The organism is Paenibacillus ihumii, assembly GCF_001403875.1.
Taxonomy (GTDB): Bacteria; Bacillota; Bacilli; order Paenibacillales; family Paenibacillaceae; genus Fontibacillus; species Fontibacillus ihumii.
On record NZ_LN884299.1, the window covers coordinates 1,156,473 to 1,214,143 of the forward strand.

General features: G+C 51.6%; 45 protein-coding genes (2 of these 45 cut by a window edge). 34 read left to right on the forward strand and 11 right to left on the reverse strand.

The genetic code is table 11. The annotated features are described in order from the left end of the window. Together BN2762_RS12715 and BN2762_RS12720 are read right to left on the reverse strand one after the other, a co-directional pair. Positions 1 to 598, reverse strand: partial view of an IS3 family transposase gene (locus BN2762_RS12715; RefSeq protein WP_148499853.1) — the 5' portion only. It extends 413 nt beyond the left edge of the window; the window shows 598 of its 1,011 coding nt (coding positions 1–598); the start codon lies at positions 596 to 598; its stop codon lies beyond the left edge, outside the window. Beyond that, positions 505 to 849, reverse strand: coding sequence for a transposase (locus BN2762_RS12720; protein WP_230202511.1), 345 nt, complete (start codon positions 847 to 849; stop codon positions 505 to 507). Before BN2762_RS12720 ends, BN2762_RS12715 begins: the two co-directional genes overlap by 94 nt. Positions 850 to 1,590: 741 nt before the next feature. Here BN2762_RS12720 and BN2762_RS12725 point away from each other — a divergent pair. From BN2762_RS12725 to rnjA, 10 genes are all read left to right on the forward strand, one after another. Beyond that, a complete protein-coding gene (locus BN2762_RS12725) occupies positions 1,591 to 2,889 on the forward strand; it encodes an ABC transporter substrate-binding protein (RefSeq protein WP_055107340.1) in 1,299 nt (432 codons plus the stop codon). Between the two features lie 111 nt (positions 2,890 to 3,000). Next, positions 3,001 to 3,900 carry a carbohydrate ABC transporter permease gene (locus tag BN2762_RS12730; RefSeq protein WP_055107341.1) on the forward strand — a complete coding sequence of 300 codons (900 nt, stop codon included), beginning with the start codon at positions 3,001 to 3,003 and terminating at the stop codon, positions 3,898 to 3,900. Continuing rightward, positions 3,897 to 4,736, forward strand: coding sequence for a carbohydrate ABC transporter permease (locus tag BN2762_RS12735; protein WP_055107342.1), 840 nt, complete (start codon positions 3,897 to 3,899; stop codon positions 4,734 to 4,736). Before BN2762_RS12730 ends, BN2762_RS12735 begins: the two co-directional genes overlap by 4 nt. Before the next feature lie 251 nt (positions 4,737 to 4,987). Continuing rightward, the gene (locus BN2762_RS12740; RefSeq protein WP_055107343.1) at positions 4,988 to 6,766 is read left to right on the forward strand and encodes a family 43 glycosylhydrolase; all 1,779 of its coding nucleotides are present in this window, start codon (positions 4,988 to 4,990) and stop codon (positions 6,764 to 6,766) included. A 122-nt stretch (positions 6,767 to 6,888) separates the two neighbouring features. Then, on the forward strand, positions 6,889 to 8,199 hold the full coding sequence (locus tag BN2762_RS12745; RefSeq protein WP_055107344.1) for an ABC transporter substrate-binding protein: 1,311 nt from the start codon (positions 6,889 to 6,891) through the stop codon (positions 8,197 to 8,199). Between the two features lie 9 nt (positions 8,200 to 8,208). After that, the gene (locus tag BN2762_RS12750; RefSeq protein ID WP_055107345.1) at positions 8,209 to 10,044 is read left to right on the forward strand and encodes a cache domain-containing sensor histidine kinase; all 1,836 of its coding nucleotides are present in this window, start codon (positions 8,209 to 8,211) and stop codon (positions 10,042 to 10,044) included. Between the two features lie 22 nt (positions 10,045 to 10,066). Then, entirely contained in the window at positions 10,067 to 11,716 is a 1,650-nt protein-coding gene (locus BN2762_RS12755; RefSeq protein WP_055107346.1) for a response regulator, read from the forward strand. A gap of 31 nt (positions 11,717 to 11,747) precedes the next feature. Beyond that, positions 11,748 to 13,535: a glycoside hydrolase family 2 protein gene (locus BN2762_RS12760; RefSeq protein WP_055107347.1), complete on the forward strand. Its 1,788-nt coding sequence runs from the start codon at positions 11,748 to 11,750 to the stop codon at positions 13,533 to 13,535. Positions 13,536 to 13,694: 159 nt separating this feature from the next. After that, positions 13,695 to 13,883: a helix-turn-helix domain-containing protein gene (locus BN2762_RS12765; protein WP_055107348.1), complete on the forward strand. Its 189-nt coding sequence runs from the start codon at positions 13,695 to 13,697 to the stop codon at positions 13,881 to 13,883. Positions 13,884 to 13,976: 93 nt separating this feature from the next. Further along, positions 13,977 to 15,701 carry a ribonuclease J1 gene (gene rnjA, locus BN2762_RS12770; protein WP_055107349.1) on the forward strand — a complete coding sequence of 575 codons (1,725 nt, stop codon included), beginning with the start codon at positions 13,977 to 13,979 and terminating at the stop codon, positions 15,699 to 15,701. Between the two features lie 84 nt (positions 15,702 to 15,785). On the opposite strand, the gene BN2762_RS12775 is transcribed toward rnjA, so the two are convergent. Continuing rightward, complete coding sequence (locus BN2762_RS12775; RefSeq protein WP_055107350.1) at positions 15,786 to 16,643, reverse strand: AraC family transcriptional regulator; 858 nt, start codon at positions 16,641 to 16,643, stop codon at positions 15,786 to 15,788. Positions 16,644 to 16,887: 244 nt separating this feature from the next. Here BN2762_RS12775 and BN2762_RS12780 point away from each other — a divergent pair, with 244 nt between their 5' ends. Beyond that, positions 16,888 to 19,179 carry a glycoside hydrolase family 127 protein gene (locus BN2762_RS12780; protein ID WP_055107351.1) on the forward strand — a complete coding sequence of 764 codons (2,292 nt, stop codon included), beginning with the start codon at positions 16,888 to 16,890 and terminating at the stop codon, positions 19,177 to 19,179. 540 nt (positions 19,180 to 19,719) lie between these two features. Here BN2762_RS12780 and BN2762_RS26915 read toward each other — a convergent pair. Further along, positions 19,720 to 19,965, reverse strand: coding sequence for a hypothetical protein (locus BN2762_RS26915; RefSeq protein WP_148499937.1), 246 nt, complete (start codon positions 19,963 to 19,965; stop codon positions 19,720 to 19,722). A gap of 579 nt (positions 19,966 to 20,544) precedes the next feature. Here BN2762_RS26915 and BN2762_RS12785 point away from each other — a divergent pair. Further along, positions 20,545 to 22,041, forward strand: coding sequence for an alpha-N-arabinofuranosidase (locus tag BN2762_RS12785; RefSeq protein WP_055107352.1), 1,497 nt, complete (start codon positions 20,545 to 20,547; stop codon positions 22,039 to 22,041). Between the two features lie 3 nt (positions 22,042 to 22,044). Continuing rightward, entirely contained in the window at positions 22,045 to 22,332 is a 288-nt protein-coding gene (locus BN2762_RS12790) for a DUF6171 family protein (RefSeq protein ID WP_055107353.1), read from the forward strand. 85 nt (positions 22,333 to 22,417) lie between these two features. Here the strand turns inward: BN2762_RS12790 and BN2762_RS12795 are convergent, their stop codons facing one another. Next, on the reverse strand, positions 22,418 to 23,320 hold the full coding sequence (locus BN2762_RS12795; protein WP_055107354.1) for an ArsR/SmtB family transcription factor: 903 nt from the start codon (positions 23,318 to 23,320) through the stop codon (positions 22,418 to 22,420). Between the two features lie 319 nt (positions 23,321 to 23,639). Between BN2762_RS12795 and BN2762_RS12800 the strand changes: the two genes are divergently transcribed. Beyond that, entirely contained in the window at positions 23,640 to 25,883 is a 2,244-nt protein-coding gene (locus tag BN2762_RS12800; protein ID WP_055107355.1) for a helix-turn-helix domain-containing protein, read from the forward strand. A 104-nt stretch (positions 25,884 to 25,987) separates the two neighbouring features. Here BN2762_RS12800 and BN2762_RS12805 read toward each other — a convergent pair whose 3' ends face one another. Further along, the gene (locus tag BN2762_RS12805; protein WP_055107356.1) at positions 25,988 to 26,872 is read right to left on the reverse strand and encodes a carbohydrate ABC transporter permease; all 885 of its coding nucleotides are present in this window, start codon (positions 26,870 to 26,872) and stop codon (positions 25,988 to 25,990) included. A 404-nt stretch (positions 26,873 to 27,276) separates the two neighbouring features. Between BN2762_RS12805 and BN2762_RS12810 the strand changes: the two genes are divergently transcribed. The 5 genes from BN2762_RS12810 (at position 27,277) to BN2762_RS12830 (ending at position 34,091) form a co-directional block, all read left to right on the forward strand. Continuing rightward, on the forward strand, positions 27,277 to 28,182 hold the full coding sequence (locus BN2762_RS12810; RefSeq protein WP_222861079.1) for an ABC transporter permease: 906 nt from the start codon (positions 27,277 to 27,279) through the stop codon (positions 28,180 to 28,182). Between the two features lie 100 nt (positions 28,183 to 28,282). Next, complete coding sequence (locus tag BN2762_RS12815; protein WP_055107357.1) at positions 28,283 to 29,797, forward strand: extracellular solute-binding protein; 1,515 nt, start codon at positions 28,283 to 28,285, stop codon at positions 29,795 to 29,797. Positions 29,798 to 29,901: 104 nt separating this feature from the next. After that, on the forward strand, positions 29,902 to 31,038 hold the full coding sequence (locus BN2762_RS12820; RefSeq protein WP_055107358.1) for a glycoside hydrolase family 88/105 protein: 1,137 nt from the start codon (positions 29,902 to 29,904) through the stop codon (positions 31,036 to 31,038). A gap of 22 nt (positions 31,039 to 31,060) precedes the next feature. Next, positions 31,061 to 32,428, forward strand: coding sequence for a glycoside hydrolase family 28 protein (locus BN2762_RS12825; protein ID WP_055109999.1), 1,368 nt, complete (start codon positions 31,061 to 31,063; stop codon positions 32,426 to 32,428). Between the two features lie 79 nt (positions 32,429 to 32,507). Beyond that, positions 32,508 to 34,091, forward strand: a complete 1,584-nt coding sequence (locus tag BN2762_RS12830) for a glycoside hydrolase family 43 protein (protein ID WP_230202512.1) — start codon at positions 32,508 to 32,510, stop codon at positions 34,089 to 34,091. Between the two features lie 110 nt (positions 34,092 to 34,201). On the opposite strand, the gene BN2762_RS12835 is transcribed toward BN2762_RS12830, so the two are convergent. Further along, complete coding sequence (locus BN2762_RS12835; protein ID WP_055107359.1) at positions 34,202 to 35,053, reverse strand: helix-turn-helix transcriptional regulator; 852 nt, start codon at positions 35,051 to 35,053, stop codon at positions 34,202 to 34,204. Between the two features lie 165 nt (positions 35,054 to 35,218). Here BN2762_RS12835 and BN2762_RS12840 point away from each other — a divergent pair, with 165 nt between their 5' ends. After that, entirely contained in the window at positions 35,219 to 36,607 is a 1,389-nt protein-coding gene (locus tag BN2762_RS12840; RefSeq protein ID WP_055107360.1) for a family 4 glycosyl hydrolase, read from the forward strand. Positions 36,608 to 37,009: 402 nt separating this feature from the next. Here BN2762_RS12840 and BN2762_RS12845 read toward each other — a convergent pair whose 3' ends face one another. After that, entirely contained in the window at positions 37,010 to 38,047 is a 1,038-nt protein-coding gene (locus BN2762_RS12845; RefSeq protein ID WP_187386516.1) for a LacI family DNA-binding transcriptional regulator, read from the reverse strand. Positions 38,048 to 38,325: 278 nt separating this feature from the next. Between BN2762_RS12845 and BN2762_RS12850 the strand changes: the two genes are divergently transcribed. The 13 genes from BN2762_RS12850 (at position 38,326) to BN2762_RS12905 (ending at position 54,510) form a co-directional block, all read left to right on the forward strand. Further along, positions 38,326 to 39,759: an L-fucose/L-arabinose isomerase family protein gene (locus BN2762_RS12850; protein ID WP_055107361.1), complete on the forward strand. Its 1,434-nt coding sequence runs from the start codon at positions 38,326 to 38,328 to the stop codon at positions 39,757 to 39,759. A 31-nt stretch (positions 39,760 to 39,790) separates the two neighbouring features. Beyond that, on the forward strand, positions 39,791 to 40,636 hold the full coding sequence (locus tag BN2762_RS12855) for a transketolase (RefSeq protein WP_055107362.1): 846 nt from the start codon (positions 39,791 to 39,793) through the stop codon (positions 40,634 to 40,636). A gap of 2 nt (positions 40,637 to 40,638) precedes the next feature. Continuing rightward, the gene (locus BN2762_RS12860) at positions 40,639 to 41,577 is read left to right on the forward strand and encodes a transketolase family protein (RefSeq protein ID WP_055107363.1); all 939 of its coding nucleotides are present in this window, start codon (positions 40,639 to 40,641) and stop codon (positions 41,575 to 41,577) included. A gap of 12 nt (positions 41,578 to 41,589) precedes the next feature. After that, positions 41,590 to 43,128 (forward strand): glycerol kinase GlpK, encoded by a 1,539-nt coding sequence (glpK, locus tag BN2762_RS12865; protein ID WP_055107364.1) that lies wholly within the window; start codon positions 41,590 to 41,592, stop codon positions 43,126 to 43,128. Positions 43,129 to 43,269: 141 nt separating this feature from the next. After that, positions 43,270 to 44,850, forward strand: a complete 1,581-nt coding sequence (locus BN2762_RS12870) for a glycoside hydrolase family 43 protein (RefSeq protein WP_055107365.1) — start codon at positions 43,270 to 43,272, stop codon at positions 44,848 to 44,850. A 78-nt stretch (positions 44,851 to 44,928) separates the two neighbouring features. Further along, a complete protein-coding gene (locus BN2762_RS27745) occupies positions 44,929 to 45,135 on the forward strand; it encodes a hypothetical protein (RefSeq protein ID WP_230202513.1) in 207 nt (68 codons plus the stop codon). Continuing rightward, a complete protein-coding gene (locus BN2762_RS12875) occupies positions 45,099 to 45,872 on the forward strand; it encodes a nucleoside hydrolase (protein WP_230202514.1) in 774 nt (257 codons plus the stop codon). The genes BN2762_RS27745 and BN2762_RS12875 overlap by 37 nt, the downstream gene beginning before the upstream one ends. Before the next feature lie 322 nt (positions 45,873 to 46,194). After that, positions 46,195 to 47,805, forward strand: a complete 1,611-nt coding sequence (locus tag BN2762_RS12880) for a response regulator (RefSeq protein ID WP_055107366.1) — start codon at positions 46,195 to 46,197, stop codon at positions 47,803 to 47,805. Between the two features lie 11 nt (positions 47,806 to 47,816). Continuing rightward, complete coding sequence (locus BN2762_RS12885) at positions 47,817 to 49,577, forward strand: cache domain-containing sensor histidine kinase (RefSeq protein WP_055107367.1); 1,761 nt, start codon at positions 47,817 to 47,819, stop codon at positions 49,575 to 49,577. A 197-nt stretch (positions 49,578 to 49,774) separates the two neighbouring features. After that, positions 49,775 to 51,106 carry an ABC transporter substrate-binding protein gene (locus BN2762_RS12890; RefSeq protein ID WP_055107368.1) on the forward strand — a complete coding sequence of 444 codons (1,332 nt, stop codon included), beginning with the start codon at positions 49,775 to 49,777 and terminating at the stop codon, positions 51,104 to 51,106. Between the two features lie 78 nt (positions 51,107 to 51,184). Continuing rightward, positions 51,185 to 52,111 carry a carbohydrate ABC transporter permease gene (locus BN2762_RS12895; protein WP_055107369.1) on the forward strand — a complete coding sequence of 309 codons (927 nt, stop codon included), beginning with the start codon at positions 51,185 to 51,187 and terminating at the stop codon, positions 52,109 to 52,111. A gap of 1 nt (position 52,112) precedes the next feature. Further along, on the forward strand, positions 52,113 to 52,949 hold the full coding sequence (locus tag BN2762_RS12900) for a carbohydrate ABC transporter permease (RefSeq protein WP_187386517.1): 837 nt from the start codon (positions 52,113 to 52,115) through the stop codon (positions 52,947 to 52,949). Positions 52,950 to 53,052: 103 nt separating this feature from the next. Continuing rightward, entirely contained in the window at positions 53,053 to 54,510 is a 1,458-nt protein-coding gene (locus BN2762_RS12905) for a glycosyl hydrolase family 28 protein (RefSeq protein ID WP_055107370.1), read from the forward strand. 91 nt (positions 54,511 to 54,601) lie between these two features. On the opposite strand, the gene kduD is transcribed toward BN2762_RS12905, so the two are convergent. Genes kduD through kduI form a run of 3 tightly spaced genes read right to left on the reverse strand, consistent with a single transcriptional unit; the run spans position 54,602 to position 57,015 of the window. Continuing rightward, a complete protein-coding gene (gene kduD / locus BN2762_RS12910) occupies positions 54,602 to 55,354 on the reverse strand; it encodes a 2-dehydro-3-deoxy-D-gluconate 5-dehydrogenase KduD (protein WP_055107371.1) in 753 nt (250 codons plus the stop codon). Between the two features lie 23 nt (positions 55,355 to 55,377). After that, positions 55,378 to 56,148, reverse strand: coding sequence for a DeoR/GlpR family DNA-binding transcription regulator (locus BN2762_RS12915; protein ID WP_055107372.1), 771 nt, complete (start codon positions 56,146 to 56,148; stop codon positions 55,378 to 55,380). Positions 56,149 to 56,181: 33 nt separating this feature from the next. Continuing rightward, positions 56,182 to 57,015: a 5-dehydro-4-deoxy-D-glucuronate isomerase gene (kduI, locus tag BN2762_RS12920; RefSeq protein ID WP_055107373.1), complete on the reverse strand. Its 834-nt coding sequence runs from the start codon at positions 57,013 to 57,015 to the stop codon at positions 56,182 to 56,184. Positions 57,016 to 57,175: 160 nt separating this feature from the next. Between kduI and BN2762_RS12925 the strand changes: the two genes are divergently transcribed. Then, a protein-coding gene (locus tag BN2762_RS12925; protein ID WP_055107374.1) for a hypothetical protein crosses the window boundary here: on the forward strand, positions 57,176 to 57,671 show its 5' end (the start). It continues 1,160 nt past the right edge of the window; the window shows 496 of its 1,656 coding nt (coding positions 1–496); its start codon is at positions 57,176 to 57,178; the stop codon falls past the right edge of the window.

Here is a 57,671-nt window from a genome sequence, read left to right on the forward strand (position 1 = left end):
GGTAATGGGCGACAATGCTCCGGTCAAACACGTCAATGATGCTGGCCAGGTAGAAATGTCGGCGTTTGCCGGCTACGTAACCATACTTAATATCCATTTGCCATAGCTGGTTTGGTCCGCTCACAATACGGTTATTGGCGAGCTTTTTAGGTACGGGGTTTTTCAACTCTCGCTGTGGATGGAGAATCCCCATTTCTTTGCAGAGACGGTAGGTCTTCTTTTTGTTAATAATTAGCCGGTATTTTCGCCGCAACAACGTCGTCAGCTTCCGATAGCCGAAGGCAGCGTTAAGGCCTTGAATCAAGCGTCTGAGGTATCCTTTAATGCGAGCATCTCCTACCTTTTTTCCATCCTTGTCATAGGAGAAGCCTGGAACAGGCCGACCGCTGCTGACTGGCTGCTGGCGTTCAGGATGCTTTAGGCGATAGTAGTAACTTGAACGTGGGACTCCACATAGAAGGAGCACCTTTTGAACGGGATACCCTTGCTGAATCCAATAGATAGCTACTTCCAATCGGGATACTTTTTTTTTACCAGGTCTCGTAGAATGCTGTTCTCGAGCTCTTTTTCGCCTAGTAGCTTCATGGCATCGTTGTATTTCTTCTCTAGTTCCTTGAAATTGGCTGCATCCTGCTTCACTTTTCCTGCATCTGTTTGCTTCTTTTTCATAAGGTCACCCACCTCATCTTGATACTGGCGAACCCACTGGCTTAACGTTCTAGGAGACATTCCATGCTTCCGGGCTACTATCTCCGTCCGATAACCCGAGAGCACCTCTACCACAAGCTCCTTCTTCGTTTCATTGGGGCACCTAAATCGTCTTTTCATGGATTCTAACTCCTCACTCATTTTAGTGTATCTGAGGTGGATTAGAGTGTCCAATTGGATTAGGGGGCTAAATAGGTATGTCCGTTAGCACTTGAAATGACCTGGCTTGAGCGTCCCCAACCGTTTATTGGCCGAGATCATTTCAATTTTCGGACATCCCTCTGTGAGTCGTGTTTCTGATGATTGTCTGTTGCGGTTGCTGCGGTTCGCATTTGGTATGTACGTTGCTGTGGTCCGTATTTGGTTTTCACGCTGCTGCGATTCGTATTTAGTTGGAGCACTGCTGCGGTTACCATTTAGTTCGCTCGCTGCTGCGGATCGTTATGGGAATGTTGGAATAACTAGTTAATCAATGATATTTTGGCTTTGCTAAATAACAAACTTAGAGACACTTCTATATTACTAATCTTTATTAGTAATGCAGAGTGTTTTTTTCATTCCCAAAAAAAAGACCCTATCCCCTAAAGATTTGACATATTTTTAGGTTTCGATCATGGATAAGATGAAATCAAGCAAGTGATTGAAGAGTTTACACTAGGCGAATAAAGAGTACCAGAAGCACAACACGAGCACTAACACGAGCACAACACAAGCACCAACACAAGCACCAACACGAGCACCAACATGAGCACTAACACAAGCACTACATGAGCACTAACACGAGCACAACACGAGCACCAACACGAGCACCAACGCAATACCAAGCATTAGGATCATGCATCGAAAGAAGCGGGCAACTAAGACATTAAGGGGGTTAACAAAATGGGGAAAAAGTTAAGAAAACCGGCAGCGCTGTTATTGTCATTATTTCTTGTCATCGGGCTGGCAGCTTGCGGCGGTAAGGATTCGAACGGCGGCGGATCTGCTGCGGGAAACGGCGGCGGGGAGCCCTCAGGCGGGAAAAGCCAGGCCAAGACCGATATTTTGTTCTGGAGTCCATTCTCTGGAGCAGACGGCCCGTTCATGAAGAAGATCGTAGATAAATATAATTCTTCTCAAGATCAATACAAGGTTAATTTCGTCATTCAGCCGAACGGAGAATACTACAAGCAGCTTGACGTAGCACTCAGCACGGCGAAAGAGCGACCGGATCTCATGATTATGCACGTGGATAACGTGCCGACTTATGTGAACAAGGATCAATTGCTGCCGCTGGATGATATTGCTTCTACAGCTGGCATTAACAAGGAGGATTACGCGGAGGCTCCGGTAGAATATTCGACAATCGACGGAAAATGGTATTCTATTCCGCTAGATATTCACCCGGTCATCATGTATTACAACAAAGATTTGTTCGAGCAAGCAGGCATTAATGCGCCTCCTACCAATCGGGCTGAGTTTGAGGATGCTGTTGCCAAGTTGACCGATAAAGACAAGGGCGTTTACGGTTATGTGCTTCCTACACTGTGGCCGCAGCAGTTCATTTTCCCGTCGCTGGTATGGCAAAATGGCGGGGAGCTCTGGGATGGCCAAGATGTAGCCTACAATTCCCCGGAGGCTGTAGAAATGGTGTCCTGGATGCGCAGCCTTGTTGATCAAGGTTATTCCCCGGGCAATGTTCAGCAGGACGGAGAAAATACCTTGTTCCTGCAGGGCAAGAACGCCATTCAATTCAATGGTCCATGGATGAAATCACAGTTTGATGAAGCTGGCTTAAATTATGGCGTGGCGCCAATTCCGCAAATCGGTAAAGTTAAAGCGGCAGCTTATGCCGGCTCCCATGGCTTTGTAATCCCTAAGGCAGTAACCGACGAAGCCAAGCTGGCAGGCATCGGCGACTTCCTGAAATATGTGGCGGACAATTCGATTGAATGGGCGGAATCCGGCCAGGCACTGGCATCCAAGAAAATGACAGAGAGCGAAGAATTCCAGAAGCTTGAGGTTCAAAGCAATATTGCCAAGGGTTTTGCGGACGTTCAATTTGCACCAAACGTACTCAATTGGGGAACGATTTCCGAGCCGATCTGGGGTGAGCTGAACAATGCCCTGCTAGGCAAGAAGGATCCGCAAAAAGCGATGGATGATGCCGTAGCCAAATCACGGCAGGCCATGAAAAATTAACGACCCGAAATGAATTTAGAAGGAGACGGGAAATAGGCGGCAGCTGCTCTCTCGTCTCCTTCGCTTTTCTAGAGCAATGAAGCAACGCCCCAGGGCGGGAGGGATAAATCTATGGTGAAAAGCTGGCACTCCAAATTAACGTCATCTTTGTTCGTGCTGCCTTATTTCATTTGTTTTGCCGCTTTCTTATTGTTTCCGATACTATACGGCGTGTATATCAGCCTGCATAATTTCGAGCTGCTGTCGCCGGAGCACGACTTTGTAGGCTTCAAGCATTATGCCACAATTTTTACACCGGGAACCTATTTAAACAGCTTGTTCTTCAACGGGTTGTGGAATACGATCCAATTCGTCATCTACTCCGTGCCGTTGTTAATCGTGGTCGGGCTTGGACTGGCGATGCTGATACAGCATCTTCCGAGCAAGCTCCGAGGTATGTTCCGCACATTCTATTTTTTGCCATATGCTTTATCTGCATCGGTCATGTCCGTGATCTGGCTGATGATTTTCGATACGAATTCCGGGTTTCTGAACAGTCTGCTGATGAAGCTGAACATCCCGGCTATTCCTTGGCTGACTGATCAGCCGTGGGCCTGGGTATCACTCATTACGACCACATTGTGGTGGACGATCGGCTTCAATATGATCATTTTTATTAATGCTTTGAATCAAGTGCCGGAGGATTTCTATGAAGCAGCCTCTCTGGATGGAGCCCATGCCTGGGATAAATTTATTCACATTACGCTGCCATCCATCAAACCGGTCATGCTGTTCGTGATGATCACGTCGACGATCGCTTCGTTTAACGTCTTTGCCCAGCCTTTTCTGCTTACCCGCGGCGGACCGGGAGACAGCACGAAGGTGCTGCTGATCAACGTGCTGGATCAGGCATTCATTCGTAAGGAAATCGGCTCCGCTTCGGCGATGGCCATTCTGATGGCATTGCTTATCATGATTATATCGATTGTGCAGTTCAGACTGACTTACGGAAACAAGGGGGAAGAGTCATGAGCATGAAACGAATCAAGACGCTGCTGCTTGTTCTTCTCGCTTCGGGAATTGCCGTCGTTTTCCTGCTGCCGCTCGTATGGATGATTTCAACGTCATTTAAGAATGATTTTGAAGCATTATCCGGCAAAATGAATTTTATTCCGCTGAAGCCGACCTTTGATAACTATATCAAGGGGTTCAGCGGAGAATTGATGAACGTTCCGATCCTGCAATGGATCACGAACTCGCTGATGGTTGGTATCGCCGGAACGGCGATCGTGCTGCTGATCGCTTCTATGGCGGCGTTCGCCCTGGCCAGATTGAAGGATCTTCCGCTGCGCAAAACGCTGCTGTCGATGTTCATTGCTTCGCTCATGATCCCTGGCGTTTTGACCTTTTTGCCGATGTATATGGAATTTAACGCGCTCGGGCTGATCAACACGTACGCCGCGCTTATCTTGCCTTACACGGCAGGCGCCTTCGGTGTGTTTTTACTATATCAGTTCTTCATTTCCTTTCCGAAGGACATCGAGGAAGCCGCGCGGATCGACGGAGCGAACAAGTGGAAGCTGTACACTCATATCATGCTTCCGTCATCGGTATCGATTATGGTCACCTTGCTCATTTTTACGTTTATGGGAATTTACAATGATTTTGTATGGCCGCTGTATGCCACGACCTCACCGGAAATGCGCACCATCACGGCGGGGATTGCTATGATGGCCCAAGGCAGCTATACCCAATCGTACGGCAAGCTGATGGCGATGACGGCGGCAGCCGCTATCCCGGTTGTTGTTATTTTCATACTTGGACAGCGCTCCTTCGTTAAGGCAATTACACAGTCCGCGATCAAGTAACGGATAGCTTTCTAGGGGCAGGGGCAAGGCGGGATGAATCCATTCGATCCATGCTCGCATTCCCGGCTCCGCCTTAATCAAGCAGCACAGCCTAGTACGTTTACAGCTAGTCATACGGCAAATCTAAGCACGCTTACAGCTAGTCATAAGACAAACCCTAGTACGTTCACAATAGTCATACGGCAAAGCTTAACACGTTTACAGCTAGTATCTAGTATAAGGTGAAGCCAAAAGACAAGGGGGACAACCAATTGTTACGGCGCAGGAAGATATATATGGCGGCCTTGATTTTGGGCATCGCTGTCATCGTAATCGTAGGAGTGATTGCAATGAGACAGACGGACAGCAGCATAGCTGAGGGGATGTATAACGGACATGGGGGCACGTTTAAAAATCCGCTGATCGATATGGATACTCCCGATCCAAGCGTGGTTTATAAGGATGGTTATTATTACATGACGTTCACCCATCACGGAACGGACATCATGGTTATGAAATCCCGAACTATCGATTTTAAGCAGGCGGAGAAAAAGGTGGTCTGGTACCCGCCGATCGGTACGATGTACTCTGCTAACCTCTGGGCACCGGAAATTCAATATATCCGCGATAAATGGTATATCTATTTCGCGGCCGATGACGGGAATAACGAGAATCACCGGATGTATGCGCTGGAAGCGGTCGGAGACGATCCCCTCGGCGAATACGAATTCAAAGGGCAAATCACGGATGAGACGAATAAATGGGCCATTGACGGCCTGGTCATGGAGCATGAAGAGCAGCTGTATTTCGTCTGGTCCGGCTGGGAAGGGGACGAGAATATCCGGCAGAACACATACATTGCGCCGATGAGCGATCCTTTGACGATCAGCGGGCCAAGGGTGATGCTCTCCTCGCCCGATCAGGATTGGGAAATGGCTGGCGGACCGCCATATATTCAGGAAGGGCAGGCGATTCTGTACCGGGAAGGGCGCGTATTTATCGTCTATTCCGGGGCAGGGAGCTGGACGCCGTTCTACAGCCTTGGCCTGCTGGCGCTGAAGGAGGGCGGGGACCCGCTTCGGCCGGAGGATTGGCAGAGATCGGCCGAGCCGCTCCTGACGATGGACGAAGAGGCCGGGGTATACGGCCCGGGGCATAATTCCTTCGTCAAGTCGCCGGACGGCACGGAGGATTGGATCGTCTATCACGGTACGACGAGCCCCTCCGATGGCTGGAATAACCGCAAGGCCCGGGCGCAGCGCATCGCTTGGAACGAGCAGGGACTGCCGGAATTCGGCAAGCCGCTGCCGCTCGAGACGGCGATTCCGCTGCCATCGGGATCGGGCGTGTACCAGGCGAAGCATGCCGAGCGGGATGAGGACCGCCTCAGCTTCGGAAGGTTCACGGCAGCAGTCCCTGCGGAGATGCCGCTTCTGGTCCACTATAAGAACGAGACGGGCGCCTCCCGAACGCTGGAAGTATGGGTGGACGATTCCCAAGCTGGATCCATTGAGCTGCCCGCAACCGCGCCGAATGAAATCAGTTATGCCTACGGGCGCATTCCGCTGGTGGCAGGGACCGGCGAGCTGGCTCTGCGAACGGGCGGGAATGGCGGAACGGATGGAGCTTCGGCCGATATTCTGGATGGGATTCAGGCGATCGAGCTGACGAGATACGAAGCGGAATCGGCTTCCTCCGGCCTCCGGGACGCGGTGAACACCGACCTGTCCGCCTCCGGCGAGGGCGTGATCAAGCTGACGAATGAGCAGGACTCGTCGGTATCATTCCGCCCGGTTTATGTTCCCAAACAAGGCGAATATCGCTTGATCCTCGGCGTCTCCAACCCGGGGGACGGGGAGCGGAGCTTTGAACTCAGAGTCAACGGAGGCAAGGGAGCGAGGCTGAAAATTCCGGCAACAGGGCGCAATGTTTTTACAGAAGTTGTGTTTGAAGGAAAGCTGCAAAGAGGTGATAATGAAATTACGATTGAAGGGGCTTCAGGTGATCTGAGCCTCGATTATATGGACATTATCGCTGACTCTATAAGTTGAAATAAGTTGAACGTACAATTTTAACAGAATGGTTCACACAGCTGCAAGGCTGCCTATACCACCAAAATTTGCAGTTCGACTTGTACAAAATGTAACTTTCCGAGTCGTTAGGAGACGTGAATATGAAGAGACATCGCTGGAGTAAACATCGCAGCGGAGCAGCGATCGGCTTCGCATGGGCCGTACTATTGCTTTTGCTTCCCGGATGCACCGGACAGAACCCGGGATCCGAACCGATATCCAAGCCGCATCATGTCGTTCGTCTGGAATACTGGACGCCCTTTAGCGGAGGAGATAACCAATTTATGACTGAAATGGTGGAGCGGTTCAATAAGGAGCATCCGGAAATCCAGGTTGTCCAGAAGAATTCACGCCTTGATGATTACTATTCCCGACTCAAAACGGCTGTGTTATCAGGCAATGCACCGGACGTAGCTATCGTGCATTCCACGATCATGCCGCAGTTCGTGCAGAACGGATATGTGGAGAAGCTGACGATGGAGGCTAAAGACCTCGGCATTGATTGGAAACGCTTTAACCCTAATATACTTCGTTCGGTGCTATATGAAGATGATTATTACGGGGTGCCGCTCGACACCCATGCTCTGGTCATGTATTACAACAAGGACTGGCTGTCCGAGGCCGGGGTGCTCGATGAGGCGGGAAGGCCCATCATTCAGAAAGGGCCTGACGGGTTCAAGTCCTTCCTGGAGCAAATCCGGCGTAGGGTTCCAGCGGATATCGCACCGCTGGCTCAGCCGAGCACGCGGATCGATTCCGTCTGGTTATGGTGGAGCCTGTACAACCAATTGACGGACGGCGGTCAGTTCTATAGCGAAGACGGCACTGAGGCGGTGTTTAACAACCCAGCAGCTCTAAAGGCGCTTAGCTTCGTGAATGACCTCTACAAGGATAAGCTCATTCCCTCAGATATCAACGATGCTTTTCAATTGTTCTATGACGGAAAAGCGGCGGTGCTGATTACGGGGATGTGGGGAACGGGCGCCTTCGAGAAGGCGGAGGGACTCCAGTTCGGGGTTGTCCCGGTACCGACCATATATGATTATCCGGCGGTATGGGGCGATTCGCACAATCTCTCTATCCCCAAGAAGCGTGGAATGACGGAGGAGAAGAGAGAGGCCGTTCTAACCTTTGCGAATTGGATCGTAGGGCATGGCGACATGTGGGCCGAGGCGGGGCATGTTCCAAGCATGACTGAGCTTACAAGGTCGGAGATGTTCAACCGGCTTGAATACCGAAGCGATTATGCGGCCACGGCCAACTATGTAGCCTACTGGCCGAGGAACGCCAAACAGTGGAGCATTAACGAACGGATTATCAGCGAGTTCGAGAGAATGATCTACGGTTACCAGACGCCGGAGGAAGCGCTTGATGCGGCTGTGAAGAAAATCAATGCGGATTTGCGCAAGTGAGGGACGGCAATGATAAAGCAACTGCGAAGAGGGATACAATGGCTCAAAAATTTGAAGCTGGCTCAGAAGCTGATCCTCATTAATTCCGTTTTGATCGTAATCCCGCTCGGCGCGCTTGGCGTGTATGCATTTTCCAGCTTCCGGGGAACGATGGAAGCGAATGTCGGCGAGTCGCAGCTGCAGACGATGAAGCAGATTACGCTCAATATCGATACCTATATGGAGGAGTTGAACCGGCTGTCGCTGATGCCTTATCAATACCAGGATATCCTCGATTATTTGGCGTCGGAAAGAAAGCCCGGCTCATCCTTAAGCCTGGAGGAGATCAGCCTGCTGAACAATTTCGTGTCCAAGGTGTTCTTGAATGGACGCATCGATATTATGGGTGTCTCGCTCTATGGCTCCAAAGGGGCGTCCTATGTCGTTATGCCGGAAAGCCAATATGTTACGAGCTATAAGCTCGATGAGGATGCGGAGTGGCTGAAGGAAGCCCAGGGCCATTTCGGAGAGCCCATATTTTTGACAACCCATGAGCTTAAGCCGACGAGCGGCTCGGTCTACGAGGTATTCTCCATCGTAAGGGAGCTGCGCAGCTTTGACAGCGGGCAGACGATAGGCTATATCGTGCTGGATGTTGACCCGGCCGTGGTCGGGACGATTCTGGCACAGGTTCAGCTCGGGCGGAATGAATCCTTGTATATCACGAATGCCGCAGGGGATATCGTTATCAGTAAAGGCTCTGTCGTACCGGGAGCAGACGGTGCTGCCGCCTCTTTCCGGGGAGAAGGCGTAACCCATCTGGAGACGAACGGTGAACGCATGTTGGTCTCTTATGCTACGTCCGAGCTTACGCAGTGGACTACCGTCGGAGCTGTCCCCGTCTCGGAACTGATGCAGGACAGCGTGCAGGTCCGAAATTCCATCATGATCATGGGGATGGTCTGCATCGGTTCGGCCATGCTCTTCTCCGTATTCACGGCGTACCGCATCACGTTGCCTATTCGCAAGCTAAGCCGGCTGATGAAGAAGGTAGAGAAGGGCCAGCTCGAGGTGACGTTTCCCGTGAATCAATGGGATGAAGTAGGCCAGCTCGGGAGCGCTTTTAATAAAATGGTATCCCGGTTAAGCGAGCTTGGATATTTGCTCTATGAAACTGAGATCCGGGAGAAGGATGCGCAAATCGCTGCCCTGCAGAGCAAGATCAACCCCCATTTCCTCTACAATACGCTGGGTTCAATCAGCATGTATGCGGAGCTGGAGGGCAGCAAGGAAATTACGACGATGACGAACAATCTGAGCCGCATATTGAGGTATTCCTTGAATGCGCATCAATCGGGGGTCGTTCTCAAGGACGAAATTGAGCATATCCGCAGCTATATGGCTATTCAGAAGCTGCGCTACGATGAGCGGCTGCATTTCACGCTGGATATCGCAGCGGAGGCGATGGATTGCGCTGTCATTCCGCTAATGATCCAGCCGATCGTCGAGAATTCCTTCAAGCATGGGCTCGATAAAGGAGTGGGCGAGGGAAGGATTTCCTTAGCCGGAGGAATTCAGGACGGTCTGCTGCGGCTGACCGTGGAGGACGACGGCATCGGCTTGACCACTGCGCAGCTTGAACATATTCGGCGGCAGCTTGCCTACTCCCGCGACCTTGGCGGCGAGACCGGCAATGGTCTGCTTAATGTGCACCGCCGCTTGGTGCTTTGCTACGGCGAGAGATACGGGCTGACGATCGACAGCATGCCTTACCGAGGGGTGCGCGTTACCTTGACGATTCCCGCGAAGCCTATTCCATCTCATAGGGAGACAGAGGCAGCGGCCGTATTCCATTCCACATCATGAGCTGGCCAAGGAGGAGGATCTTATGCCAAAAATTCTGATCGTCGACGATGAGAAGATATTCCGCAAGGGGCTTCGGGCCATGATTACGTCCTTGGATCCCGAATGGGAGATCGTGGGCGATGCTTCGGACGGCTACGAGGCTTTGGATCGCGCGGAGATGCTGCAGCCCGATGTCATATTGACCGATATTCGTATGCCTCGAATGGATGGCATCGCCTTGCAGCGGGTCGTGAAGGAGCGGTTTCCGCAAATGGAATGCATCGTGGTGAGCGGGTATGAGGATTTTACTTATGCGCTCCAATCCATGAGATACGGGGCTAAGGATTATTTGATGAAGCCGGTGGAACGGAGCGAGCTGGGACGGATTCTCGGCAAGCTGAAAGAGGAGACGGCAAAGCGGGACAAGGCTTCGGCTCCCAGGTTTGATCAGGAGGAGAACGAGCTTATCCGCCGACATGTCAGCGAGTCCGTTATCGCGGGGTTGATGAGAGGGATGGTGCAGCAGCATCACGTGGATCTGCTGCGCAAAATCGGCGTCGATTTCGATCAGCCATATTACTGCTGTTTCTTGATTAAGCTTGATAAAGGCTCGATCGGCTCGGATCGATATTTAAAAGCCGACCCCTCGTTATTTCAGCTCTATATCCGGCAGTTCGTGCAGGAAATGGTCAACAAACGGATGAAGGGCTACAGTCTGGTTCTCTCTGATTCCGAGGTGGCGGCCATCGTCAATTTGAGCAGCAACGACAGCCGCAGCCTGGTCGAATTGGCCGAGTCAATCCGCAGACAGATTACTTCTCTGTCGAATCTGACGGTGACGATCGGCGTCGGCCGGGTAGCCGAAGGAGTCAATTCGATCTCCGAGTCTTACCGGGATGCCGAAATCAGCCTGCTCTACAGGCTGATCGTCGGCGGTGACAAGGTACTCCATTATGAAGCGCTGCGTCGGGATCACGATCTATATTTAGAGGTCGATACCGAGTCCTGGGGGGCGATGGAGCGAGCCGTTCTGGAGGGCCGGGCAGAGGAAGCGGCCAGCCGGGTGGAGTCGGAGATCGGAGGCCTTTGCCAGCAGGCGACGAGCCCTGAGCTGGTCTATCAGAAAATATGCAAGTTGCTCATTCATTTCTACGAGTCCGCAGAGAAGCTGAATTTAAGCAAGGCGTGGCTGGGCGAAAGGGATATCCGCAGCCTGATCTTCGACATTTGCTCGATTACATCCAGCGAGGAGCTGAAGGCCGAATGCCGGGAGCTGCTGACGGGCTTAGCCCGCTGCATTGCCGATTCTAGGCGTGAAATCGAGCATGATCCGGTGGAGCAGGCGCTGCAGTACCTAGCTGCCCACTTCCATAAGCCGCTTACCTTGAACGAGGTAGCAGGACAGGTGCATTTGAATCCGGCTTATTTCAGTACGCTGTTCAAGCAGCGGACAGGCACGACCTTCGTGGAGCGGCTGACTGCGATTCGTATCGAAGAAGCTAAGCGCCGGCTTATGGACACCGACGATAAAATCGCGGCGATCGCCGATGAGACCGGGTTTCCGAATTTGCGTCATTTTTATCGCGTATTCAAGAGGGAGGCCAAGCTCTCGCCGAAGGATTTCCGCCGCAGGTTCCGCAAGGAGGAGACGGGCGCCGCTTCAGAACCGGCAGGACGTATTGGACGTATTTGATTGCACTTGAAACTACAGGAGGTAAGGATCCATGACAAGCATCCATAACAATAAAGCAATTCCGCGCGAGGAATATCCTAGACCGCAGTTTATGCGGGCTGACTGGCTCAATTTAAATGGAGAATGGGAGTTCGCTTTCGACGATGATCGGATCGGGGAGCGGGAGAAATGGTACGGGAAGGATTTTCAGTCTCCCTATCCGCATGCGATCACGGTGCCCTTCGTGTTCCAGAGCAGGCTGAGCGGCATCGGAAATCCGGAATTTCATGATGTCGTATGGTACCGTAAAAGCTTCGAACTGCCGGAGGCCTGGAGCGGGAAGCGGATCGTGCTTCATTTCGGCGCGGTCGATTACTTGGCCAAGGTATGGGTTAACGGGCAGCTGGCCGCGGTTCATGAAGGAGGCCATACGCCATTTCAGACCGATATTACAGATTTGCTCGTGCCGGGAAGCCAGACGGTCACTGTGCGTGCAGAGGACTTCAGCCGGGACATTACGCTGCCGCGGGGCAAGCAGTATTGGTTGGAAAATTCAGCGAGCATTTTCTATACCCGAACCACGGGGATTTGGCAGACGGTGTGGCTCGAGCCGGTGGATCAGGTTCATCTGAAGCGGGTCGCCATGACCCCGGATATCGACCGAAACGAAATCCAGCTGCATACCTTTGTGGACGGCCTGCAGGGCGGGGCGGAGCTGGAGCTTGAGGTAATGGTGTCCTTTCAAGGGGAACAGATTGCTTGCGATCGCTACAAGCTGCTTCGCCCGGAGGAATACCGCAGTATTCATCTTCATGATTTCGCGGAGCATGGGCTCGGGCGACTTTGGTCGCCGGAGAATCCGAATCTGTACGACATTTCCTTCAGGCTGATCGGCGGGGGACATGTGCTGGATGAGGTGATCAGCTATTTCGGGATGCGCAAGGTATCCATTGAGAATGGAAGGCTGTGCCTGAACAACCGTCCGTATTATCAGCGGCTTGTGCTTGACCAGGGGTATTTCGAGGAAGGCATACTCACTGCTCCGAGCGACGCTGATCTGAAGCGGGACGTTGAGCTGGCTAAAGAGATGGGCTTCAACGGGGTACGCAAGCATCAGAAGATGGAAGATCCAAGGTTCCTGTACTGGTGCGACCGGATCGGCATGCTTGTGTGGGGCGAGGCTGCCAATGCCTACGCCTACTCCGAGAACTATGTGCGGCAGTTTACCCGCGAATGGCAGGAAGTAATCCAGCGGGACTACAACCATCCCTGCATCGTGACATGGGTTCCACTGAATGAGAGCTGGGGTGTGCCGAACGTGCAGATCGATGCCAAGCAGCAGCAGCATGGGCTGGCGATGTATCATTTGACGAAATCGCTAGATCAGACGCGTCCTGTCGTCTATAACGACGGCTGGGAGCATATGACGACGGATTTGGTGACGATTCATGACTACGAGAGCCGCCGCGAGGTGCTGGAGGCGAGATATGAAACCGTGGAGTCCACGCTAAATGCCATGCCGGCGAACCGCAGCATCTTCGTGGGCGGAGCGGCCTATGCAGGGCAGCCGATTCTCGTGACGGAGTTCGGTGGAATCGCCTTCAAGGCGAGCGAATGGGAGGGCTGGGGTTACTCGGGTGCGGATAGCGAGGAGGATTATTTGAAGCGGCTGAAAGATGTTGTTGACCCGATGTATGCCTCCCCGGTTGTACAGGGGTTCTGCTATACGCAACTTACAGATGTCGAGCAGGAGATCAACGGCCTTTTGACGTATGACAGGCAGCCTAAGGCCCCGCTGGAGCAAATCCGGCAAATTATTACGGGCGCAGGCCGGAACTGATTCTAGATTTAAATCTATGAAATAAATAAGCTGTAATCCTCAAGCTGGCACAGGATTGAACTGTGTCAGCTTTGTTGTTTTGGAAAAATAATTAGTTATTATGAGTATAATTGAGTATAATTGAATACAAACCAATGTTCTATAGAGGAGATTATTTCTATGGATTCGGAAATCGAGATCATGACGATAGCCCAGGTTGCGAACTATTTGCAGCTTAGTGAAGTAACAACCTATAAAATGGTGAACGAGGGTGTCATTCCGGCTTTTAAAATCGGCAGACATTGGAGGGTCAAGAGGAGCGATCTGTTTGATCTGATTGAACGGTTGAAGAATGGTGAAAAGATATAGAGAGTATCCGAACATAGAGAGCCATACAAATATTATCACAAAGCCCGGCCCCTTGGGTGACCGGTATTTTGCAAGAGAGGAATTATGCACATAATGAATGAAGAAGCAAGCAAAAATGTAAAGGCTGCAAAGCCGGCGAAAACGCAGCGCCGTCCTAAATCATCCCCCCCGCCGGTTCGTATTTTCGCGCTTGGCGGTCTTGGAGAAATCGGTAAAAATATGTACGCCGTGGAGTACAAGAATGAAATTATAGTCATTGATGCGGGTTTGAAATTTCCGGACTCGCGCCTATCCGGAATCGATTATATCATTCCAGATATGAGTTATTTAATCGCTAACAAGCATAAAATCAAAGGCCTGTTCATTACGCATGGGCACGAGGACCATATCGGGGCCATTCCGTTCCTGCTCCGGCAGCTCCAGGTTCCGATTTACGGCGGACCGCTGACGATTGGCCTGGTTCGGGCCAAGCTGGAGGAATACCGCCTGCTCGGACAAGCCGAGCTGCATGTATTCCATGAGGATGACCGGTATCAGTTTCAGCATCTTGCCGTCCATTTCTTCAGAACAACTCACAGTATCCCCGACGCTTTTGGCATCGTCGTGGACACGCCTTATGGTCCGGTTGTACATACCGGGGATTTTAAATTCGATTTCACGCCGGAGGACAAGCCGGCTGATCTGTCCAAGATGGCCAGCGTCGGAGGCGAGGGTGTTCTAGCGCTGCTGGCAGACAGCACGAATAGCGAACGCGAGGGCTTTACCCCGTCCGAACGCAAGGTTGGGAATGCAATACTCGAATCGTTCCGGCAATGCGAGGGACGGATTCTGTTCGCAACGTTTGCATCCAATGTGCACCGTCTGCAGCAGGTGGTGGAAGCTGCGATGCAGTGCGACCGCAAAATCGCCGTGATCGGCCGGAGCATGGAGAAGGTATTTACGATCGGACAGGAGCTTGGATACATCCGCGTGCCCGATGGAATGCTGATCGATGTGAAGCATATTGACCGCTATGAGGATAACCGGGTTCTGATCGTCTGCACGGGCAGCCAGGGAGAGCCGAACGCGGCGCTGAGCCGGATCGCTTCCGGGGCGCATCGTTCCGTACAGATTTATCCGGGAGACTCCGTCATTTTCTCTTCTTCCCCGATTCCGGGCAATGAGCAGAATATTAACCGGAGCATCGATATGCTGATGCGGGCAGGCGCCAATGTTATTTACGGCTCCATTATCGATATTCATACCTCCGGCCACGGCAACCGTGAGGATTTGAAGCTGATGCTCAGCATGATTCGTCCGAAGTATTTCATCCCGATTCACGGGGAATACCGCATGCTGCTTGCTCATCGCAAGCTTGCGATGCAGACGGGGCTTTCGGAGGACCGCATCTTCGTGATGAACGTCGGGGATACGCTGTCCATCTACCGCAATCGCGCCAAGAAGGGGCGTTCGATTCCGTCCGGGGATGTCTTCATCAGCAACGGCGAGATGAGGACTTATGAGGATGAGCTTGTAGAGGAACGGGGCGAGCTGGCGAGAGAGGGAATCGTCATCGTCGTTATGACGATTGACGCGGAGACGGGCCAGATTCTTGCTGGACCGGATATTGTGACCCGCGGCTTCGTCTATATGCAGGATGCCCGTCCGCTGCTGCGGCGGGCAGAGATGACGCTGAAGCGGAACCTGTCGAAGCAGGGAGAACGCCAGGAGTACAATCGCTCCGATTGGGTTCGTTCGACGCACCGGATCATGCGCAGATTTTTTATGAAAGAAGTAGGCCGCGCACCGCATATCATGCCTTCTATTTTGGAGGTTTAGTTTACAAACAGAGTCTTCCCTCCGGGAGGGCTCTGTTTGTCGTTGGGATCAAATTTGTGAATGTTGTCTAATGAATTCTGCCTCTCATTCATAAAACAACAGCCGGTTCGCATAAGCGTTACGGTACTCCGTCGGGGTCAGGCCGGTCATTTGCTTGAATGACTTCATGAAATGGTGGCTGTCATGATAGCTGAGCTGCATGGCAATTTCGTGGATCGTTTGATTCGTATCCGTAAGCAGGAACGATGCGGCTTCGATTTTTTGCTGTAAAATATATTGCTTCAACGGTACCCCGGCGATGGTGGAGAACAGGTGCGACAAATATTTCACGTTATAGCCGAAATGATCGGCGATTTGGGATACCTTTAACGGCTCATAACGATGCCACTGAATATAGTCGACGATATCGTTATAGAGCTGCTGCTGCTTCAGCTCGCGATTCGGGCTGATTTCCTGCCGGAACAACTGGTTGTACAGCTCGCAGAGAATCGTTGTCGTCATATAATTGCTCAGCGTCTGCTCCCGGTAATTGCGGACCGCATCCTGCAGCTGCTTCATCAGAACGAGAATCTTGTCTGCGCTCCGCAGCGTTCCTCTGCGAGGAATGACAATGCTTCCAGTTTGGTGTTCATGCTCGGCCGCTGGGACAGCCTGGACGTCGGCTCCGCTATCGGACGGGATAAAATGCAGCCAATAGAAGCTGCAGTCGGAGGAGCGGTATCCATGCTGCCTGGCGCGCGGAGGCATCAGCAGAAAATCTCCCTCTTCCAGCGCGAATTGCTCCTCGCCATCCGCGATATATAAGACGCCCTTGGTCTGCACGAACAATTCGTAGTCCATCAGCACTCTGCTCAGATGCACCCAATCTGGCGACGGGGAAGCGAATTTGCCCGTCATCGTCATATGCAGCGGCTGGTTTACGTTAAAACGATAGCCCATCATACACGGCCCTCCTTTTGTTAATTCTGACCTTTTAACACACGATGTTAGACAGCTCCAAGCAGAAACGGGCGATTAAATCGTGGTTTCATTCTACTTAAACGATATCATTTCTGATAAACGATTCCTATATCAGGAATAATGATCTAACCTTTTTACACTGATTCGAACGTTTCACTATTTCCCCGGAAATCTTCTAACGTTAATCTGGAGGTAGTCGTTAAATGAAGAAAAAAGAGGGATAAGAATGAGGATAGAGACAACCGCACGGAATAGTGCGCTGCAGGATTTTCGATTGGATCAGGTCGGGTTGACCGGGGATTATCATGTCAATGCCTTCGCCAAAGAGCTGCAGTATTTGCATAGCTATGACGTGGACCGGCTGCTGGCCGGATTTCGGGAGAACCGGGGACTGAAGCCGAAGGCGCAGAAATATCCCGGCTGGGAGGATACTGAGATCCGCGGGCATACGCTGGGACATTTCCTGACGGCATGTTCGCAGGCGTATGAGAACACGCGGAACGCTGCCCTGCTGCAGAAGCTGGAATACATGATTTCCGAGCTGGCGGAATGTCAATTCGAGAGCGGCTATCTGTCAGCGTTTCCGGAGCAGTTGATCGACAACATCGAGCAGCGTCAGCCGGCCTGGGTGCCTTGGTACACCATGCACAAAATTATTGCCGGACTGATCTCGGTATATCATGGTACGGGTTCAAGGGTCGCTTACGATACGGTAGTCAAACTGGGAGACTGGGTGGCTTCTCGGACATCCCGCTGGGATGAAGAGCTTCAGGCTGTTGTGCTTGCGGTGGAATACGGGGGCATGAACGATTGCTTGTACGATCTCTATAAAATTTCCGGAGAAGAGAGGCATCTGGAGGCAGCCCATAAATTCGATGAGCTTCCGCTATTTGAAGCGATCCAGCAGGGCCGGGATATTCTGCAGGGCAAGCATGCCAACACGACGATCCCTAAGTTTCTTGGTGCGTTAAAACGCTATTTGGTGCTGGGAGAGAGCGAACGCTTCTATCTGGAGGCGGCGCAGAACTTCTGGGACATGGTGGTGTATCACCACAGCTATATTACTGGCGGGAATAGCGAATCGGAGCATTTTGGCGAGCCGGACATCCTGAACAGCAAGCGTTCCGATATTACCTGCGAGACCTGCAATAGCTACAATATGCTCAAGCTGACGCGCGAGCTGTTCAAGCTAACTCGGAATGTCAAATATAGCGATTTCTACGAGCGAAATTACATCAATGCGATTTTGTCCTCGCAAAATCCGGAGACGGGAATGACGATGTACTTTCAGCCGATGGCGACCGGATATTTCAAAATATACAGCTCTCCTTTCGAGCATTTCTGGTGCTGTACCGGCACGGGGATGGAGAGCTTTACGAAGCTGAATGACAGCATTTATTTTCACGCAGGGAACATGCTATACATCAATCAATACATCAGCTCCGAATTGAATTGGACCGAGCAGGGAGTGAAGCTTACGCAGCGCTCGGCGATCCCCGAATCGAATGAGGTTGCATTGACGGTCGAGATTGGGGATGGGCGCAGCCGGCCGTTTGATCTATATCTTCGCATTCCCTACTGGACCGCCGGCCAGATTGAGGTGAAAGTCAACGGAGAAGCCATACCGTGGAAATCCGAGGAGCAGTATATCGTCATTGACCGGGAATGGAGGCATGGCGATGTGCTGATGCTGGTACTGCCGATGAAGGTGTTCATCTCCAGGCTGCCGGACAACCAGAATGTCGTTGGCTTCCAGTATGGGCCCGTTGTGCTTAGCGCAGCTCTGGGGACGGAGGATATGACGCAGGCGGCTACCGGCATCATGGTGAGCGTGCCTACGCGTAAGATGCTCGTTAAGGACTTCATTATTCCTAAGGGTATGACACCGGAGCAATGGCTGATCGATATCGAGCACCATCTGATAAAGCGGGGGGAGGACCTCGCATTCGAGCTTCGGAACACGGATGAAGATGAGCGGTTGGTATTTACGCCGCATTACAGACAGCATCGCGAACGATACGGCATCTACTGGAACATCGTGGCTGAGGATTCGGAGGAATTGAAGCAGCACCTGGAGCGGGCACGGCAGGAGAAGCTCATCAAAGAGGCTACCCTCGATAGCGTGCAGGTCGGCAACGATCAATATGAGCTGGAGCATGGAATTAAGGGAGAGGAGACCTTCGGAGGCGCTTGGGACGGCCTCAACGGACGGTTAGCGCATGCGGGGGGCGGCTGGTTCAGCTATAAACTGGCTATTGATCCGGAAGCGGACAATTTGCTCCAGGTCACGTATTTCTCCATCAACCATAACCGGGTCATGAAAATATATGCTAACGGCACGCTGCTGGTCTGCGAGAGGATGCCGCCGGAGCGCAAACGGGAGTTTTTCACGAAGCAATATCTGATCCCGTCCGAGCTTCTTCAGGGGCTGCGGGAAATTGAATTCAAGTTCGTGCCGGAAGGCGGCTTGAACGGAATCTACGGCGTGCTTCGCACGATGAGACCAGTCGTACGATGAATAATAGTTAGGCTTTAGGCGATTTTAGGGAGCTGAGATAGCTCGGCCCTAAAGTCGCTTTTTTATAGGGTGAGAATGACAATAAACGGAGAGTAACAACCTGAATTAAGCGAGGTTAAAGCGATTCGATAACCCGGCTTAAGTAGGGAAATAATTAAGCATTTTGACTGTTAGCATTTGTTGCTAAACTATCTGTGTTTGTCGAACTAAACTATCTGTATTTGTTGTGCTAAATTAGGGGAATCAGACGGGGAGGTACAATTAACTGGACTTCTAGCAGTTAGAATCAAAATTATGGACTGAGAAGGTCATATTACTTTTTTTAAACATCTCGGCTCCTTAAGTATGGAGTTCTGTCTCACTAAAAGTACAAACGGCCATGCGTCCACTGAATTTGTAAAAGTCCATGTTCCCATCTTCAGCCAACGAATCGCGGTTTTATTTCGTACGGCGGGGGATAAGCCTCTTTCATGTCATATACTCCACTGTATTAAAAAGATCTCTCACGATAAATACTTGGAAATGACCTAATGCTTGCCTTCATATTTGCTGTTTTGAATGGGATTCTCCTATTGCAATATGTCCCGACTCTGTAATATGTCCTAACTCTGTAATATATCTCAACTCTGCAATATGTCCTAACTCTGCAATATGTCCTAACTCTGCAATATGTCCTAACTCTGCAATATGTCCTAACTCTGCAATATGTCCTAACTCTGTAATATGTCCTAACTCTGCAATATATCCCAACTCTGTAATATGTCCTAACTCTGCAATATATCCCAACTCTGCAGTATGTCCAAGGACTCGCACATATCACCGAATAAATCACTCAGAATGAAGGGCTCGCCTTCCAGAGGCTCAAGTAACCATTCATTGATCATTTAAAAGCGGAATGTATTTTATACAGCTAGTTAAGCCTCTTTTATCAAGCTTACATGCGCTAGATGTAAAACATGCAGTCAGTTTACTAGAATGAAGCGAATTCGTCCAAAAAGCTTAAAACTAAATGTAGGTTTTGCAGTTAGCCACCTCTAACACGGCCAAAATCGATGAACTAGCTGCATGAAATACATCTGGTTACCTTACTTGGTCATGAGAGCATCTGGTTACCTGATAATAACCATCTATTTATCTGAACGTCATCCTATCGTGATCATTTAGGTTGCCTATCGTCGTCATATCATGATTATTTAGGTTACTTGAACGTCATCATATCATGGTCATTAGGTTACCTGACCTTAACCTGCTAGGTTACCTTTTAGCATAGCGTGATCAGTTGACGAACGATTGGGAATAGGCCTATAATGTTAGTGTAAGTATTAATTGATTAATATAATTATTAATTGAAAGGCGGTTGTTTTTATGGCAAACCGGGCAGTTCTTAACATTGACCTCCGCAGAGGCACTATTAACCGCAATATTTACGGTCATTTTTCCGAGCATTTGGGCCGTTGCATTTATGAAGGGATTTGGGTTGGCGAGGATTCCCCGATTCCGAATACGAACGGGATTAGAAACGATGTCGTGCAAGCGCTTAAGCAGATTAACATTCCGGTGCTTCGCTGGCCGGGCGGCTGTTTTGCCGATGAATATCATTGGAAGGACGGCATTGGCCCGCGGGAAGAACGCAAAAGAATGATTAACACGCATTGGGGCGGTGTGGTCGAGAACAACCATTTCGGCACTCATGAATTCATGATGCTGTGCGATATGCTCGGCTGCGAGCCGTACATTAACGGAAATGTGGGGAGCGGTACTGTTCAAGAAATGTCTGAATGGGTGGAGTATCTGACGTTCGGCGGCGTATCGCCGATGTCCGAGCTGCGTCAGGCTAATGGCCGCAAGGAACCGTGGAAGGTAGCCTACTTCGGCGTCGGCAATGAGAACTGGGGCTGCGGCGGAAATATGCGCCCGGAATACTATGCGGATCTCTATCGACGTTATCAGACCTACGTCCGTAACTATGACGATAATAAAATCCACCGTATCGCCTGCGGGCCAAACGTAGACGACTATAACTGGACGGAGGTTCTGATGCGGGAGGCTTCGCGGTTTATGGACTCTCTCACTCTACACTACTATACGGTGCCGGGGGATACCTGGGAGGATAAAGGACCAGCTACGGGCTTTGATACGAGCGAGTGGTTCACGACACTGGAGAAGGCGCTGCGGATGGATGAGCTTATTACGAAGCATAGCGTCATTATGGATAAGTACGATCCCGAGAAGCGCGTAGGGCTGATCGTCGACGAATGGGGAACCTGGTACAATGTTGAGCCGGGCACGAATCCGGGCTTCCTGTATCAGCAAAATTCGATTCGTGATGCGTTAGTAGCCGGCTTGACGTTCAATATTTTCCATAAACATAACGAACGCGTTCGCATGGCAAATATCGCCCAGACGGTAAACGTGCTCCAGTCGGTCATCCTGACCGAAGGGGAGAAAATGGTGCTTACGCCGACCTACCATGTGTTTGATATGTTCAAGGTGCATCAGGATGCTGAACGGATCGAGCTCGAGCTGGACGGGGGAACATACAGCTACGACGGGCGGGAAATTCCGGCTGTCACCGGTTCCGCTTCGATTAATGCCGACGGAGTAGTCCATATCAGCCTGTGCAATACGAACCATGCCGAGAAGGCGGTTGTTCCGCTGGACGTACGCGGCTGGGACGGACAGTCCATGGAGGTGACGGGGACGGTGCTTGCTGCGGACACGATAGATGCTCACAATACGTTCGATGCCCCGGATACAGTAGCGCCGCAGGCATTTCATGGCTTTACGGTAGAGGGAGGACGGGTGACGGCCGAGCTGCCGCCGATGTCCGTTACCGTATTGGCATTGTCGCCTAAGGCTTAAGCGATGACAGCGTCATCCTGTAAAGGCTGCCGGGAAGAGTATAAGGTGACGGAGGAGCAGATTCAGCGAATTCTGGCCTCCCCCGCCTTTGCGCCGGAACGGTGCGTTCCGGATGAAATTTATGCTCAGCGGCTGGAGCTGTGCCGCGCCTGCCCCAAGCTGCAGGGCGGAACAACCTGTCTCGCCTGCGGCTGCATCATCCCCGTCGTGGCCAAGCTGAAGGAGAGGGAATGCCCGCTGCCGGGGCAGCGCAAATGGAATGCTTATGTGGAGAAGACAAGCGCAAGCTGAGAGCTGGAAAGCAAGAAGAAGCCCGGAATATCCGGGCTTCTTCTCATATCTTAGGGGAAAAATAAAAAGCCCCCAAAGAATCGTATCAGCTGTAATACAGCTCAAAGATCAAATGCTCGTTATAATTGCCGAAGCCTTTGCCGAACAGCGTTAAACCGCCGACATGCTCGGCATCGTCCTCGACGGAGAGCTTGAATGTCCACTGCTTTTCCAGGATATGAACATCATTCAGGGTCACGCCGGACAACTTCAATCCGTCCATAAACGTACCTTCGTGATTGATGCGTAGTTTTTTCAGCAGGCCGTATTGATTGGTCTGGTTATGCCACCAGCTCGGCGTATATTTCCCCCGGCTGTCCCCATAGTCGCCCGGGCTCGTCCAATGGCCCAGCTTGACTCCGTTCAGGCTGAACGTGATATCCGATGGCCAATTGTTGTTCGTGCTAGGCGCCTCTGAGGCGATTTCCATCGTAATCACAAGCTCTTGGGGCTGCTGGCTCGACAATAGGAAATTAGGGATCTTGTATTCGATAAATCCTTTGCCGAACCAGAGAACCCCCGCGTTAATCCGTTCCTGATCCCAGAAATGCCTTGGATCGTCAAAGCTGCCGATAATATGCTCGACCGTAGCAAGGCCGCATGTCGGCTCGATCATGAAGTCCGAATAATGCCCGACCGGAATTTCCGTGCGATGGCATTTTTGCGCCTTCTCCCCTTTGCGTGGAATAATGATTTCAATGCTCTCCACGGCAAGTGAACAGATTTTCTGCAGCCCGTTCCGCCCGGGAGCCATTTCGCTGGAGACCAGCCCTGCGGCTTCAAGCTTGCGAACGTGCATCGTCATAATAGCACTGCTTAACCCGAGGGCTTCTGCCAGCTCCTTAATATTCATCGCCCGCTCGGCCAACAGGTTCATGATACTCAGCCGAACCTGGCTGGATAATGCCTCATATACAGGCAGCGATTGCTCCGTAAGATTTAGCTTCATTCGAAAATTAGCCTCCACCCACATTTAGTTTATATATATGTTATGTGATTAAGTGATATATTATTTAAAGTGATCTAGTTCCATTGTAATAGATACGGCCCGATTAGGAAAGACGGCTGCTCCCGTAATTGCTGGAATGTCTTTGCTTTTTGGCTGAAGGGGCTGTATGGAACTGTATGGGTTGTATGGTAGGGGTTAGTTTGCGGGATCGATAAAAATCCCTATGTTCCGATTAGATTGTAAGCGCTATAATAGTATTTATCCGACGATGCGGGAAGCAGCCAGCTGCTTGATCAATATAGGCTTAAGGAGCAAAGCAATGAGAAAGAGCAAGACGTTCTACAACGTGTTCATTCCTATTCTTGTCCTCAGTATCGGACTCGTTATTGGTTTTGGCAGCTACATATATATATCTACCACCCGTTCGGTCGCAGACCGCGTCGGGGAGAGCCACCAAAGCTTGATTACGCAAATTCGCAACACACTGGAACAGAAGATCCAAACGATTGAATACGCTTTCTTTACATATAGCACGACGAAGTCTTTTCACGATGTGATCGACAGCCCGCTGACGGAGCGGGATTTCGAAGCTTACCGGGAATTGAATACCCAGCTGAATTATATCGCTACGATGGGGCTGGAAGGGGTTCAGTATTCCTTGATCAGTCTCAAGCAGAACTGGAGAATTTCAAATGGCTCGCTGTCCCAGCTCTCCACCGAGGAGCGGGAGGAGCTGTACGAGGAGTACATCGACAAAGCAAGCAAGGGACTGTACTGGGTCAAGACGGATGACGGCATCCGCTTCATCCATACGCTTCCCGTGTATTCGAAAGACAAGCAGGCGGTAGCTCTATCGGACATTTCCCTGCAGACGCTGAATCATACACTGCAGACGAAGCCGGATACTTCCGTCTATATTCTGAATAAAGAGGGCGAACTGCTCTACGCTGCCAAGACGGCATCCGAAATGCTCTCTCCGCAGCAGCTTCGGCTCATCAGCGAGCAGGCTGAAGGCGGGGCGCAGACGGGCAAAGTGACGGTCGCAGGCAAGGCGGGAGGCTCCGTTATTGCTCTATATGCTAAATCTGACTATAACAATTGGACCTATGTGACGCTGCTCGATCAGAAAGAGGTGAGCAATGCGCTTGCCACCACGCGTTACGGCCTTATTGTTATGGGCATCGTGATCATGCTGCTGATGGTTATGCTGGCATATGTACTGTCGGTGTATTTGACCCGGCCCTACCGGAAGATTCAAAGCAGCCTGGCCAAGAGCCCGGAGCCGATGCTGAGGGACGAAGTGGACTGGATTATCCGGTCGATCGATTCCATCGTATCCGAGAAAGAGAGCCTGGAGCGACTGATCGAGCTGGAGAAGCCCAAGCTGGAGACGCAGTTTGTGCTCAATCTGCTTCAGAATCGGCTAACCCGGGAGGAAGCGGAGAAAGGGCTGGAGCGGTTCGGTTACCCGGTTACGGACAGCACGCTCTTCGTCACGCTGTTGATTCAGCTGGACAGCTATGGCGACGGGCAGCCGTCAGACAAGGATGTGCTGCTCCTGGCGGTGAATAACCTCGTGCAGGACATCGTTCCACAGCCGGGCAGAATGCTGCCTGTCGTGCTTAATGAACGGACGCAGGCGACGGTGCTTCTCTTCGAGAAAGGGAGCGCCGAGGAAATGCGGAAGCAGATCCTGCAGTATGCCAAGATAATTATCCGGTCTGCCCGGGAGTATTTGGAGTCTTCCGTCAGCATAGGCATTAGCGCGCCCTACGAGGATGTGCTGAGCAGCAGAGAGGCTTGCGAGATGAGCCTGGAGGCGCTGTATCAGCGGCTGAATCTTGGCAAGGAGTCGATTATCTTTTATGAGGATATTTCTACGGGCATATCGGGGCCTATCTTGCTGCATTATCCGACCGAGCTGGAGGCACGGCTGTTCGACGCCATACGCCTGGGAGACGAGCAGGAGGTGTCTCGCTCTTTGTATCCGCTGCTGGCCGATATGATGAAGCATAGTCTGAATCCGATGAATCTTGAAGTTACGCTGATCCGGTTCGTTAACAATCTGATTCAGCTGGAGCAGCTTATCGGCGTTGAGGTGCTGCTTACGCAGAGCAACTTCAATCTGTACCACCGGCTGCTGGATACGCGGAATCCTGAAGAGATCGAACGCATCCTTGTTCACGAAGTCATCTATCCGATGGTCAGGAGCGTCAAGGAGAAGGCCAGCCAGCAATTCCGGTCGATTGCGGATAAGATCGCCGCGATGATCCGCTCCGAATACGATCAGGAGCTGTCGCTAGAGTCAATCAGCGAACGGCTGCATTACAGCCCTAATTATTTAAGCAGCATATTCCGCAAGGAGTACGGAACTACGTTCAGCGAATATCTAATGCATTACCGGCTGGAAGTCGCCAAGAAGTGGCTGGTGGATACCGACATGACGATCAAGGACATTGCGGAGAGGCTGTGCTACCAAAATTCTCAAAACTTCATCCGCTCCTTCCGCAAGAAGGAGCATGTCACGCCGGGAGCATACCGCAAAATGAAGTTGGAGCGCTGAGCAGCGAGACGCTAAACACAAAGAAGAAGTTCTGGTTCGCATGAGGCATGCGGGGAACCAGAACTTCTTTAATTTGAAGCATCGCGTAACCCAAAATCCAAGCCCTAGCCCTTAACCGCCCCGAGCAGGGCGCCCTTTGTGAAATGCTTCTGCACGAACGGATAGGCGACCAGCATCGGAACGGTAGCGACGACGATAACCGCCATTTTGATCGTCTGGGCGGGAGGAACGATGTCTACTGCGGAATTATCGCCTTCCATGCCGCTGGACACGATGACGATTTGGCGAAGCAGCACCTGCAGCGGCCATTTCTCGGAATCGTTAAGGTACAGGATCGCATTCATGTACGTGTTCCAGTAATTGACTCCGTAGAACAACGAGAGGGTCGCGATCGAAGGAAGGGCCAGGGGCAGCATGATTCTCCACAGGATGCGAAAATCGTTGGCGCCATCGATTTTGGCCGATTCCTCCAGGCTATCCGGCAGAGCCTGAAAGAAGTTCCTCATAATGATCAAGTTAAAGGCGTTAATCGCTGTCGGGATGATCAGCGACCAGTAGGAGTCAATCAGGCCTGCCGCCTTGACGACAAGGAAGGTCGGAATCATTCCGCCGCTGAACAGCATCGAGAATACGATAATAAAATTAATGATATTTCTACCGGATAAATATCTGCGGGATAAGCCGTATGCCATCAGGGCGGTCAGCATCATGCTGACGGCCGTGCCTGCCAGCGTGGTGCCGATTGATACGCCGAGCCCTCTGAAGATCGTCGGCGTCGAGAAGATGAACCGGTAAGCGTCCAGCGAGAAGGTCGTCGGAAACAGGACAAACTTCTTCGAGACGATTTCCTGCGTCGAGGCGAAGGAGCTGGCCACGACATTCACGAACGGCAGGAGACACGCGAGTGCGAACAGGAGCAGAAGCCCATAGTTGACAACGTTGAAGATCAGGCTTCCCAGCGATGGCTTCTTAAGTGCAGATTTGGACATGGCAGTATGAAATCCTCCTTGAATAGTAGTCTCATATCCACCATAACAAGCCGCAAATATTCCGTATATAATCATGTTCTATGACCTTTGCGGCGGATGAACGGCACACGTTTATGCATCGGAGCAAGGAAATAATCCTTATCTCCACTAATGATCACCAGCTACAATTCGCAGGGTATCCTGAGCATGAATGCTGATCACCAGCTACAATTTGCCTGATGCTTAAGGGGTTCCCGGGCCGATGATAGCTAATGATTATATACGGAATGACGATTAGCGGATATGCTTGGCTCGAACACATGTTAACTGATCAAGGAGGTCGACAGCCGGTGAAGGAAGCAGATTCCTCAGCTATCCCGTTGCAAGGCAAACCGCAGAAGGGAATCGGGCACAGGAGGACCGAAATGCTTCGGCATTTTAAAAGCTTAAGCAGAAACAAACTGTTATATTTGATGATTCTCCCGGGATTCGTGTACTACGTCATTTTCAAGTATTTTCCGATGGGGGGCCTGATTATATCCTTTCAGGATTATCAGCCGTACTTGGGCATCCAGGGAAGTCCATGGGTCGGATTCAAGCATTTTGTACGTTTATTTACCGAACCCACCTTTGTTATGCTGCTGCGCAATACGCTGATCCTGTTTGCGCTTGAAGTCGTCATTTTCTTTCCGCTTCCCATTATTCTTGCGCTGATGCTGAATGAAGTGAGGCATAGAATGTTCAGAAATTCGATCCAGACGATGGTATACATCCCTCACTTCATGTCCTGGGTCATCATCGTTTCGATCACATATGTTTTTCTCAATGTGGACGGGGGTGTCATTAACGAGATCATCGCCGCATTCGGAGGGAGCAAGATCAGCTTCCTGACATCCACGGAATGGCTTCGACCGATGTACATCCTGCAGATTATATGGAAGGAAGCCGGGTGGTCCACCATCATCTATTTGGCAGCGATTACGGTTGTTGACCCGCAGCTGTATGAAGCGGCCGAAATGGACGGAGCCAGCCGACTGCGAAAAACATGGCACGTTACACTGCCTGCCATTCGCCCGGTGATCATTACCCTGCTGATCCTCAAAATCGGCAATACGCTTGAACTTGGCTTCGAGCATATGTATTTGCTCCTCAACTCGCTGAACCGGGAGGTCGGGGAAATATTCGATACGTATATTTTTACCGCCGGCTTGAAGAACGGACAGCTCAGCTTCAGTACTACGGTAGGCCTGTTCAAGGGCGTCGTCGGATTAATCCTGGTCATTATCGCGAACAAGCTGGCCAAGAAATTCGGCGAAGACGGGGTTTATTAACCGGATTTCGGATTTCAAGCGAATTCTTGCTTCCGGCCCTAAACGGAAGAGGAAGATAAATCAATTCCATGCAGAAAATCATAAAAAAGGGGTAGAGTACATGAAACGGAAAATCGCAAAATTGGCAGCGCTTACGCTGTGCTGCAGCCTGCTGCTCAGCGCATGCGGGGGAACAAAATCAGGCTCCCATCCAGCCGGGAGCCCCAGCGCCGACGGAAGGGCATCGATCAGCTGGCTGAATATTCTGCAGACGCCATCGCCGCCGACGGATACCGTGCTGAGCAAAATCGAAGAGGCAACGAATACCGACATCAAGTTCTCCTGGATTCCGGACGCCTCTAAAGAGGAGCGCCTTAACACTTCGCTCGCTTCCGGCTCCCTGGCGGATATCGTTACCCTAACGATGCTGGACAACTCATCGGTCCGCAACGCATTGAAAGCTGGCGTATTTTGGGATGTCGCTCCTTATCTGGACGAACATCCGAATCTTGCAGCAATCTCACAGGATATGCGCAGATCGGCGTCCATCGAGGGCAAGCTGTATGGAGTACCGCTGCAGAAGCAGGTCGCTAGAAACGGGGTCATCGTCCGGAAGGATTGGCTGGATAAGCTCGGTCTGCCAGTACCGAAAACGACGGATGAATTGATGCAGGTGGCCAAAGCGTTCACGGAGCAGGACCCGGATGGAAACGGCGTCAAGGATACGACTGGATTCATGGATCGCAGCGATCTCGTCTTCGGGGCATTCAAGACGCTCAGCTCCTACTTCGGCACACCAAGTGTCTGGAGCGTCAGCGAGGATGGCAAAGTTACGCCGGAATTCGAGTCGGAAGGCTACATCAAGACGATGGATTACATGAAAGAGCTGTATGACAACGGCTATATCAATCAGGATTTTGCCGTTACGGCGAAGACGGATCAGCAGCAGAACTTCGCGCAAGGCAAAGCGGGGATTTACGTAGGTGCTCTCTTCGACAGCAAAAACCTGCTTAATTTGGCCAAGGGCATTCAGGACGATATGGAGCTAGTGATGATCAACGACATTACGTCTACCGGCAATGAGAGCGACAGAGCGATCTGGTCGACGTCCAACGGCGTCGGGGGCTTGCTCGCCTTCCCGAAATCGGAAGTGAAGGATGAAGAGGAATTGAAGCGCGTGCTGAAATTCGTCAACGATTTGATGTCGGAGGAAGTATATGCGCTGATGACTTACGGCATTGAAGGAGTCCATTATACGATCGACGAGGACAACGCCGTGACGATCAAGGACACAAGCCTTTGGCAGCAGGAAGTACAGCCATTTGCCGGGTCCCGCCCGAAGGAGAACGGCTTTGTCATTCATGACTCGGATCCGCTGAAACAAGAAGCCAACCGGCTGATCGAGGAGAATACAAGCTTTGCGGTGCTTAATCCGATGTATTCCCTGGAGTCGCCGACGAATTCGGAGCAGGGCTCCGAGCTGCAGAAGATCATTACGGATGCCACGTATAAATATATTCTCGGCAAGACTGACCTGAACGGATTTCAGCAAGCCGTACAGAACTGGAGAAAATCGGGAGGCGATAAAATCATCGCCGAGTACGAAGCTGCCTATAAAGCAGTGTATGGCAAGTAGACTGGCCGCTTTACAGCATACGCGGCCATGAACAAGCGGCTGTTCCGTCCGCAGCTGTGATCTGCGGCGGAACGGTCTATTTTTCAACCGGGAGGGTGATCGGCATGACAAAGAGGCATTGGGCGGTGCGAACCGCGGATTCCATCATGGAACGGACGCCGAGGCTGTACGAGAGCCGGGGCTATAACGGGAAATGGTCCTATGATTACGGGGTGATTCTAAAGGGATTTGAACGGTTGTGGAAGATGACCGGGGAAGATAAATATTTCCGGTATATCCGCGATAATATGGATTACTTCATTCAAGAGAACGGCTCGGTGAAGGGCTACCGGCAGGATGAGCATAACATCGACCACCTGAATAACGGCAAGCTGCTGTTCGTCCTGTATAAGGAGACCGGCGAGGATAAATACAAGCGCGCTGTGGCATTGCTCCGGGAGCAGTTGAAGACGCATCCGCGCACGTCGGAGGGGGCTTTTTGGCATAAGCGGATTTATCCTTACCAGATTTGGCTGGATGGACTGTACATGGGCGCTCCCTTTTATTTGGAATATTTGCTGAGCTTTGAGCAGGAGGGCGACCTCAGTGACGTTACCAAGCAATTCATTCTCTGTGAACGGCATACGAAGGACGAGGCAACGGGGCTGCTCTATCACGCCTGGGATGAGAAGCGCGTGCAGCCCTGGTGCAGTCCGCAGACGGGGCAGTCGCCGAATTTCTGGGGAAGATCGCTCGGCTGGTTCGTCATGGCGCTCGTGGATGTTCTCGAAATGCTGCCGCCAGAGCATTCTGATTTCCAGGAGCTGCAGCGTATTTTGATAGATACGCTAAAGGCGCTGCGGAACTATCAGGATGCTGATTCCGGCGTCTGGTATCAAATCGTCGATGCTGGGGGCCGCAAAGGAAATTATTTGGAGGCTTCCGCCTCCAGCATGATCACGTATGCCATAGCCAAAGGCCTCCGTCTCGGCCTGCTTGGCTCCGAATGGATCAGTTCGCTGGATCATGCCTACGCCGGCCTGATTTCGGAATTTGTGCTGGAGACAAAGGAGGGCTGGGTCAATCTGAACAAGACCTGCCAGGTAGCCGGCTTGGGCGGCGAAGACCGCCGGGACGGCACCTATGCGTATTATATCAGCGAGCCGATCATTACGAATGATCAGAAGGGGCTTGGCGCCTTTCTGCTGGCCTGTACGGAGTACGAGTATTTGGAGGTTGAAGGGCGCGCGGCGCATCGATAATCTGACGAAGGAGACAGAGGGTATGCTTATTTTTAACATAGATGATTATGGTGCGCGCAAAAACAGCTCCGAGCTGTCGACAAAAGCGATCGTGGCAGCCATCGCCGCTGCAGAAGAGGCGGGGGGAGGCACGGTCGTCATCCCGCCGGGCCATTACCGCACGGGGGCAATTATCATGAAGAGCCATATCGAGCTTCATGTCAGCCCGGGAGCGACGCTCTCTTTCAGCGATAACCCGGAGGATTATCCGGTGGTGATGTCCCGCTGGGAAGGGGTTGAGCAGGAGGTATATGCCTCGTGCATCTATGGGCAGGGGTTGGAGAATGTCTCCGTGACCGGTTCGGGAAGGCTGGAGGGAAACGGGCAGGCATGGTGGGAGAAGCATAGGCATCACAGGGAAGAGCTTGCTTATCCTCGCCCGAAGCTCATCAGCTTCGACGGCTGCCGCCGGGTGACGATCAGGGATGTGTCACTGGCCAATTCACCGAGCTGGACGGTCCATCCGGTCTGCTGCAGTGACGTGACGATCGATAATCTGTCGATCTTCAATCCCGCAGATTCGCCGAATACGGACGGCATCGATCCGGAGTCCTGCACGAACGTCCGCATCAGCAACTGCCAAATAGACGTAGGGGATGACTGCATTGCCATTAAGGCGGGGACTGAGGACACGGAAGCACGCGTCCCCTGTGAGAACATCACGATTACCAACTGCACAATGATCCATGGGCACGGAGGTGTTGTGATCGGCAGCGAAATGAGCGGCGGCGTGCGGAATGTCGTCATTTCGAATTGCGTGTTCAAGCAAACCGACCGCGGCATTCGCCTGAAATCCAGGCGCGGACGGGGCGGAGTCGCCGAGGATATCCGGGTGAGCAATATCGTTATGGAGGACGTCATTTGCCCGTTCATCCTGAATCTGTATTACTTTTGCGGGCCGCGGGGCAAAGACAAATACGTATGGGACAAGCATCCGTATCCGGTTACGGAGGAGACGCCTTGCTTCCGCCGGATTCATTTCGCCAACATTACCGCGCGAAGAGTGCATGCCGCCGCCGGGTTCCTGTATGGGCTGGCTGAGCAGTATGTGGCAGAGGTCACCTTCGATCAGATCGATATATCAATGGCTGAGAATGCTGTGCCTGGACAGCCGGCGATGATGGCCGGCATCGAGGATATGAGCAATCGGGGCTTCTTCCTTGGGAACGTAAGGGATATCCGCTTCCGGAACGTCACCGTGGAGAACCATCAAGGCCCTGCCTTTTACATTGAGAATGGCGAACGGGTCACTGTGGAGAATTGCGAATCCCGGAATACGAAGCAAGCGGAGCAGCTGCTGGAGCAGGTCACCTTGCCTCCCGAGGAGAGCTTGGGAGGCACCGGAGATTGACCTGAAATAAGGCTTTGGTGAAAGGTTGGGGTTAGACCATGATTGTTATACAAAAAAGGTTGTATGGAGGGAAGCCATCTTGATTACGGATAAGAGAACCACCAAAGTCATCCGAAACCCGGTGCTGCCGGGCTTCAACCCGGACCCTTGCATCGTACGGGCCGAGAACAAGTATTATATTGCCGTCTCCTCGTTCGAATGGCTGCCGGGCGTCAGGGTATACGAATCGGCCAACCTGGCCGAATGGGAGCATTGCACAGATATTTTGACAGATCAGGTCCGGCTGCAGGGGAATCCGAAGAACTGCAGCATTTGGGCACCGCAGCTCAGCTACCATGACGGATTATTCTACCTTATGTATACGGATGTCAAGAGCACCAAGCGGCCCTTCAAGGACTGCCACAATTATTTAATCACCGCATCGTCCATACATGGCCCGTGGTCAGAGCCCATTTACCTGAACAGCAGCGGCTTCGATCCGTCTCTGTTTCATGATGACGACGGCCGCAAATGGCTGTTGAACGCCCTGTGGGATTATCGCATCACAGAGGGCAATAAATCGAGCGGCATCGTCATTCAAGAGTATGATCCGAAGCAGCAGAGGCTGATCGGAGCGCCGCGGAAGCTATTTGACTGCACCCCGCTGAAAAAGACGGAAGCCCCGCATATTTATAAGCGTAACGGCTACTACTACCTCATTACTGCGGAAGGAGGCACAGGCAGCGGCCATGCGGTGACTGTCGCGCGTTCCAAGGAACTGCTCGGGCCGTACGAAGTCGATCCGCTTAACCCGATGCTGACCTCCAGCGGCAAGCCGGAAGCAGAGCTGCAATGCGCCGGTCACGGCAGCCTGGTGGAGACGCCCGAAGGCGAGTGGTACATGGCTCATCTGTGCACCCGTCCGCTGGAAGGCCAGTATGCGATTCTCGGGCGAGAAACAGCGCTGCAGCGGGTGTATTGGGATGAGGAGGGCTGGCTCCGCTTGACCGCCGGCGGCAATACGCCGCTAACCGAGGTGCCTCTGCCCCAGGGAGCGGCTCTTCAAGGAGCGACCAGGACTGATTTTGCCGATGATTTCCAAGGCCCGCAGCTGCACCCGCGCTGGAATACCCTTCGCATTCTGCCGGAAAAAGGCTGGTGCTCGTTGTCCGAGCGCGCAGGCTGCCTAAGAATTCATGGAGGCGAATCAGCTCAGAGCTTGTTCAACCATCATATCGTGGCGATCCGGCAAACGGATAAATCCTTCCGTGCGGAAACGGCTCTCGATTATGAGCCGGAGATGTACTTGCAGATGGCAGGGCTGATGCTGTATTTGAATGAGGATAATTACTGGTATGCCTTCATCAGCCATGAGGCGGGGCGGGGAAGAGTGCTGAGGCTGCTGCGTTGTGTACGGGATGAGTTCACCCTCGAGCCAGTCATCATCGATCTGAAGGAAGGGCTGGTACGGCTGGCGGTTGACGTATCCGGAGTGAGCGGGCAGTTCTATTACCGAGCGGCTGAGCAGGCGGAATGGCAGCCGGTCGGCCAGCCGCAGAACATCAGCTTCTTGTCCGGTGGATTTACCGGTAATTTCATCGGCATCGCCGCCCACGATATGAATCAGTTTAAAGGCAGTTATGCCGATTTTCATTATTTCCGGTATGTGGGCCGGGACGAATAGACCGCCGATATTACGGCAGTCTGTGCGTAGGTGCATGAATGGATGAATAGCGCCGATATGGCTCTCAAAAACAGCATAGCTGTCAGAGGACAAGTCCTTTGACAGCTTTTTTAATCAAACTTGGACGGGGGAACGTTATAGTATTTTTTAAAAGCCTTCGAAAACGTAAACGGATCGGGGTAGCCAAGGAGGCTGGCAATTTCCTGAATCGTATATTTTTTTAAGTTTAGATAGTCCCTCGCCCGGTTCATCTTAATTTGGTAAATATATTGTCCCGGAGTAATGCCCAATGTCTTTTTGAAATAAGTGATGAAATATTTCTCGGATATGCCGACAAGCTGGGCGAGCTCACTCATTTTAATCGATTTGTGCAGGTGGCTGTGAATATAACTGAATACCGGCTGCAGCACGTCCAAATTCCGCTCGGCTGTTCTTGGCCTTCTCCCGTTCAGAAATGTGCCGGTATATCGGTCTTGTCCATAGAGCTCAATGATTTTGGCGATGACAGCCATTAGACAAGCTTTTAAATATAGACGGTTCCCCGGCATGCTGTCTAACTGATTCGATTGCATGAAGGCTTTGACGAACAGGATGGTTTCCTCCCGAATCAGCTGCTCCGGTATAATTCCCGAGAGCGGAAAGTCGCTCAGAATTCGCTGCTGGTTGCCTATTTCGAAGTCGAAATGCACGTAAATAAACCGGCACCCCTGACCGGTGGTAGAAGCCATATAAGGAATTCCCGGATAAAAAAAGACCACATCTCCCGCCCTGGCCTGATGTTCGATTCCATCGATACGAAGCGTAACGATTCCGGATTGTATGAACCAAAGATCGTAGTCGATATGCGCCTTATGCTCGACCCACTTCCCGTCATGGGCCAGCGCAAAAACAGACTTCATTCGCAGCGAGATCAATTCCGACAGCTCATTGAAAATGCCCATGTCCTTCATTTTCATATTCATTGCCATCCCTCTACTATAAGACATATTTTAAATAATCATAGTATACTATTGAAGTTACCACTTACAAATAATCATACTATTTGACATAAACGTAAAACTATCTCATATTCTACTTTCGAAATCCGTCTCCTATAATGGGGTCATCACCCATAAGGAGGGCTTGTCATGATAGATTCTAAGGTATCACATCCGAAGATCGTCGTGATCGGGGCGGGAAGTTTATTCTTCGGGCGCCAATCGATTTGGCAGATGGTCGACTCTAAATACTTGAATCAAGGAACACTTGCTTTGGTAGATACGGATGAAGAAAAGCTGTCCAAGATGGTCAGGCTTGCTGAAATGGTGGCCAAGGAGAACCAAGTGCCCCTTAAAGTGGAGGGCTCGACGAATCGGAGAGAGGTACTGAAGGACGCTGATTTTGTCGTCCTCAGCTTTGCTGAAGATACTGTAAAATACCGCGGCATCGATTGCCAGGTAGCTTTAAAATATGGAATTCGCATGTGCTCCGGGGATACGATCGGCCCAGGCGGGATCTTCAGAGCCATGAGAGAGCTGCCGGTCATTATGGAATGCGTTAAAGATATCGAGGAGCTTTGTCCCGATGCGTGGGTCATTAATTATATCAATCCTTCTGCCGTCCATGGCATCGCTTTAAGCCGATATGCGCCGCAGCTGAAAACCTTCGCCCTTTGCGATAGCCACCATATGCCGCATAAGAAAGCTTACTATGCTATTCGGGCAGGCATCATTGAGGATATTAGCGAGTTCAATGCAGAAATCGACCGGAAATTTGATTTCCGCGTGGCCGGCGTCAATCATTTCACCTGGCTGCTTAAGGCCGAGTATGATGGAAAGGATGTCATGCCCCAGGTAGCTGAGTCGATGAGAATATCGGCGGGAACGGAAAACGATGGCGGGGATACAGGCGCAAAGGCGCTTTATAACGATACCATCACGTATGAGCTCTACCACATTTTCGGATATATTCCGACATGTACGGCTCACACGAAAGAATATGTTCGCTATTGGCAGGGACTCGGCAAGACAAAGGACGTCATTCCCCCTTTATCGATTTGGGAAACGGAAGACCGGTTTCAACGCCATGAGGAGATGTGGGAGCAAGTGGATGACTTCCTTTCCGGTAAACGTCCTATTGCCGACTACATGACATCATTCGGGCCCGACCATGCGACGGATATTATCGAAAATATGGTGGGCAGCTTGGGCAAGCGGTTCTTTATTAATACGCTCAATAACGGGGCGGTGACGAATATGAATGACGACGCATTCCTTGAATTGCTGTGCGAAGTGAATATGGACGGAATCAAACCCCTTCACGTGGGTGAGATGCCGCGGGGAATCCGGGGCATGCAGGAGCTCGTGCTGGATACGCACGAACTGACTGCGGAAGCTGTTGTAGAACGAAGCTTCACGAAATTGAGAAGAGCGATGCTGACTGATCCGCTGGTAAATTCCATACATGATGCCGATTTAATGATAAAAGAGCTGCTGGAGTTGGAGAGAGAGATCATCCCGGAATATTGGTACGAGTAATTGGAGTAACGTGGGAATGTTCCTAAAATACCTGCATAAGCGGCTAAAAAACTTCATTCAATTCATGAAGCCGCGATGCTCCGCTTGGAACAAGTTGTTGAAAACGGATACCGTTTTAGAAACGATTCCATGACGAAAGCCAGGAACAATCAGACGGCATTTGCAAGTAGTGCAACGATTTCTAGGGAGGCATGCTGTGGCTTATGCACCACGAAACCGGCAACGAGAAGTACAAGGAGATCGCACAAATCTCCACAGGTGCTGGAGCCTATCATAGCGATATGCATCATCATGCAAGTCTAAAAGGACGGCCAATGGCCGTCCTTTCTGCTGTAGTCGGCCTTCAAGTTTTATGCTTCTGTGCGGGACACCCTGTTAGGAGAGATACCGGGCTATCCGATGCTATTCATTTCGGCTTGATGACCCGCGCGGAATAAATTGGGTATCTACCTTGACCTTCGTCTTCACCGGCTGGGGGGATTCGATCGATTGAATCATCAGGTCAACGGCGAGTTGAGCCATCCGTTCCTTCTCGACATGGACGGTGGACAGCTCCGGCGAGACGATCCGCGCTTCCGAAATATTATCGAATCCGACGACCGACACATCCTCTGGAATCCGGTAGTTAAGCTCGCCTAACGTCTTGATGGCGCTGATAGCAATATAGTCACATTCGCAGAACAAGGCTGTCGGCATAGGTTTGCCAGAGGCCAGGTAGGCGGACAGCTGACTTTTCAATTCATCCTGGGAGGATAGGATCGTGGGGGCTACGGCAAAGAAGCCGTCCCCGGCCACCTCCAGCTGGTGATCCCGAAGAGCGGCGAGGAAACCCCGCTTGCGGTCTTCGAAATTATGGATTCTCACGTTGGAGGCAATGTAGCCGATATTGCGATGTCCTAACTCGGCCAGATGAGCACCTGCCTGATAAGCGCCCATGACATTATTGATTTCGATGAAGTGAACCGGGAGCGTCTCGTAGCAGGTATCGAGGACGACGAGCGGAGCAGTTAATTCATTTGCTATTGCCGCTATTTGCGCTTGACTCAGGTTCGTTCCAAGCAGAATGACGCCGTCGCTTCTTTTTTCCTCCACGATAGTTTTGATTTCCTCGACATAATGCTCCGGCTCTACCGAAGAGAACATGAGCGAATAACCGTAGTTCCGGCATCGTTCCTCGATGTATTGAATCAGCTCGCGAAAAAAGGGCTGTTGATAATATTGTTCAAGCACGATGCCGGAATTGGCGAATGCCAAAAAGAGCAACGTTTTGAGCGCCTGCTCGGGCGCTGCCGATTTGGATTTCGGGGAATATCCGTGCTCTTTGGCGATTTGCATTATCCGCTCGCGGGTTTCCGCGCTGATGCCCGGCTTTCCGCTTAGCGCAAATGATACAGCCGCCTTGGACACCCCGGCGATTTTGGCGATATCCTCCATTCTCACAGTTCAGAATCTCTCCATTCCCATTAATTGTTTAGTAGGTTTAGTTTACACATCTCTAAAAAAATTATCAAGCTGAGGATAGTTGTTAGCTTAAATATTTAGTTAAATAGACTTAAAATGAACTAAATTTCAGTGAATATCGTTGACTAAGTCCTAAACTGGTGGTAATTTTAATTCATATCGATGGAAATGGACTAAACTTTATCTATTATTGTTTAGTCTAATAACTGAAATTCGTTTAGTTTGTTTAGTTCGTTAAAACCTGAGGAGTGAGCCGGATGAAGAAATTGAAATTGGGATATGCCCCAACCCGTCGTTTTACGTTCAGTGCGGAGGATGCGTTCAATTACAAAGTAATGATTAAGGAGAAGATCCAAAGCTTTGGAATGGACTTCGAGCTCGTAGATCTTGAAGGAATCAATGAGGAAGGGCTGCTGTACGACGATCATATCGCTGCGGACAGAATTGTAGAGCGGTTCAAACGCGAAAATGTCGATGCCGTCTTTTTTCCGCATTGCAATTTCGGGACGGAGGATACGGTGGCAAGGGTAGGCAAAGCGCTGGGCAAGCCGGTGCTGCTGTGGGGGCCGCGCGACGAAGCGCCGCTGGAGGACGGCATGCGCCTGCGCGATACGCAGTGCGGGCTGTTTGCGACCGGAAAGGTTCTGCGCCGTTTTAATGTGCCGTTTACGTATGTGACGAACAGCCGGGTCGATTCTCCGGTATTTGAGCTGGGATTTACGAATTTCGTAGCCGCGGCGAACGTGGTGAAGCAGTTCCGCAGTCTGCGGATTTTGCAGATTGGCCCCAGACCGACATCGTTCTGGACGATGATATGCAATGAAGGCGAGTTGCTGGAACGGTTCGGCATCGAGCTTCATCCGATCACTTTGATCGACATTCAAAGAGCATCGCAGCGGATCGAGAAAGGCAGCAGCTCGGAGCTGGCGGAGGCGATCGACTATATTAATACGAAGCTGGATTGGTCGGAGGTCACCGAGGAAGACGTTCGGCGCATTGCCGCTTTGAAGGTAGCGATGAAGCAGTACGCGGTGCAGAACGGATGCTCGGCCATTGCCATCCAATGCTGGTCGGCCCTTCAGGAGGCGATGGGAATCATGCCTTGCCTGGCCAATGCCATTCTGACCGACGAGCAAATTCCGGTAACGTGCGAGACCGATATCCACGGGGCGATCACCTCGGTGATGGTACAGGCTGCAACGATGAACCAACTGCCGACCTTTTTTGCCGACCTGACGGTTCGGCATCCAGAGAATGAAAACGGGGAGCTATTGTTCCATTGCGGGAATTTTCCGGTATCGCTGTCTGTGGAGGAGCGGCCGAAGCTATCCCGGCATTTCCTGTTTGACGATCATTCCCCGGGGACGCATGAAGGCGAAATCAAAGGCGGCGGCATGACGCTGGCCAGATTCGATGGGGATCACGGGGAATATCAGCTGTTCCTCGGCAAGGCCCGCGGCATTCAGGGGCCATATACGCGCGGTTCCTACGTGTGGGTGGAAGTGAACGATTGGCCGTTATGGGAAGAAAAGCTGGTCAAAGGCCCTTATGTGCATCATTCGGTAGGTATACATGCCAACGTTATCCCGGCTTTATATGAGGCATGCAACTATATTCCCGGCTTGACGGCGGATCCCGTCGATCCGACAGAACAGCAAATCCAAGCCTGGCTGCGCGGTTCGAATTTATAAAACATCATGAAACAAGGAGGCGGCGGTGAAGATGGAAATTATTGAATTGAAAGCGAAGGCGGCGCAAATACGCATGGAACTGCTCCGGATGATTCATGGAGCCAAGGCGGGACATACCGGCGGATCGCTAAGCAATACCGATATTTTGACGGCACTTTATTATCGAGTCATGAACCTCGACCCGGCTCGTCCAAAATGGGAGGATCGCGATCGTTTTATCGCCAGTAAAGGTCATGCGGTGGAATCCTTGTGGTGTATTTTGGCGGATAGGGGATTTTTCCCGAAAGAAGAATTAGAGACATTCTCGCAGTTTGGAACGCGGTTAATCGGTCATCCGAACAATAAAGTGCCCGGAATCGAGATGAATACGGGAGCTCTGGGGCATGGCCTGGCGATCTCGGTGGGCATGGCGCTGGCCTCCAAGCGGGACGGACGCGGCTACCGGGTCTTCTGCCTGATGGGCGACGGGGAGCAAGCGGAAGGCTCCGTCTGGGAAGCGGCAATGGCGGGAGCTCATTACAAGCTCGATAATTTGGTCGGCATCATTGACCGGAATGGGCTGCAAATCAGCGGCTCCACGGAAGAGGTTATGGGACTCGATCCGCTGGACGAGAAATGGGCGGCATTTGGCTGGAACGTCCTTTCCATCGACGGCAATGATATGGAGCAGCTCGTGGATACATTGGAGACAGCTCCGACCGTTCCGGGGAAGCCAACGCTCATCATTGCCAATACGGTGAAGGCGAAAGGCATTTCCTTTGCCGAAAATGTGCCGCATTGGCATCACCACGTGCCAAGCGACGAGGAGCTTGCGCGGGCATTGGCCGAGTTGTCTGCGGTTCTGGCCGGCTATCAACAGGAAGGGCAGGTTCGATAACGATGGGGAATAAAATTGCTAATCGTCAAGTCATTTGCGATACGCTGCTGGAGCTTGCGCAAAGCGATCGGGACATTATGGTGCTGGCCAGCGATTCCAGGGGCTCGGCGGCAATGGGACCGTTCGCGCAGGCCTATCCAGAGCAATTCGTAGAGGTCGGCATCGCGGAGCAGAACATCGTCGGCATATCGGCGGGGCTGGCCCACAGCGGGAAAAAGCCATTCGTTACTTCGCCCGCCTGCTTCCTCTCGATGCGAAGCATCGAGCAGATTAAAGTGGACGTGGCTTATTCGGCAACGAATGTGAAGCTGATCGGAATCAGCGGCGGGATTAGCTACGGGGCGCTCGGGATGTCCCACCATTCCGTGCAGGATTTGGCGGTAACGCGAGCGATTCCCGGCCTTGCGGTCATTCTTCCGGCGGATCGTCATGAGACGAAACGGATGACCGAGGCGCTGGTGAATTATGAGGGCGGCGTCTATGTTCGCATCGGGCGAAATCCGGTAGAGGATGTTTACGAATCTGCGGATTATGACTTCGTCATCGGCAAAGCCGTTACGATGCGCGACGGCTCGGACATAACGCTGATTGCCGCGGGGGAAACGGTGCGGATTGCGCTGGATGCCGAAGCGAAGCTGAAGGAAGCCGGGGTTTCCTGCCGGGTGATCAATATGCATACGATCAAGCCGCTAGATGAAGAGGAGATCATTAAGGCAGCGAGGGAGACGGGCCGTATTATTACGGTGGAAGAGCATAGCGTACACGGCGGCCTTGGAGCTGCGGTAGCGGAGGTTGTCGTGCAGCATCATCCGGTGCCGCTTCGTCTGCTGGGCATTCCGGATGAACCGGCGATTGCCGGGAAAACGAAGGAAGTATTCGAACATTACGGGATCAGTGCGGAGAACATCAAGAACTTGGCGCTGGATATGCTGCGACAATAGGAGCCAGGGGCGATGACGAACAAACAAGAATATTTGCTTACTATAGATCAGAGTACATCGGGAACGAAGGCGCTCATCATTGACTCGGCGGGGGCAATTATTGCCAAAAGCTCGGTGGAGCATAAGCAGTATTACCCCTCCCCGGGGTGGGTGGAGCATGATCCTATGGAAATTCACGAAAATGTGCTGCGCGCTTCCGAGGCCGTGCTTCAGCAGGCTGGCATCGAACCGAGCCGGCTTGCAGCCCTCACCCTGACGAATCAACGCGAAACGGCGGTGATGTGGGATCGGGCTACGGGGCTTCCGGTATGCAATGCCATTGTCTGGCAATGCCAGCGCACGGCAGAACGCTGCGAGGCGTTAAAGGCAGCGGGTTATGAAGAGATCGTAAGAGCGAAAACAGGGCTGATGCTTGATCCTTATTTCTCGGCGGCAAAATGGCGCTGGATGCTGGAGCAGGTGCCTTATATCGACCGCCTGCTGGAAGAGGGACGTTTGCTGGCAGGCACGATGGACAGCTGGCTGCTATGGAAGCTTAGCGGTGGAGCGGTTCATGCCACGGATTACACGAATGCGAGCCGAACGTCGCTGTTCAACATCCATGAGCTGCGCTGGGACACTGAGCTGTGCGAGCTGTTCGGCGTGCCGATCGAGCTTTTGCCTGAAGTGAAGTCATCCGATGCGGTATTCGGGGTAACAAATGCGAAGGATTCACAGCTGTTGTCCTACCCGATACCGATTGCCGGGATTATCGGCGATTCGCAGGCCGCTTTGTTCGGACAGCACTGCTTCGAGACAGGCATGGCCAAAGCGACCTATGGCACAGGGACCTCGGTGCTGATGAATATCGGCGAGAAGCCAGTCGCCGCAGAGAATGGCCTGGTGCTCGCGATCGGCTGGAGCATCGGCGGCAAAGCAACCTACGCCCTGGAAGCCGTAATCCGCGCATCGGGCGATACGATAAAGTGGGTACGCGACAATTTAGGGTTGTTCCGTTCTTACGACGAGCTGGAGGAGCTGCTGCTTCAGTCGCGCCATAATGAAGGCGTATATCTTGTCCCGGCGTTTGTCGGATTGGGCGCGCCATATTGGGAGCCTCAGGCCAGGGCGATGATCTCCGGGATGAGCCGGGGCACCGGCAGGCCGCAAATTATCCGGGCCGCCATGGAAAGCATCGCTTACCAGGTGCGGGATGCGATCGCGCTGATTGAAGAGGAGACGGGAATTCCGCTTACCATGCTTCGCGCTGACGGAGGCGCTTCCGATAACGCTATTTTAATGCAGTTCCAGGCAGATATGCTGGGCTGCGGGGTTTCGAAATCAGACATGGCTGAGCTGTCCGCCATGGGCTCGGCTTATCTGGGAGGGCTTGGGATCGGATTGTGGGCCTCGCTGGGCGAAATTACAAAGCAGCAGCGAGGCTATAAGCTATACGTGCCGCAGATGGATCCGGCGCAGCGCATGCAAAATTACGAGGGCTGGAAAAGAGCCATCGCAGCCGTGCTGCAGGATAGGGGCGCAGCCTCCCCTTCTCATCCCAGCCAGGCTTGAAGGGCGCGCCATCTGAAAAAAGCCTACATTGCTCTTAAAAACCAGCATACCTCTATCCATTGCTCCATGCTACAGTGAAGCCAACGACATTAAGCGTTATCTTGCTGGATCATTACAGCTAGCACTGGAAGGAGCAATCATATGACGAGCATCATCAACCCCGTGCTAAGGGGATTCAATCCGGACGCATCGATGATTCGTGTGGGAGATGATTACTATATTGCCACGTCTACCTTCGAATGGTTTCCGGGGGTGCAGATCCACCATTCCAAGGATTTGGTACATTGGCAGCTCTTGACGCGCCCGCTGAGCCGGGTGTCGCAGTTGGATCTGCTGGGCGCCCCAAGCTCTGGGGGGATCTGGGCGCCTGCGCTGACCTACGATCAAGGAACCTTTTATTTAATGATTACAGACGTGAAGAGCCGCAAAGGCGTATTTAAGGATCTGCATAATTATTTGTTGACAGCCACGGATATTACTGGCCCCTGGTCAGAGCCGATCTACTTGAATAGCAGCGGATTCGATCCGTTCCTGTTCCATGACGATGACGGGCGAAAATGGCTGCTCAATATGAAATGGGATTTTCGCAAGGGGAGGAATCGGTTTGCCGGCGTGGTCATGCAGGAATATTCGCCTGAGGATAAGCGCCTTTACGGTCCGGTTCACACCATAGCGACGGGTACAGATATCGGCGTCACTGAGGGGCCGAATATGTTCAAACGGGACGGCTGGTATTATCTTCTGCTCGCTGAAGGAGGTACAGGCTGGAATCACGCTGCGACCCTGGCCCGTTCCCGCTGTATCGAAGGACCGTACGAGTATGACCCCGAATATCCGCTTATCACAACGGTGAATAATCCGGAATATCCGCTGCAAAAGGCCGGGCATGCCGCGATTGTCGAGACGCAGAACGGCGAATGGTATATGTCCTTCATTTGCGCACGCCCCTTGCCGGGACGCAGGCTGTGCCCGCTTGGCCGGGAGACCGGAATGCAGCGGCTGGAATGGACGGAGGACGGCTGGCTGCGGATCGCCGGAGGCGGACGTTTGCCGCAGCTCGAGGTAGGACTTCCCGATCTTCCGCTTCATCCTTTTCCGGCGCTTCCCGAGACGGATCATTTTGAGGAGGCGGAGCTTGGCATCCAGTATCAAACGCTTAGAGTGCCAGCGGATGAAGAATGGCTCAGTCTGACCGAACGGCCAGGATATTTGCGGCTTCGCGGCCGCGAATCGCTGTATTCCTGGTTCAGGCAAAGCATGGTGGCAAGACGGCTGGAGCATTTCGTATGCGAGGTGGAGACCTGCGTTGAGTTCGAGCCGGAGCATTATAATCAAATGGCTGGATTAACCCTATATTATGATGACCAGGATCATTTCTATTTCCGGGTCAGTCATGATGAAGCGATTGGCAAGCATGTGGCGCTGACATTTTCAGATCAAGGCAATTATGATGAGCCGGAAGGCGCTGTCGTATCCGCGGAGGGCTGGAAGCGGGTATACTTGCGGGCGAGCATCGAATATGATGCGATTCAGTTCAGCTGTTCCCCGGACGGGCAGGCCTGGATCAACGTTGGAGACCCGCAGGATCTGGGGCAATTGGCCGATGAATATGAGGGCAAGCTTGGGTTCACGGGTACCTTCATCGGATTATGTGTTCAGGATTTGTCGGGAACAAAGCGGCATGCGGATTTCGATTACCTGCGCTACACGGGGAAAGAATAAGTCCGCCATCAGGGCCGTGGCTCCCGATGAACAAGGCGGTTATGAATTCAAAATCCAGGTTACGGAGATGAGACGCAGATGCATATGCCTTACGATGTGCCGGAGCAGAAGAAAATCAGATTGATCATCAATACAAATGCTAAATGCGAAGCTGACGACCAATATGCCATTGTGCATGCCGTGCTGACCCCGAGATTTAAAATCAAAGGAATCATTGGCGCCCATTTCGGTACTCGCCGGAAGACGGCATGGAGGAATCTTATGCGGAAAATCAGCATGTGCTGAGCTTAATGGGGCTGCAGGAGCAGTTCAATGTATATAAAGGAGCCCCGGTAAAAATTCCGGACATAAGCACGCCTGTACCTTCCGAGGGGGCGGAAGCCATCATCCGCGAGGCGATGAAGGAGGATGAGGCGCCGTTATATGTTATTTTTCTCGGCCCCTTGACGGATTTAGCTTCGGCATACTTGATGGAACCTGACATTGCCGACCGTCTTACCGCGATTTGGATTGGAGGCGGGGCCTATCCCGAAGGAAGCGCGGAGTTCAACTTAAGCAACGATATCGATGCTGCTAATGTTGTGTTTCAATCGCCAATCCCGCTCTGGCAGGTCCCTAAAAACGTATATGACATGGTGCGTGTCGGCCTGGCCGAGCTTGCGGTAAGAGTGGGGCCGCAGGGGGAGATCGGAAAATATTTGTACGAGCAGCTAATTCACCACAACATGGCTCACGGGCATCAGCCGCAGTGGCCGAAAGGCCAAATGTGGGTGTTAGGCGATTCGCCTGCGGTTGCGCTGCTGCTGGATGAGCATATGTTTGAGTACGACAGCGTTGCGGCCCCAAGGATCGATTCGCAGATGAGATATATTTCCGGTCAGGAGGGGCGGCTGATCCGCGTATATCGCAGCATCGATGCCCGGTTTACATTGGAGGATTTCTACGCCAAGCTGGCTTTATTTGCATTATCCGAATCTAGCCCAGTACAAGAATACCTAAGCAAAGGCTGCCCTTGTCTATAAAGATTATAGATGAGGAGCAGCTTTTCTATTTTTTTATATTCAAGCTTTCGCAAGTTCGCAAGGCAATATATTGCTGCTTCTCAGCTTCTGAATGGCCCAATCTAAAAAAACTGTACATGGCTCTTAAAAAATTGCAATCAGACTGTGAAGCATCGTGTTAAAGTTGATTTAGCGAGGTTTATTTGCACGAAGGAAGATGGCTGAATTTGTATGGCGAAAAAAGAAAGGATCACCGTTGTCATGGAGCGCCGGAAGTATTCGCTGTTGTATAATCAAAGTAGATTTAGCAACTCTTAGGTCAGGCAGAGGGAGGAAGATGGCGATGGGCATTAGGGTATTGCTGGCCGATGATGAGCCCGTGATTATACGGGGGCTGAAAAAACTGGTTTCATGGGACAAGCTCGGGCTGACGATTGTCGGAGAAGCTAACGACGGGAACGAACTCCGGGAGCTTATTCGGGCATGTGATCCGGATTTGATTATTAGCGATATTAGTATGCCGGGCTGCAGCGGGATTGATATAATCCGGGAAATTCACCAGAAGGAGTTGCAGGTCAAGGTTGTGTTTATTAGCGCTTATCAGGAATTTGCCTATGCCAAGCAGGCTATTCAGTACGGGGCGCTCGATTATTTGGTAAAGCCGGTCATCAAGGCTCAGCTGGAGAAGGTCGTCGCCAGAGCGGTAGCCTTGATCCGCGAGGAAACAGAGGGCGAGCGCGCAAAGGAAATGCTCGATCATTATGAGCGGAAAAATCGTACGGTAACGATCGAAGAGCTGTTGGATAGCCTGACGGATGGGAATCGAAGAGCGGCAGCCGAGCTGATCCAACTAGGGGCAATCGCCGTCAGCCGGTACACGACGGTATGCCTCCTTGATACGGATACGGATAGCGAAGCGGGGGAAGGGGCATCCCGTTGGGAGGAAAGGGAGCGGAAGCTGGTTCAATTTGCATTGAACAACATTATTAAAGAAACGATAGACGCTGCTGGAAATGCGCTTATGTTCCATAAGGAAGGGCAATTTGGCATTTTGGTACAGCACGAAACCCAGGAAGAGCCGACTCGGCTTGCGGAGGATTTGCATGAGAAGATCAACGGTTATTTGAAGCTGAATGTGTCCATTGGCGTAGGGTTAGCGGTGGCCGGAGCCGAGGAAGCGGATCATTCGTATCAAACCGCTCTGAAAGCGCTTAGAAGAAAATATTTCCTTGGCCTGAACCGGGTTATTCAATACGAGCTCAACGCGGGTTTCGAAGCCGCCGAGGATTGCAGCCTTCCGCTGTCCGGGATGCAGGCATCGCTTGTGAAGGCTTTGACCTCACAGCAAAAGGACCAGATTCGTCTGCTGACGGAGCAGCTGCTTCATTTAATCAGGCAGCAGGCTGGCGGCAGCAAGAACGTGGCGGTTTCGAGCGTTTATAATACGATCCTTGTGCTGGAGCAGGAGATGTCCCGCATCGGGATTGCGGCGGAGCTAAGCGACCACGGTCAAGCCCCGCTGCTTGACCGGCTGTCTGCCTGCAGCACCTATGAAGGTTTGAGAAGAGAATTCGAAGCAGTTGTGCGGCAGATTTGCGAGCGAATGGCCCACAAGCTGACGAATAAGGAAGCCTTGCAGCTAGGGGAGATCAAAACGTATATCGAAGAGCATTACGCAGAGAATATTACGCTGGATTCCATGGCTGCGAGGATCTATATGAACCCTTACTATTTCAGCAGCTTTTTTAAGAAGCATACAGGGCAGAACTTCAAGCAGTATCTGACGGAGGTGCGCATGAAGCATGCGGTTCGCCTCTTGCTTGAGACCGATATGATGATTTACGAAATCTCCGATTGTGTAGGGTATAACAACGCTAGGCATTTTAGCGACATGTTCAAGAAAATGTACGGCAAGCTTCCGCAGGAATACAAGCAAGCCGCTAGACTCGAATAGGAGAACTGCGTATGCGCTTATGGGGCCGCAAGTTTACTAGCATATTCGTTAAATTCTCGGGGGCCTTTATTTTGGTGGGCCTGATTCCTCTGTTTGCGCTCAGTCTGTTCTCGGTGAATATATTCACGGGATACGTAGAGCGGTACACGACCGGCAATTTGCATCAGATGATACTGTATATGAGCTATAATCTGAATTCGGCGTTCAACCAGTACAACGAGGTGTCCAAGCTGATGTACACCGGAAGGTATGAGGGGTACGTCGAGAGCTCAAGCCAGAACCAAACTTACAATGTCAACGAACTGGAGCAAATCAACAGTATTCCGGTTGATTCTTTTTTAAAGACGGTGCTGTATAGCGATTCATATATTAGCAGCGTTTATTTTGTTCGCGAGAGTGACGGGAAGCTCTATTATCAGGAGAAGGAAAACAAGGGGCTGAATCCGGAGCTGCTTCCATATCAGGAATGGCGCCGGCAAATGAGCGGCAATCCCTCGAAATTGGCGATTTTTCCTACGCATCCCGACGGATACTTTCCGACCTCCAACCGGAAGGTATTTACGATCGCCCGAAATTTGATCGATATTTCCGGCCGCGTTACGGCTGAACCCAAAGTCGTAGGCACTTTATTTCTCGATGTAGACACGGCTATTTTCGATCAGTTCCTTAAGGAACTGAATTTAGGGGAGAAGGACGAGCTGTATTTGCTGGACGGAGAGGGCCATGTCTATTTCAGCAATAAAGAACACTCTTCAGCGGATGGGAAGCGGCTGTCGCTCGGGCCGGACCGCGGGATGATGGTTATGTCGGAGCCGATTCCGTTCCTTGACGGCAGCCTAACGGCCCGCATTCATCGTGAATCGCTGTTTGAGCAGCTGTTTTCCGTGCGCATGACGATCTTTATCGCTATTGCTCTGTGCTCCATAGCTCTCGTTATTATGGGTACCTGGTTTTCCAGGCGGCTATCGGCTCCGATACTTACCCTGATGAGGCAAATGAGCAAGGTCGAATCTGGAAACCTCAATACTCGGGTCGAAATTCAGAGCAATGACGAGCTTGGCCGGCTCAGCTACAGCTTCAATCGAATGGTCGAGCGCTTGAAGGCGTATATCGACGAGGCTTACGTCGCCCAGATCAAGCAGAAGCAGACTGAGCTGAACGCACTGAAAAGCCAGATTCGTCCGCATTATCTGTATAATACGCTTGAGGTCATAAGAATGAATGCGGTGGACAAGGATCAGGATGAGGTGGCGGATATGATTCTCTCCCTCTCCAATCAATTAAAATACGTCATCGACTACGGCGAAGAGAAGGTGAGCCTTCGCAGCGAGCTGGAGCATTTGCAGGACTATTTCTATATTATTTCGGTCCGTTACGACAAGCGCTTTGAGCTTCATACCAGCATTGCGCCGGAGGTCGATTTGGATACCCAGGTTCTGAAGCTGTCCCTGCAGCCGATCGTAGAGAATGCCATTCAGCACGGACTTAAGCAAAAAGGCAAAGGAACGGTAGGAGTGACGGTAGAGAAGCGTGACCATAAGCTAATCATCACTGTGTATGACGATGGAATCGGGATGGACCGGGAGAAATTGGACAGCATCCATTGTGCACTGAATGATTCTGAGGCGCCGGGGAAGAACGTTGGTCTAAAAAATGTGCACGAACGGATCAAATCGGTGTTTGGCGAGCAATATGGCCTTTCAATCAACAGCCGGGAGCATGTCGGCACTTCGGTGCTGCTCGCTTTTCCAGCAGCCGAGGAGCTTAGCTAGCTTCGTGGCGAACGGGAGGGAAGCCTCTCGTTCGCTTTTGTTTTTTGTTCTTAAAATAGCGCAGGCGGCGCTTAAAAAAGTTCATTCTAATCAAGAAATGAGGATGCTATGCTGTTAACAAGGGAAACGCTTACAGATGATGCGCACATCGGCTACGCGTTTCCGCCTAGAGGCAAAAAGGGAGGTTATTCAAGACCATGTTTAGAAAAACGCTGTTGAAATTATCGATATTACTATTGGCTGCGACAACGATGCTAACTGCATGCGGCGGCAACAATAGCGCCAATACCCTGGGGGAAAGCTCCGGCGGAAACGCGGCGCAGGGGGGAGCCAAAGAGGTTTCATTTACGATCGGATACGCTTCCGGCGACCCGGCAACAAAAAAGGCGATTGCCGATACGGTTAAGAAGTTTATGGAGATTAATCCGCATATCAAGATAAAAGATTTGAGCGAAACGACGTCATCGGCCTATCTGGATTGGCTGAAGACGAAAGATGCCGTCGGAGAATTTCCGGATCTGGTAGAAATGCGAGACACGGAAGTGTTCGCGGATGCAGGGAAGATCGTAGAGCTGCCTGCGGATTTGCTTGATTTGTTCGATTCTCCGCCTGAAGTGGATGGCAAGGTGTGGAATGCTCCGCTCCAGGTCAACGCGCCGCAAGGAATCATTTACAGCAAGAAGGCGTATGCGGATGCCGGAATCACCGAGTTGCCGAAAACATATGACGAGTTTATTGAGATCCAGGAAAAGCTGAAAGCAACCGGCATTTCTCCGATCGTCGTAGGCGGTAAAGATATATTCCATATGGGCTTCTGGGTCAATAAATTCCTCATAGATGCGGTGTATGTCGAGGATCCGGATTGGAACTCCAAGCGTACAGCGCAGCAGGTTAGCTTCACCGACGAAAAAGTCGTTCAAGCCATGACGGATTTCAAAGAGCTGTTCCAAAAGTACGTCGACAAAGGCTGGCTCAGCACCGGAGATAACCAGACAGCTTCGATCCTCGTTAGCGGCAAAGCTGCGCAGCTGTATTCCGGCACCTGGATGTTCACGCAAATTGCTGAAGCCGATCCTAATTTTGAATTCGGATTTTATGCTGTTCCTGACCGCGAAGGCAAGATCAATGTGATTGGGCTGCCATCTCCTGCAGGCTGGTCCATTTCGACAGAAGCGTCCGCAGATGCAGACAAGGTCGAAGCGATCAAACAATTCATCCGTTTCTTCTTCGAGCCGGAGAATTACTCGAAATATTTGGCAAGCATTAACGCTATTCCCGCAACCAAAGCAGAGGTGACCTACGAAACGAGCGAGCAAATGCAGGTTGCGCTAGATCTGATCGCTGATCCGAATGTAAATAAATCTTTGGCGATCAACAATTGGTGGGGCGACAATTTGATTCCTCCGCAATTCCGCAACTGGTACTATAAGCTGCTGCAGGAGCTTGTGGTGAAGGACGGAGATGTTAAGGACTACATGAAGCAAGCGGATACAGAATATGACAACCAGGTGAAAGCGAACGCCATGTAAGGCAGGCATGCTGAGGAGCGGAGCCTCTTCGGAGGCTCCCTTCTCTTTATATGCGTGATCGAGGGAGGGAGAGGAACTATGGCTACACCTAAAGTAAACGCAGAGGCAGCGTTTGTTGCCATGAAGAAAAAGAAAAAGTGGCAGCCTTACGCATTGTATTTCATTCTGCCATCATTTGTATTGTACACCCTCTTCGTGATTGTTCCGACGTTAGGAAGTGTATATTATAGCTTCACCTCATGGGATGGCATCAGTGCTGATGTCCGATTCATCGGATTGGCCAATTTCGTGGAAATTTGGAACAGCCCCCGGGTGCACAATGCACTGAAAAACACGATGGTCCTAACGATCAGTCTTGTTATTCTTGAAAATATCATCGCCATTCTCCTGGCGGTTCTCGTTGATAAAGTACGCTGGCTCAGCAAAATATTCAGGAGCATTTTTTACTTTCCGACCCTGCTCAGCGGAATCGTTATGGGATTCGTCTGGGCCATGATGCTGAACTACAACTTCGGCGTCGTGAATCAATTGCTGGACAAGGTTGGATTAGGCGCATTTGCCGTAGATTGGCTAGGCGACCCCAAATATGCCATGCTGGCCGTCATTTTGTCTACGGTATGGAAGGGCGCAGGCTATTATATGATCATTTACCTCGCTGGCCTGCAGGGCATTCCGCAGGAGCTCAATGAAGCGGCGAGCATCGATGGAGCCAATGGCTGGCAGCAGTTTCGCCATATCACTTTCCCGCTGTTGGCAGGCTCCGTTACAGTATGTATGGTTCTATCCATGATCAGCGCGCTGAAAATATTCGATCAAATCGCGGTCATGACCGACGGCGGCCCGGGCTTCGAGACCGAAACCTTGACGTATCTCATCTATAAGGTAGGCTTCGGCGAATTGCGGCAAGGGTTCGGTACCGCCCTGGCGCTGGTATTGTTCTTCATCATATTGATCATTACCGTATTCCAGGTGAAAGTCCTCCAGAAAAGGGAGGTTGAGATGTGAAATGACGCTGAAAACACGAAAAACTATCATAAATCTCGCCGTTTTCCTATTCACGCTTCTGATCGCCGTCATTTTCTTTTTTCCGATTTTCTTTAACCTTATGTCCGCCTTCAAAAGTAATGCCGAAATTATGAGGGACGCGATTTCCTTTCCGAAGTCATTGTACCTGGAGAGCTTCAAATATTTATTGACGGAAACGAACTATCCGTTAGCCATTATTAACAGCTTGATCCTGACCGTCGTATCGATCCTGTTCCAGGTCGTCATCATTCCGATGGCAGGCTACGCGATCCAGCGCAGAAATGCAAAATGGACAAGATTCATGTTCGTATATTTCCTGGCTGGAATGATGATTCCGTTCCAGGCTTACATGATTCCGCTGTTCAAGGAGCTGAAGCTGCTTGGGCTCTACGGCAGCCTGGCTGGGCCGGTCATGATTTACATCGCCGGAGCAGTTGGCTTCGGCAGCCTGCTATATTCCAGCTTCGTTAAAGGTATTCCGCTTGAAATCGAGGAAGCGGCGGAAATCGACGGCTGTTCCAAGGTAAGAACGTTCTGGATGATCGTTTTTCCGCTGCTGGGGCCCGTTACGGCGAGTATGGTCGTGTTGAACGGCCTCGGAATCTGGAATGATTTCCTGATGCCCATGCTGGTGCTTCCGTCCGGCCAGCCGAAGACGATGGTCGTGGAGATCTATCGTTACATCGGTGAATTCTCCTCTCGCTGGGATATGATTTTTGCCGGGACCACAATGTCTGTCGTGCCGGTGCTCATTGCCTTTATTTTCCTGCAAAAGTATTTCGTCAAGGGAATCGCCGCAGGAGCAACCAAAGGTTAGAAAGGATAAGCAGGGAATCATCGCTTGCATACAGCCGGAGTATTCTGCTCCGGCTGTGCTTGTTTTTGCACAGATAAAAACTAAGGATTGCTGGAGGATGCAGATGAATAAAACCGTTATATATTCGGCACCGGAAGGAGCCGTTGGCTCGAAGGATTATCGAGTACGCGTTCGGGCCGGGGATGAGGCATGGCAGGAGCTGTTCGTTTATGAGGTACAAGTAGATATGCATGACGTGCGCAAGGCGTCGATGGCTTATTTTGACCGTGAGGGCATCGCCGAGATCGAAATTGAATGCTTGTATACAGAAATAAGCGCTGTGGTTATCCGTCCGCTCTCCGCACTAATTAAGGCAGACCGCGACAGCGGGCTAATCCGTTTTACGGTCGATCGCTCCGTCAAATTATCGGTCGAGATCAATGGCGAGCGGTTCCGCAACCTGCATCTGTTTGTCGGAGAGCCGGAACAGGATGCTCCCCAGCCGGGGGATCCGGGAGTGTTAGTGCTGGAGCGCCCGGGCAGAACGGCGATTCATCGTGCCGCGGACATATTGAGATTGGCCCAGACACCGCTGAATGGCTCGGGGCAGGCGCCTGACATCATTTATTTTGCCCCGGGGCTGCACTATATCGAAGAAACGATACTGCGGATTCCGTCCGGCAAAACGGTGTATATCGCAGGCGGTGCTGTTGTTGTGGGCTCGTTGGTTTGCGAACATGTACAGGATGTAACCATTAAAGGAAGAGGTGTGCTGTATTTATCCGAATATCACAGATATTCAGCCTTTCGCGGCATCCGCATCGGGTTTTCGCAAAATATCGAGGTAGAGGGACTAATTCTCATCGATCCTCCTCACTATAGTATTTATATCGGAAAATCGAGCCATATCCGCATCAGGAACTTTAAATCCTTCAGCACAAGAGGCTGGTCGGATGGCATCGATATAATGGCCAGCTCGGATATTGAGATCGATGATGTGTTCCTTCGTACCTCGGATGATTGCATCGCTGTCTACGGAAGCCGCTGGGACTATAGAGGAGGCACGAGCCGCATAAAGATCCGCAATTCGGTATTATGGGCCGATGTCGCGCATCCGTTAATGATCGGTACGCATGGCGATTACGATCAGGACGGGGATACGATTGAAGATATCGTATATCAGAATTTGGATATTCTTGAGCATCATGAGCCCCAAGAGAACTATTGGGGAGCAATGGCAATCAATGCGGGAGACAAGAACATTGTTCGCAATGTTCTTTATGATAACATTCGCGTAGAACCCTTTGAACTGGGGCAATTGGTCGATATCCGGGTAGTGCATAATCCCGATTACAACCCTGCGCCTGGCACACGAATTGAGAATATTACTTTTCGAAATATCAGTTATACGGGGGATAATGCCAAGCCGAACCGGATTTACGGATATGATCAGGAGAGAATTGTCGACGGAGTGACATTCATTCAACTGAAAATCAACGGGCAAACGATACTTCACGCAGACGAGGGGAATTTTCAGATCAATGAGTACGCCCGTAACGTTAAGTTTTTAGCTGAATCATAGTCATTGCATAACGAAATAGAGCCTAATCCGGCATCGCCGATTTCGGCAATGCAGATTAGGCTCAAAATTACTGGGGGATAAATCCAATGAATTATCTGGCCATCCAACCGCCGTCAACGCAGAGGACGTGGCCGTTCAAATAGTCGGAGGCTGAAGAGGCCAGGAATACCGCTGGGCCCTTGAGATCCTCCGGCGTTCCCCAGCGTCCGGCAGGAATTCGCTCGGTTATTGAAGTGTAGCGATTCTCGTCCGCGCGAATTTGGGCGGTATTATCCGTAACCATATAACCGGGAGCAATCCCGTTAACCTGGACGCCGCCGCCTGCCCATTCGTTGGCGAAGGCCTTGGTCAGCCCGGCAACGCCATGCTTGCTGGCCGTATACCCTGGAACGTTGATGCCGCCTTGATAGGAGAGCATCGAGCAGATGTTGATGATTTTGCCGCTGCCTCTCTCCAGCATATGGCGCCCTGCGATCTGGGACAGCAGGAATACCGTATTGAGGTTCAGGTCAAGGACATCGGACCAATCCTTCGCGCTATGATCCTTAGCCGGCGTACGGCGTATAATTCCTGCATTGTTCACCAGGATGTCGATTTGGCCCGTGAGCTTGAGCGCCTCGTTAAAGGTTGCTTCCAGCTTGCTATGATCGCTCAAATCGACTTGAACGACGGTTGCCTTTCTTCCAAGGCCCTTGATTTGCTTTACAGTTTCTTCGCTAGGACCCAGGGAGACGCAGACGACATCCGCTCCAGCTTCGGCAAGCCCGATGGCGATGCCTTGTCCCAATCCGCCGGTAGTGCCTGTTACCAGAGCGGTTTTGCCTGTTAAATCGAACAATTTCATGGGTTGGACTCTCCTTTATGATTTTAGACGTTCTTATCGGTTCCGCATTCAATCGTTACTCCTGCGTCCGCATACTGCCGGGCTACCTCGGCGGGGAGTCCGCTGTCGGTAATGATGCAGGTCAGCTCGCTGAGGGATGCGAACGTCCGCAGCGCGGTTTGCCCGAATTTATGATGGTTAATGACAGCGATGGCTTCGCGGGCCGTCTCGATCAAGGCCCGCTTGAAGCCGATCAGGTCTCCGGTATAGATGGATAATCCGTGCTCCGGGTGAATGCCCGTCGCCGAAATAAAGGCTTTCTGAATATTCAGCTGCTGAACATATGAAGTAGCTTCTGGTCCGGCCAGCATGTTGCGAACCCGATAGCCGCCGGGAACGACGAGACGTATGTTGTCCTTTACGGCCAGTTCGCTGATGATATAGACGTCGTTCGTGATGACGGTAAGGGGCTCATTGCTCAAGCGGCGGGCAATTTCCAGCGTCGTGCTGCCCCCGTCCAGGGCGATGATGTCGTTCGGCTTAATATGCAGCAGGGCCCTGCTTGCGATGTCGGCCTTCTCGTCCGCGTGCTTCGTGAGCGGCTCCTTGGAAGGAAGAATGCCAAATTGATCGCTTTGCGCCAGCACGGCGCCGCCGTGTACGCGAACGATCAGGCCCTGCTCCTCAAGCCGGGTCAAATCCTCGCGAATCGTCTTGCCGGTAACGCCCAGCTTATCGCTTAGCTCCGCCACCGTCACCTCTTTATTCGTCAGCAGAACCTCCATAATTTTCTCATGCCGTCTAATCGGACTCATACCATCTCAACTCTTCCGTAAATATTTATCTCTCTATCTTAAATCCTTCATGGCTACGGCGTCCATATCGCTGTAGATTTTGTTATCGCCGGCCATGCCCCAGATGAACGTATAATTGCTTGTTCCTACCCCGCTATGGATTGACCAGCTTGGGGAGATAACGGCTTCTTCGTTTCTCATGACGATATGGCGCGTTTCTGTCGGCTCGCCCATGAGATGGATCACCACCGCATCTTCTGGAAGGTCGAAGTACATATAAGCTTCCATCCGGCGCGGGTGAACGTGCGCTGGCATTGTATTCCACATATTACCTGTTTTAAGCTGTGTCATGCCCATGACCAGCTGGGAGCTCTGGATGCCGTCCGCATGAATGAAGCGGTGGATCGTCCGGTCGTTGGAGTTCTGAATTGAGCCAAGAGCGCTGGAGTCGGCTTCGCCGAGCGTCGTCTTCGCGGTTGGGAATTCTTTGTGGGCTGGCGCCGAATTCAGATAGAATTTCGCCGGCTTGGCTGCATCCTTGCTGCGGAAAATAACCTCTTTCGAGCCCATGCCTACGTACAGGCAGTCTTTGGTGTTGAGATCATACTCTGTGCCGTCGACGATAATTGTTCCAGGTCCGCCAACGTTGATCGCTCCAAGCTCGCGGCGCTCCAGGAAGAAGGACACGCCCAGCTCCTTCAGGTCGGTCTCCAGCTTCACATCCTGCTTTACAGGATGTGCGCCGCCGATAATCAGGCGGTCCTCATGAGTCAGGACCAGCTCCAGCTTGTCGGCCGTAAACAGGGTCGGGATGTGGAATTCCTTACGTAGCCGATCTGTGTCGAACTGTTTTACTTCATTGGGGTGAGATGCGTAACGTCTTTCCATTTTAAAAAAAGCCTCCTCTTTTCGTTCACTTTGGTTTAAAATGTTCATATAGGTTCATATTAATCCGTTTGCGTTTATTTTGCAAGCTGTTTAAATGATTTGCCTGAAGAGAAGAAGAGGAGTAATCCAGATAAACTTAGGATCGGGAGGAAGTCAACTTATGAATCAGCATCAAAAAAGAATGAACGAAATCGTACGAAGCATAGCGGACAAAGCATGGAGCAAGCCGTTGTTAGACAGCGGTCTGTGGTTCCACGGCGATATCCGGGATAACTATTATTACGCATCTTATTTATTCGCGGCTGCCGTTAGCCCCGCAGAGGAGCCGGGGTTCGATCGTTCGGAGGGCAAGCAGCTGGCTGAAAAAGTGCTGCACCGGGTGCTGGAGCTGCAGGAGAAAGACCAAGACAGCCCAATGTACGGGCATTGGCCGCTCCATTTGCATCCGGTTCCCGATCAGGCACCGCCCCATGAGCTGCCTGTAGAATTGATGGGAAGCCTGATGGTTTATTTCTATCATATCTATGGACAGCATATGAGCCGTGAGCTGGCGGAGAGCTTTGAAGCGGCACTAGGGAATGTATATAAGGGAAATTTCTATCGCAAGCCGCTGGAGCATTACGGACATCATGAAGCGAAGTTTACAGCGGCCAAGC

Excerpts from the sequence above, each read along its gene's own strand:
- BN2762_RS12895 (WP_055107369.1), top strand. The coding sequence starts at position 51,185 with ATGGCTACACCTAAAGTAAACGCAGAGGCAGCGTTTGTTGCCATGAAG.
- BN2762_RS12735 (WP_055107342.1), top strand. The coding sequence starts at position 3,897 with ATGAGCATGAAACGAATCAAGACGCTGCTGCTTGTTCTTCTCGCTTCG.
- BN2762_RS12870 (WP_055107365.1), top strand. The coding sequence starts at position 43,270 with ATGACGAGCATCATCAACCCCGTGCTAAGGGGATTCAATCCGGACGCA.
- BN2762_RS12725 (WP_055107340.1), top strand. The coding sequence starts at position 1,591 with ATGGGGAAAAAGTTAAGAAAACCGGCAGCGCTGTTATTGTCATTATTT.
- BN2762_RS12825 (WP_055109999.1), top strand. The coding sequence starts at position 31,061 with ATGCTTATTTTTAACATAGATGATTATGGTGCGCGCAAAAACAGCTCC.
- BN2762_RS12840 (WP_055107360.1), top strand. The coding sequence starts at position 35,219 with ATGATAGATTCTAAGGTATCACATCCGAAGATCGTCGTGATCGGGGCG.
- BN2762_RS12810 (WP_222861079.1), top strand. The coding sequence starts at position 27,277 with ATGCTTCGGCATTTTAAAAGCTTAAGCAGAAACAAACTGTTATATTTG.
- BN2762_RS12880 (WP_055107366.1), top strand. The coding sequence starts at position 46,195 with ATGGGCATTAGGGTATTGCTGGCCGATGATGAGCCCGTGATTATACGG.
- BN2762_RS12915 (WP_055107372.1), bottom strand. The coding sequence starts at position 56,148 with ATGAGTCCGATTAGACGGCATGAGAAAATTATGGAGGTTCTGCTGACG.
- BN2762_RS12885 (WP_055107367.1), top strand. The coding sequence starts at position 47,817 with ATGCGCTTATGGGGCCGCAAGTTTACTAGCATATTCGTTAAATTCTCG.
- BN2762_RS12905 (WP_055107370.1), top strand. The coding sequence starts at position 53,053 with ATGAATAAAACCGTTATATATTCGGCACCGGAAGGAGCCGTTGGCTCG.
- BN2762_RS12800 (WP_055107355.1), top strand. The coding sequence starts at position 23,640 with ATGAGAAAGAGCAAGACGTTCTACAACGTGTTCATTCCTATTCTTGTC.
- BN2762_RS12730 (WP_055107341.1), top strand. The coding sequence starts at position 3,001 with ATGGTGAAAAGCTGGCACTCCAAATTAACGTCATCTTTGTTCGTGCTG.
- kduI (WP_055107373.1), bottom strand. The coding sequence starts at position 57,015 with ATGGAAAGACGTTACGCATCTCACCCCAATGAAGTAAAACAGTTCGAC.
- BN2762_RS12835 (WP_055107359.1), bottom strand. The coding sequence starts at position 35,053 with ATGAATATGAAAATGAAGGACATGGGCATTTTCAATGAGCTGTCGGAA.
- BN2762_RS12790 (WP_055107353.1), top strand. The coding sequence starts at position 22,045 with ATGACAGCGTCATCCTGTAAAGGCTGCCGGGAAGAGTATAAGGTGACG.
- BN2762_RS12780 (WP_055107351.1), top strand. The coding sequence starts at position 16,888 with ATGAGGATAGAGACAACCGCACGGAATAGTGCGCTGCAGGATTTTCGA.
- BN2762_RS12785 (WP_055107352.1), top strand. The coding sequence starts at position 20,545 with ATGGCAAACCGGGCAGTTCTTAACATTGACCTCCGCAGAGGCACTATT.
- BN2762_RS12850 (WP_055107361.1), top strand. The coding sequence starts at position 38,326 with ATGAAGAAATTGAAATTGGGATATGCCCCAACCCGTCGTTTTACGTTC.
- BN2762_RS12795 (WP_055107354.1), bottom strand. The coding sequence starts at position 23,320 with ATGAAGCTAAATCTTACGGAGCAATCGCTGCCTGTATATGAGGCATTA.
- BN2762_RS12875 (WP_230202514.1), top strand. The coding sequence starts at position 45,099 with ATGGAGGAATCTTATGCGGAAAATCAGCATGTGCTGAGCTTAATGGGG.
- BN2762_RS12805 (WP_055107356.1), bottom strand. The coding sequence starts at position 26,872 with ATGTCCAAATCTGCACTTAAGAAGCCATCGCTGGGAAGCCTGATCTTC.
- BN2762_RS12765 (WP_055107348.1), top strand. The coding sequence starts at position 13,695 with ATGGATTCGGAAATCGAGATCATGACGATAGCCCAGGTTGCGAACTAT.
- BN2762_RS27745 (WP_230202513.1), top strand. The coding sequence starts at position 44,929 with ATGCATATGCCTTACGATGTGCCGGAGCAGAAGAAAATCAGATTGATC.
- kduD (WP_055107371.1), bottom strand. The coding sequence starts at position 55,354 with ATGAAATTGTTCGATTTAACAGGCAAAACCGCTCTGGTAACAGGCACT.
- BN2762_RS12890 (WP_055107368.1), top strand. The coding sequence starts at position 49,775 with ATGTTTAGAAAAACGCTGTTGAAATTATCGATATTACTATTGGCTGCG.
- BN2762_RS12855 (WP_055107362.1), top strand. The coding sequence starts at position 39,791 with ATGGAAATTATTGAATTGAAAGCGAAGGCGGCGCAAATACGCATGGAA.
- BN2762_RS12900 (WP_187386517.1), top strand. The coding sequence starts at position 52,113 with ATGACGCTGAAAACACGAAAAACTATCATAAATCTCGCCGTTTTCCTA.
- BN2762_RS12820 (WP_055107358.1), top strand. The coding sequence starts at position 29,902 with ATGACAAAGAGGCATTGGGCGGTGCGAACCGCGGATTCCATCATGGAA.
- BN2762_RS12720 (WP_230202511.1), bottom strand. The coding sequence starts at position 849 with ATGAGTGAGGAGTTAGAATCCATGAAAAGACGATTTAGGTGCCCCAAT.
- BN2762_RS12860 (WP_055107363.1), top strand. The coding sequence starts at position 40,639 with ATGGGGAATAAAATTGCTAATCGTCAAGTCATTTGCGATACGCTGCTG.
- rnjA (WP_055107349.1), top strand. The coding sequence starts at position 13,977 with ATGAATGAAGAAGCAAGCAAAAATGTAAAGGCTGCAAAGCCGGCGAAA.
- BN2762_RS12750 (WP_055107345.1), top strand. The coding sequence starts at position 8,209 with ATGATAAAGCAACTGCGAAGAGGGATACAATGGCTCAAAAATTTGAAG.
- BN2762_RS12760 (WP_055107347.1), top strand. The coding sequence starts at position 11,748 with ATGACAAGCATCCATAACAATAAAGCAATTCCGCGCGAGGAATATCCT.
- BN2762_RS12745 (WP_055107344.1), top strand. The coding sequence starts at position 6,889 with ATGAAGAGACATCGCTGGAGTAAACATCGCAGCGGAGCAGCGATCGGC.
- BN2762_RS12815 (WP_055107357.1), top strand. The coding sequence starts at position 28,283 with ATGAAACGGAAAATCGCAAAATTGGCAGCGCTTACGCTGTGCTGCAGC.
- BN2762_RS12775 (WP_055107350.1), bottom strand. The coding sequence starts at position 16,643 with ATGATGGGCTATCGTTTTAACGTAAACCAGCCGCTGCATATGACGATG.
- BN2762_RS12755 (WP_055107346.1), top strand. The coding sequence starts at position 10,067 with ATGCCAAAAATTCTGATCGTCGACGATGAGAAGATATTCCGCAAGGGG.
- glpK (WP_055107364.1), top strand. The coding sequence starts at position 41,590 with ATGACGAACAAACAAGAATATTTGCTTACTATAGATCAGAGTACATCG.